This is a genomic window from Massilia sp. HP4, assembly GCF_005222695.1.
GTDB lineage: Bacteria > Pseudomonadota > Gammaproteobacteria > Burkholderiales > Burkholderiaceae_D > Telluria.
In genome coordinates this window covers 1-52,779 of the sequence record NZ_STGG01000001.1, presented here as the reverse complement: position 1 = coordinate 52,779, position 52,779 = coordinate 1, and the positions used below count along the sequence as shown (strand labels likewise).

Sequence of the window (52,779 nt, the reverse complement as noted above, 5' to 3'; positions counted from 1 at the left end):
GTGGCGGGAATGATCTCCCGCTTCGATGGTAGCTGTTTCTTTTTCATGTTTATCCTTTAGGGACATATTGTCCCTTATTTGGATGTTCATGAAACCCGGACCATCTCAACCTGACCCCCGATTTGCTGTTGGCTGCGGATTCACCGCAGCCGGTAATCTAAGTTATCGATCAGTTCTTCGACTGATCCACCAGCTTGTTCTTGGCGATCCATGGCATCATGCCGCGCAGCTTGGCGCCGACTTCTTCGATCTGGTGCTCGGCCGTCAGGCGGCGGCGCGAGATCAGGGTCGGGGCGCCGGCCTTGTTTTCCAGGATGAAGCTCTTGGCGTATTCGCCGGTCTGGATATCCTTCAGGCACTGGCGCATGGCGTTCTTGGTGTCTTCGGTCACGATGCGCGGGCCGGTCACGTACTCGCCATACTCGGCATTGTTCGAGATCGAGTAGTTCATGTTGGCGATGCCGCCCTCGTAGATCAGGTCGACGATCAGCTTGAGCTCGTGCAGGCACTCGAAGTAGGCCATTTCAGGCGCGTAGCCGGCTTCGGTCAGGGTCTCGAAGCCTGCCTTGATCAGCTCGACGGCGCCACCGCACAGCACGGCCTGCTCGCCGAACAGGTCGGTCTCGGTTTCTTCGCGGAAGTTGGTCTCGATGATGCCGGCACGGCCGCCGCCGTTGGCCATGGCGTACGACAGCGCGATGTCGCGCGCCGCGCCCGATTTGTCCTGGTAGACGGCGACCAGGTGCGGCACGCCGCCACCTTGCGTGTAGGTGCCACGCACGGTGTGGCCTGGCGCTTTCGGCGCGACCATGATCACGTCGAGGTCGGCGCGTGGCACGACCTGGCCGTAGTGGACGTTGAAGCCGTGGGCGAAGGCCAGCACGGCGCCCTGCTTGGCGTTCGGTGCGACGTTGTTGTTGTAGACCTCGGCAATGTTTTCATCAGGCAGCAGGATCATGATGACGTCGGCGGCTTTCACTGCCTCGTCGACTTCGGCGACCTTCAGGCCGGCCTGCTCGACCTTGTTCCACGATGCGCCGCCGCGGCGCAGGCCGACGGTGACGTTGACGCCCGATTCAGACAGGTTCTGGGCGTGGGCGTGGCCTTGCGAGCCGTAGCCGATGATGGCGACGTTCTTGCCTTTGATGAGGGAGAGGTCGCAGTCTTTATCGTAGAAAACTTTCATTTTGGGTGTCCTGTATTTGAGTAAATTTAGTGGGTATTCGGGCGTCACGCGTCGGCGGCATAGCCGCCAACCCTACGTCCAATGTTCAGCGTTTTTTTGATCAGACTTTTAGGATGCGTTCGCCACGGCCGATGCCGGAGCCGCCGGTGCGGACCGTTTCGAGGATGGAAGCCCGGTCGATCGAGTCGATGAAGGCGTCCAGCTTCGACTTGGCGCCGGTCAGCTCGATCGTGTAGGTCTTTTCGGTCACGTCGATGATGCGGCCGCGGAAGATGTCCGCGGTGCGCTTCATTTCTTCGCGTTCCTTGCCAACGGCGCGCACCTTGATCAGCATGAGCTCGCGCTCGATGTGCTGGCCTTCGGTCAGGTCGACCACCTTGACCACCTCGATCAGACGGTTCAGGTGCTTGGTGATCTGCTCGATGATGTCGTCCGAACCCGAGGTGACGATCGTCATGCGCGACAGGGTCGCGTCTTCGGTCGGCGCCACGGTCAGGGTTTCGATGTTGTAGCCGCGCGCCGAGAACAGGCCGACCACGCGCGACAGCGCACCGGCCTCGTTCTCGATAAGGACAGAGATGATGTGTCGCATCACAGGTCCTCCGAGCCGAGCAGCATTTCATTCAGGCCACGGCCCGCCTTGACCATCGGCCAGACGTTCTCGTTCTGGTCGGTGATGAAGTTCATGAACACCAGGCGGTCTTTCATGGCGAAGGCTTCGCGCAGCGAACCCTCGACGTCGCCCGGCTTTTCGATGCGCATGCCCACATGGCCATAGGCCTCGGCCAGCTTTTCGAAGTCTGGCAGCGAATCCATGTACGACTCGGAATAGCGCGAACCGTAGTCGATCTGCTGCCACTGGCGCACCATGCCCAGGAAGCGGTTATTGAGCAGGATGATCTTCGGCGTCAGGTGGTATTGCTTGCAGGTAGCAAGCTCCTGGATGCACATCTGGATCGAGCCCTCGCCGGTGACGCAGGCGACCGTCGCATCCGGATTGGCCATCTGCACCCCCATCGCGAACGGCAGGCCGACGCCCATCGTGCCCAGGCCGCCGGAATTGATCCAGCGCCGTGGCTTGTCGAACGGGTAGTATTGTGCGGCCCACATCTGGTGCTGGCCCACGTCGGAAGTAATGAAGGCGTCGCCGTTGGTCACCTTATGCAGCTGCTCGATCACCGCCTGCGGCTTGATCACGATATCCGAGGTCGGATATTTCAGGCAGTCGCGGCCGCGCCATTCGGCGATCTGCTTCCACCAGCCCTGCAGCGCATTGGTATTGGTCTGGACGCTGCCGGCATCGAGCTGCGACAGCAGCTCGACCAGCACGTCCTTGACGTTGCCGACGATCGGGATGTCGACCCGCACCCGTTTCGAGATCGACGAGGGGTCGATGTCGATGTGGATGATCTTGCGCGGATGCGAGGCGAAGTGCTTCGGATTGCCGATCACGCGGTCGTCGAAACGGGAACCGATGGCGATCAGGACGTCGCAGTGCTGCATCGCCATATTCGCTTCATAGGTGCCGTGCATGCCCGGCATGCCGACGAAATGCGGATCGGACGAGCGCGAACCACCCAGGCCCATCAGCGTATTCGTGACCGGGAAGCCGGTCTTTTCGACCAGGCGATTGAGCTCATCGGAAGCATTGGCCAGGATCACGCCGCCGCCCGCATAGATCATCGGGCGTTCGGCGTTCTGCAACAGCTGGACTGCCTTGCGGATCTGGCCGGCATGACCCTTGTCGACCGGACGGTACGAGCGCATCTCGATCTCGCGCGGGTACTCGTACAGGCATTTATTGACCGTGATGTCCTTCGGAATATCGACCAGCACGGGACCGGGGCGGCCGGTGCGGGCGATGAAGAAGGCTTTCTTGATGGTCGAGGCCAGCTCGCGCACGTCCTTGACCAGGAAGTTGTGCTTGACCACCGGCCGCGTGATGCCGACGGTATCGCATTCCTGGAAGGCATCCTGGCCGATCGCATGGCTCGGCACCTGGCCCGAGATCACGACCATCGGGATCGAATCCATATAGGCGGTCGAGAGGCCGGTGACGGCATTGGTGACGCCAGGGCCGGAGGTAACCAGGGCCACACCCACGGTGTTCGAGCTGCGCGAATAGGCGTCGGCGGCGTGGATCGCGGCCTGTTCGTGGCGGACGAGGACGTGCTGGAATTTGTCCTGCTGAAAAATCGCGTCGTAGATATAGAGGACCGCGCCGCCCGGGTAACCGAAGACGTGCTTGACGCCCTCTTCTGCCAGACAACGGACCACTATCTCAGCGCCCGTGATCGGGACTGCTGATTCGTTACTCATGTACATTCCTTTCAAAACCCAATGGGAGATTGATCGGATGCCCGTTCCTGACGATATGCGTCTTTGCGCGACAACGCTCAGGCTTGACTACTTTCTGCGTGCACGTCGATGTTTCGGACACCGTAGGGTCCTTACGCACCGGCGCTGGGCGCAACTCGTTGAGCTTGAGTGTTTGTAGCGGTCGTACGCATCTCTCGCGCTTGTGGCGCGGGTCGGAGCAAACTGCCTACAAATGAAAGCGTGTCACAACCGGACTGGGCCTTGTGTGCCGACTCAGGGTGACGTAAAGCCTTGGGGATGCAAAGCGTGAGGGACACCTTACCGCGCCGCACCATTTTGGTCAAGAAGGAAAGATAAAAATCGCTTCATGAACGAAATTGGTGCAACAAATTTGGCCGACAAGGCGAAATGTGTGCGAAATTTGCTCAGAAGGATACACGCGCGGGATGGACGGCCATGCCGTCCGCGCATTCAACGCTGCATGCCCCACCGCCGGACGGTAACGCGTTCCAGTGCCTGGAACACGAAGTGTTCGATCGCCAGCCCGATGATGATCACGGTCGCCAGCCCCGCAAACACCTTGTCGGCAAACAGTTCATTGCGGCTCTGGAAGATATACCACCCCAGCCCGCCCTGCCCCGACGTGCTGCCAAAGACCAGCTCGGCCGCAATCAGCGTGCGCCATGCAAACGCCCAGCCAATCTTGAGGCCCGACAGAATCGCCGGCAACGCCGCCGGAATCAGGATCTGCAACACCATGCGCAGTCCACCCAGCCCATAGTTGCGGCCGGCCATGCGCAAGGTCTCGGGCACGGCGCGGAAACCGGCGCTGGCGTTCAGGGTCAGCGGCCACACCACCGAATGCACCAGCACCATCAAGAGGCTGCCCTTGCCAAGCCCGAACCACAGCAGCGCCAGCGGCAGCAGCGCGATCGCCGGCAGCGGATTGAACATCGAGGTCAGCGTGTCGATCAGCTCGCGTCCAAAGCGGTTCGAGACGGCCAGCCAGGTCAGCAGGAAAGACCCGAACACGCCCAGCAGGAAGCCCTGGCTCAGGATTGCCAACGACACCGACACATAACCGACCAGCTCGCCCGACAGCATGCCTTCGACGAAGGCCCTGCCGGTCTGCAGCGCGCCCGGCAGCAGCAAGTCGTTGTCGAACCAGCGCGCCAAGGCTTCCCACACGACGGCCAGCGCCAGCAGGATGGCGGGTTTCCTCAGCCAGCCGAAACGATCGAACGAGCGCGCGACAGCGGGCGCCGCGCCAGGCGCCGGCACGGCAAGCGTCGGCCTTGAAGGCAACACGTACTCGGGCCGGATCGGCGGTTCACGCAAGGTCGTCATCAGTGCGCCTCCGCCACCTGATGTGCGCCATGGTGTGGATATTGCGATGCCTCGTCGGCACCGAACAGCAGCCCATGGATGCGCTGGGTGGCGGCCTGGAACTCCTGGCTGCCGGCGCTCGACAAACTGAACTGGTGGCTATTGAGCTCGGCCCGCACCCGCCCCGGATGCGGCGACAGCAGCAGGATGCGGTTGCCCACCACCAGCGCCTCTTCGATCGAGTGGGTCACGAACAGCATCGTAAAGCCGATCTCGTCCCACAGCGTTTGCAGTTCTTCCTGCATGCTGCGCCGGGTGAGCGCATCGAGGGCGGCGAACGGCTCGTCCATCAGCAGCACGGCCGGCTGCATTGCCAGCGCGCGGGCGATCGCCACCCGCGCCTTCATGCCGCCCGAGAGCGTGTGCGGATAGGCATCGGCGAAGCGCGCCAGGCCGACCTTGCCCAGCCAGTGGCGGGCACGCCTGTCGCTCTCTGCCCGCCCTACGCCACCGGCCAGCATCGGAAACATCACGTTCTGCTTGACCGTCTTCCACGGCGGCAGCTGGTCGAATTCCTGGAACACGACGATGCGGTCAGGTCCCGGCCCCGTGATCGGCTTGCCAGACAGGCTGAGGCTGCCGGCGCGCGGGGCGATGAAGCCGCCGATCGCCTTGAGCAAGGTCGACTTGCCGCAGCCGGACGGCCCCAGCAGCACGAAGCGGTCGCCGCGGTGGAGGTCGAAGCTGACGTCGTCCGTGGCCCGCACGATGCCGCGCTCGCTGGCGTACTCGAGCGTGACATGTTCGGCGCGCAGCAAGGGCTCCTGCGGCACCAGGTTCAGTGGAATGACGGGGGTGCTCATCTCAGCTCCCGTTGGCAATGACCGGATGCTCGAAGAAGTAATCCTTCCACGATGCCGGCTTGTTCTTGATGGCGCCAACCTGGTGCAAGAACTGCGCCAGGCCCAGCGTATTCTGCGGCGCAACGCGGAACTGCGTCTTGGGATCCTTGATCACCTTCAGCAGCAACGCGCGGTCTATATTGCCCTTGTTGACGCGCAGGTAGGCGTCGGCCGCGCCCTCCGGATTGGCCGCGACGTACTGCGCTGCCTCGGCCAGCGCATCGAGGAAGGCGCGGTAGGTCTTGGGATTCTCTTTCACATATTTTTCGGTGGCGTACAGCACCGTGGCCGACGCCGGCCCGCCCAGCACCTGGTAGGAGTCGAGCACGATGCGTGCGTTCGGGTTACCCGCCAGCTCTTGCTCCTGGAATGGTGGCCCGCCGAAGTGAGCATTCAGCTCGGTCTTGCCGGCAATCAGGGCGGCCGCCGCGTCAGGGTGCGGCACGGTCTGGGTGATCGGATCGAGTTTCTTGAACTGTGCATTACCCCACTGCTTGGCCGCGGCCATCTGCAGGATGCGGGCCTGGACCGACACCGTGACTGCCGGCAGCGCAATGCGGTCCTTGGGACCGAAGTCGGCGATGCTCTTGACCGCCGGATTGGTGCTGACCAGGTAATACGGGAAGCTGCCCAGCGAGGCGACGCCGCGCACGTTCTGGCGGCCCTTGGTGCGGTCCCAGATCGTCATCAGGGGGCCGACGCCGGCGCCGGCGACATCGATCGAGCCCGACAGCAGCGCGTCGTTGATCACGGCGCCGCCCGACAGCTTGACCCAGTCGACATCGACGTCGACGCCCTGCTTCTTGCCATGCTTTTCGATGAGTTTCTGGTCTTGCGCCACGTTCAGCAGCAGGTAGACCACGCCGAACTGCTCGGCGATGCGGATCTTGCCCTCGGCCTGCGCCAACGACGGCAGTGCGAGCGCCAGCGCTGCAGTGGCCGCAACGATCTTCGTATAGAGTTTCATGTGTTTCCCGGTATGAGTCAAAACGGAACGTCGCCTTCGATGGTCGTGCGGTACAGCTTGCGGCGCAGGTGGTCGGGACAGCCGGCCGCCAGGTGCATCAGCGAGCGGTTATCCCAGAACACCATATCGTGCGGCCGCCATTGGTGGCGGTACACGTGCCCGGCGCGGGTGCCGTGGTCGAACAGCGCATCGAGCAGTTCGCGGCTGCGCTGCTCGGACACGCCCAGGATGCGGGTCGTGAAGTGTTCGCTGACGAACAGGGCCTTGCGGCCGGTCTCGGGATGGGTGCGCACCACCGGGTGGTTCACCGGCTTGACTTCGTCGATCTGGGCCTGGGTGAGCTTGGGGCGGAATGGATTGCGCTGGCGCAGTTCTTCATACTTGGCCAGGTACCAGTGCTCGGCCTGCAAGCCTTCGACTTCGCCTTTCAGCTCATCGGGCAAGGCGTCCCAGGCCGTGTGCTGGTTCGAGAACAGGGTGTCGCCACCTTCAGACGGCAGCTCTTGCGCATGCAACATCGAACCCAGGCTCGGCGTTTCCTTGTATGACAGGTCGGAATGCCAGAAGTGGCCGGCGTCGCCCAGGCCGATCGGCTCGCCGTTCTCGCGGATATTCGAGACGATCAGCACCTCGGGGTGGCCCTGCAGCTGGAAATTGCGCAGCACATGGATTTGCAGTGCGCCGAAGCGGCGGCTGAATTCGACTTGCTGGGCCGGTGTGATGTGCTGGTCGCGAAATACCAGCACGTGATGGTCGAGGTGGGCGCGGTGCAGGCGCTGGAAATCCTCGAGGCTGAGCGGACGCGACAGGTCGAGCCCAAGCACTTCGGCGCCCAGCGGTGCGCCGGCAAATGGCTGGATGACAAATTCTTGGCGGGGAATATCGAGCGGCATGATGGCGAGCTTGCAGTATGGTCGTGCTAGCAGCCTATCCACGCGCGATTGCCCCAACAACGAATGTTTTCAGCTAACCTCATGCGGTTTTTGACACTTATGCAAATGGCATCCCCGGCCGGCGCTGCTGCGCGTTGTCGGTGCAGGATGGGTCGTTTTTTGCTAGGATGCGAAAGTTTTCCCTAAAGCACGAGCAAGAGTAGCGCTTCCCTGAACCCGCATGGCCACAGATAAAGAACTCAACGACTTCCTCGAGAATGTCGAACGGCGTGCGTTCAAGCAGGCGGTGTATGCGGTGCGCAAGGACGAGTCGGCGCTGGACATCGTGCAGGACGCCATGATCAAGCTGGCCGAGAAATACGGCGACAAGCCGGCCGCCGAGCTGCCGATGCTGTTCCAGCGCATCCTGCAGACGACGATCCTCGACTACTTCCGGCGCGAGAAGGTGCGCAACACCTGGGTCAGCCTGTTTTCGGGCTTCAGCCGCAAGGAGGGGGATGACGACGATGACTTTGATATACTTGCCTCATACGAGGCTGAAGATGGATCGGCTGCCGCGGAGTCGAGTGCGGACCAGGTTGAGCGCGCACAAACCTTGCGTTTGATCGAAGAAGAAGTACAAAAGCTCCCAACGCGTCAACGGGAAGCCTTCCTCATGCGTTACTGGCAGGATATGGACGTGGCCGAAACGGCCGAAGCGATGGGATGCTCTGAGGGTAGCGTCAAAACACATTGCTCCCGTGCCACCCACGCCCTCGCCGCAGCGCTCAAGGCCAAGGGAATCAGACTATGAATACCGACGACATCAACCTGGCGTACAAGGTACGCCACGCACTGAACGAACAGCTCGACCACCTGCCGGCATCGACGACCGACCGGCTGGCAGCCGCCCGCGCGGCCGCGCTCGCGCGTAAGAAGCCAGAGGAATCTTTCCTCCAGGTCAAGTCCGCCAGTTCCGGCTGGCGCCAGGCCTTCGCCAGTTTCGGCGGCTTCGTGAGCACCCCGGCCATGTCGCGCCTGGCCGTCGCCGTGCCCGTCCTGGCGCTGGTGATCGGCATGGGCGGCATGTACCAGCATGAGCAGCAACAGCAGATCGCTGAACTGGCCGACATCGACGCCGCCGTGCTGTCCGATGAGCTGCCGCTGAACGCTTACCTCGACCCTGGCTTTTCCGCCTACCTGGAGTCGCAGCAGCGCCGGCAATGACGAAGAAAGACGTTTCACAGTCCCGCGCAAGCAAGGCCGGCGCGCCGAAATCAAGGTTTCCCGTTTTTAAGACGGTGGCCGGCGTGCTGGTGGCGGGTGTGATCGCCTGGGTCATCGTCGACCGTTTCGACACCCCGTCCGTGATACCGGCGCTGACGCAGGTCGTGGATGGCGAACGTCCTCTTCCGAAAACCCTCGACAAGCCCTTGTGGCGTGACCTCAGCAATGCCCAGCAGGTCGCCCTGGCCCCGCTCGAGCCCGAATGGGACCGCATGGAAGGTCCGCGCAAGCGCAAGTGGATCGAGATGTCGGCCCGCTTCGCATCGATGCCCGCTTCCGAGCAGCAGCGGGTGCACGAACGCATGCGCCAGTGGATGAAGCTCACTCCTGCGCAACGCGAACTGGCGCGCGAGAACTACAGCCGCGCGAGCCGCGTGGCGCAGGGCGACAAGGCGGCCGACTGGGAAAACTACAAGCAGCTGTCGGCCGACCAGAAACGCAAGCTGGCCAACAGCCCCGCGGCGACGCGCCACAAGAGCATCCCGATCGCGCTGCCCGAAGCGCCGATGCTGGTCGTGCCGACGCCCTGCCCGCCCAACACCACACGCCGTGGCGCCGAGTGCATCCTGATCGGCACCGATATCGTGGTGCCGTCGGAGATGGCGGGTGTGCCGCCGGGTGCGGCGCCAGCCGGCGCCGCACCCGGCCCGAATCTGCCGCCTGCGCCTGCTCCGAACGCCCCCGCCGCCACTGCCGGCAGCGGCGCCATCGCGGCGCCTGGCGGCCAGCAAGCACCCGCCCAGGCTGCCAATGCAAGCAACTGAGCCGGCCGTCGACCAGACCCTGGCCGTCCCGGCAAAGGCGATGTCGTTTCCTACGCCGACCATCAAGCGCCGCCTCATGGCGATGGTCTATGAATTCTTCTTGCTGTTCGCTGTCGAGATGCTGGCGGTGCTGGTCTATCTTCTCCTTACCGGCAACCGCCAGGAGCCCGTCTTCCAGATCGGGCTGAAGCTCTACCTGTTCCTGGTCACCGGCTTGTATTTCACCTGGTGCTGGCGCGACAGCGGCCACACGCTGGCCATGAAGACCTGGCGCATCAAGGTGGTCCAGCCAGGCCACACACGCCTGCCATGGCGCACGGCCATCGTGCGCTACCTGCTGGCCTGGTGCTGGTTCGCGCCGGCGCTGATCGTGTGCGCCTTGTTCGGGGTGCATGCCAAGGGCGAGATCGCGATTGCGCTCACGGTCGGCATCGTCGTGTGGGCGCTCACGGCCTTCCTCGACAAGGAACGCCAGTTCCCGCACGACCGCCTGGCCGGCACACGCCTGATCCAGCTACCAAAGATCAAACGCTGATCGACCGCCTGTCGCAACGCGACAGGGTTAGCGCTTCACTCGCACAGCTTCAAAGAACCAGCCTTGCCAGGCTATCACGAGCCTGTTCGAGCTCTTTATGAATACCGATGTGCAGCTGAGATCAACCACCGTCACCGGATTTGGCAGCCCCAGTTTTTCTGCGTCTGCGTGGAATGCCTTGCGCAGATGAAGATTTGGCTCTACTTTCTGGGCTGCGAATCCGGTTTCACCACAGTCGCGATCGTCGAATTTCACTCTGTGTTTGCTGATTAAAAAAATATGGCCGATCAGTTTCTGCGCCTCATGTTCATCGAGGGAGACAATGTCGGCACCATCTAGCGCAGCAATAAATTTCCACTGTCCGGAGACACGGCGTTCTGTCGAATCTGCACCTTGGACGAGCGGCGCAGTCGCAAGAAGCAGTGTGAGGATGAAAGACGAAATCCAGTGACGTTGAATCTTGGCTGGAAGTCTGTTAATGATCATGATATTACCTCACTCCTTGGCAGTGCCTGCGTTATTGACCCGGAATGGAGCACTTTCCTCAGCACGCCTTTTAATTAGCCCTGGAGCTACGACATATCTCTTCTTTCCATTCTCTGTTATACCGACCTTGATTAATAGGGAGATATTCTTGGCCGCACCAGAAAAATTTCCCTGGTTTATAAATCTAAAAGTATCGCTCGCTCCTTTTTCCCCAGCGTTATAGACGAGACTACATAATGCATCGAACTGATTCTGATTGAGCGCGACAGTGACCCGGCGCCGCACGATGCCTTCTACTTCGGCAACCCTCCGCTCGTACTCTAGATTAACTAATCCGACTGAGACTCTTCGCCCCAGCTCTTCTTGTGTGCAAACCCCTTTGTGAGCCAGAATGCCAACGCCCCAAGTGCAATTCCCTTTATTCTTCCCCATATCATTGTAGTAACGATAGATTGCCTTTTCAGTTTGCCGCATACGCATTTTTGCCGCGGGCGACATTTTCATACCATTGTTTGGTTGCAGACCTTTACTAGTGGCATTGAACATAGTCCACTCACATCGACATAAACTGCCAATCTATCATCGCGAGTAGCGAACCATTTGACCGTGGACAACGAACTTATCAGCAATACTGGGGGCGCTGGGTTGGGACGATTTCAAGAACCCAGAATCCAACGCTGACTGGCTTGAGCTTGCCGTGCGGCATTCGAACGCGTCGGTCTGCCGAATCGCGGAATAATCGTCCTTTTCAATCTTGAATGAAAGGTCAACGATGAAGCGATCGACTCTGCGCGTAGTCATCATGGGCGCCTCGAGCGGCATCGGCGCCGCGACCGCCGTCGCCTTTGCCCGCCAGGGCGCCGACCTGGTGCTCGGCGCGCGCGGCAAGGAAGGGCTCGACGATGTCGCCCGCCGCTGCTTCCAGGCCGGTGGCCGGGCCGAAACGGTGGTGGTGGATGCGACCGACGCCGATGCGGTGGCCGCCTTCGCCCGCGAGGCGCACGGCATCCTGGGCCGGATCGACCTGTGGTTCAGCAATGTCGGCGCCGGCGTGGTCGGCAAATACCACGACGTACCCATGCGCGATCACCGCCAGGTGATCGAGACCAACCTGCTCACCCACATGCACGACGCGCACGCGGTGCTGCCGATCTTCCTGGAGCAGGATCACGGCATCTGGGTCAATATGATCTCGTCCGGCGGCTACGTCGCCACGCCCTATGCGGCGGCCTACGCGGCCAGCAAGTTCGGCCTGCGCGGCTTTTCCGAAGCCGTGCGCGCCGAGCTGGGCAAGCGGCGCCAGATCCATGTGTGCGACGTGTATCCGACCTTCGTGGATTCGCCGGGCTTCAGCCATGCGGCCAACTATACCGGCGCCCACCTGTCGTATCCGCCGGGCGCGCTGGCGCCGGAAACCGTGGCCGACGCCGTCGTCAAGCTGGCGCGCAGCCCGCGCGACACGACCGTGATCGGCGCGCCCGCCGCCGCCATGAAAGCGACGCAGCTCGCGCCGAACCTCATCGCGGCCGGCATGAACCGCTTCATGGATGCGTGGGCCAGGCGCGCGGATCCGGCGCGCGACACCCGCGGCGCGCTGTACGAGCCGCCGCGCGGGGCCAGCGGCATCCATAGCGAGCCGGGTCGCCTGAATCAGCCACGAAATCAACCGGCCAACAAGGCGCTGCTGGCCGGCGCGGCGGTGGTGGCCGCCGCGGTCGGTGTCCAGCTCCTGCGCGGACGTTCAGATCAATAAGTCAGGTTGATCTGCATCACGGCAGTCGTGCCGCTGACTTCATTACCGACGATCAGCAACGGCTTGCCGTTCGGCGACTTGTTACCGGGGATCAGGGTCAGGCCTTCCGGACCCAGGTCGCCCTTGTCGCCATCGCGCGTATTGAGGTAGGTGACGAAGGAAGCCTGGGCCGGCTTGCTCACGTCATACACCATCACGCCGCCCACGCGCTCCAGGCCGATGAAGGCGTAGTGCTTGTTGCCGAACTTGCCGACCACGGCGCCTTCCGGTTCCGGGCCTTTCGAGGCGCTGCGGTCTTCCAGGTCGTTGTTGTCGTTGCTGGCGTTGAACTTCACGTTCGGCAGCGCGGTAGTGCGGCGCTCGAACTCGTCGCCCGAGTCGTAGACGCGCTTGATGTCGGTATCCCAGATCGAGAATGAACGACCGCCGAAAGTGTACAGCTCGGTGCACTGGCCGGCCGCGTTCTTGCCGGTGACACCACCGTTTGGCGTGGTCGTCACGCGCAGGCGACCCAGGTTCGAATCGAAGATCTTGTTGGCCGCATCCGGGAATACCGCCGGGTCCAGGCCCGCCGTGCAATGCGCGCGCACGCGGCTTTCTTCGTTAAAGCCCGGCCAGTCGGCGCGGGCGTCGCCCTCGTTGGCGGTGATCAGGTAACGCTTTCCATCCACCGTGTAGCTGGCGACGGCGTCCGGCAGGTACATGCCCTTTACCGGCTGCGGGCCGATCTTGATGGCCGGCGAGCCGCTATTGGTATTGGTGCCGCCATCCTCGTCCGACGCATCCATGCCCATCCCGGCCAGGCTGTGGTCCTTGAAGCCGAGCGGCTTGACCGAGGTGACCTTGGCCGTCGCCACGTCGACGATCGCGATCGCATTGTTCTCTTGCAGGGTCACGTAGGCGGTACGGCCGTCGTCGCCGACGGTGATGTATTCCGGCTCGAAGTCCTGGGCCGCGCTGGCGTTCGGTCCGAAGATGCGGATGCCCTGCGCGCGCAATTCGGCCTCCTTGCCGTTGAAGGCGCGGAAGTCGGCGGTGGCCACCGACGGCGTGCCGCCGCGGTTGACGGTGATGACGCTGACCGAACCTTCCGGGTCGGCCGTGCCGGCCACGCCGTAGCCGCTCGGTTCGCCCTCGTTCGCCACCAGCACCTTGCTGCCGTCCGGGGTGAAAGTGAGCATGTCCGGCAGCGCGCCAACCTTGACGCTGCCCGCCAGTTTCAGGTCGGCCGCGTTGTAGAAGGCGACGGTACCCGGATCGGTCTTGGGATTGGCTTCGATCGCCAGCGCCACCAGGCCGTCGTGCACGGCGACGCTGTTGACCGCCTTGCCCAGGCTGGCCACATTGATGGTGCCGATCAGTTTTGGCGTGGCGGGCGCCGCCAGGTCCAGCACATCGACGGTGCCGTTGGCGCCGTTGACGACGAACAGGCGGCGGCTACCTGCGTCATAGGCCGTGATCTCCGCCGCGCCGACCGCCCCGCCGTTGTAGCTGCCGATCTTCTGCAGCGCGAGCGTGGTCGGCGTCGGATCGTCGTCATCGCCGCCACCGCAGGCCGCGAGCACGCAGGCCAGCGCGATCGCGCTCATCATGGGGAGGTAGCTGGAAGGTTTGGCAGGACGGCGCAGGAACATGGTTGTCGATTTTCCAAGTGTGAAAAATCGACAGCATATGGACGGATGATGACAGCAGTATGACCAGTCAGTTCGATGCGACGGCGCGCTGCATGAGCTTCTTCGACCATGGCAGCAGCTGGAACAGGATGCCGCACACCAGCGCCGGCAGGATGAACAGCTCGATCACCATATAGGCGCGGATGATCTTCCATGGATCGGGGTTGTTCGGGTCCATCCCGCCCAGCAGGTCGCCAAACGAATGGCGCGCGATGTAGAGGGTGACGGCGGTCATCGCCAGCCCGCACAGCAGCGCGGCGCCCGCCCCCAGCAGGACGCGGCGCGGCGTGCTGTGCAGGCGCCGGCGCAGCGGTTCCAGCTTGACCGCCAGCGCCACCAGCACGCCGTGCGCCAGGCCGAGCGTGCCCGCGATCAGGGCGCCGAACAACAGCGCCGCCAGGTAGAAGGACGGCATGATCTCGATGCGGCCCTTGGTAAACAGCGTGGCGAGGGTGAATTCGATGACCGGCATGATCGGGCCGAACACCAGGAAAAACAGGACGCTGGTCGCGACCAGGCGCAAGGAACTTGGCATAAAAAAGCGATGAAGCGAAAGATTCAGAAGCGCTCGACGTCGCGCAGGTAACGCCAGCCGCCCGGCGGCAGGCTGCCCATGGAAATGCGGCCGATGCGCAGGCGGCGCAGCGCGGTGACCTTCAGGCCGACGTCGCCGCACAGGCGCTCGATCTGGCCGCGCTGGATGTTCTTGCCGGCGATGCGCAGGCGCTTCTCGCTTTGCCAGCTGGCGCGGAACATGCGGCCCAGTTTATCCAGGCCGCCGTCGATGATCTGGCCCTCTACCTCGGCCACGTATTCATATTCGTTGCGCGGCGCGTCCTCGACGAGTTTGCGCATCACGCGCCAGTCCTGGCTGAACACGACCAAGCCCGAGGCCATCGTCTCGAGCGGCGTCCCCAGGGCCAGCTTGAGCAGGTGACGGCGCAGGAAGGGCTTGCCGAAGCCATTGTCCAGCACCTGGGTATCGGCCCCGATCGCAGCCAGCAGCGCGTCCTGCTCGACGCCGGCCGGCTTGTGCAGCAGGATGGTGACCGGTTCCGGTTCGACCGGCGTGGCGCCGGGCAGCAGCACGACGGCTTGCGCCGGCGTCACGCGCGCGGCCGGGTCTTCGGCGACCACGCCATCGACGCTGATCCAGCCGCCGGCGATATAGCGTTCGGCGTCGGCGCGCGAGCACCCCGCCACTTCGGCGACGCGCTTGGCCAGGCGGATAACTTCGTCAGTCATCGGGCGTGCCAATCCGCGAAGAACGCAGCAAATACCTCGACCGTGCGTTTCACGTCGTCGTTCGAGATGTCGAGATGGGTCACCAGGCGCATCTTGGGGCCGACCGTGGCGCGGATCTGCGCGCGCTCGAGTGCCTGGCGCAGCGGCGCGCAGGCGGCGGCGGGAACATCCATCCAGAAGATATTCGTCTGCGGCGTGCCGACCTTGAGCTGTTCGATCTGCGCCAGGCCCCGCGCCAGTTCGGCCGCGTTGTCATGGTCGTTGGCGAGCAGCGCCACGTTGTGCTCGAGCGCGTAATGGGCCGCGGCGGCGATCACGCCGGCCTGGCGCATGCCGCCGCCCAGCATCTTGCGCCAGCGCTTGCCCTGCTCGATGAAGGATTTCGGTCCCAGCAGGACCGAACCCACCGGGGCCCCCAGGCCCTTGGACAGGCAGACCGACACGGTGTCGAAACCTTTGACGGCATCCGCCAGGCTGATGCCCTGCTTGACGGCGGCGTTGCAGATGCGCGCGCCATCGAGGTGGGTCGCCAGGCCCTTTTCGTGCGCCAGCCTGGTGGCGGCTGCCAGGTATTCCTGGCTCAGCACACGGCCGCCGATGGTGTTTTCGAGCGCCAGCAAGCGGGTACGGGCAAAGTGCATATCGTCCGGCTTGATATAGGCTTCGATATCGGCCAGCGCGATCGATCCGTCCGGCTGGTTCGCGATCGGCTGCGGCTGGATGCTGCCCAGCACCGCGGCGCCGCCGCCTTCGTATTTATAGGTGTGCGCTTCCTGGCCGACCAGGTATTCGTCGCCGCGGCCGCAGTGGGTCATCAGCGCGATCAGGTTGGTCTGGGTGCCGCTCGGGGCGAACATGCCGGCTTCAAAACCGAACAGCTCGGCCGCATAGTCCTGCAGGCGATTGACGGTCGGGTCGTCGCCATACACGTCGTCGCCGACCGGCGCGGCCACCATGGTGGCGCGCATCGCGGCGCTGGGCTGGGTCACGGTGTCGCTGCGCAGGTCGATCCAGCGCTCGATTGTGTCGCTCATGTTCTCGTCATTCCGTCGTTGCAGGTTGCGGAGCATAGAAACGCTCTCTCATTTCGCTCAATCCAAGCTCGCCCAGCACCTCGTCCAGGCGCTCGCTCGGCCGGCGGCGCGGCAGGTTCTTATAGGTGGCGACGATCAGCTCGTTCTTCATCGAGTGTTCCCAGCCCACCAGTTCGGTGACCGTGACCTGGTAACCATGCGCCTCGAGCTGCAGGCAGCGCAGCACATTGGTCACCTGGCTGCCGAATTCGCGGGTGTGGATCGGGTGGCGCCAGATCTCGGTCAACGCGCTGCGTTTCACATCCTTGCCCTTGTTCTTGCGCAGGACGGACGCGACTTCGGCCTGGCAGCACGGCACCAGCACCATGTGTTTCGCCTTCTTCTTCAGGGCGAAGTCGATGGCGTCGTCGGTGGCGGTGTTACAGGCGTGCAGCGCGGTGACGATGTCGATGGTTTCCGGCAGCTCGGTCGAGGTGGTCGATTCGGCGACCGACAGCGGCAGGAACGACATGCCATTGAAACCCAGGCGCGCGGCCAGCTCGGTCGACTTGCTGACCAGCTCTTCGCGCGTTTCGATGCCGTAGATGTGCGAGCCCTCGCCTTCTGCCTTGACGAACAGGTCGTACAAGATGAAGCCGAGGTAGGACTTGCCGGCGCCATGGTCGACCAGCGAGACGCCGCCCAAGGGGTTATCACTACGGTTCTTGACGTCGCGCAGCAGCGGCTCGATGAAGTTATACAGGTGGTAGACCTGCTTGAGCTTGCGGCGGCTGTCCTGGTTCAATTTGCCGTCGCGGGTCAGGATGTGCAGCTCCTTGAGCAGCTCGATCGACTGGCCCGGGCGAATTTCAGGCGGCAATTCCTGTGGTGCCGGGGATTTCCTGGCTTGCTCAAGACGCTTCATGGACGGCTCAGTGGTTCTTTTCAGCGGCGTGGTTGATCGTGTATTTCGGGATCTCGACCACCAGGTCTTCTTGCGCGACGATCGCCTGGCATGACAGGCGCGAGTTCGGCTCGAGGCCCCAGGCCTTGTCGAGCATGTCTTCTTCTTTCTCTTCCTGCTCGCCCAGCGACTCGAAACCTTCGCGCACGATCACGTGGCAGGTGGTGCAGGCGCAGACGCGGTCGCAGGCGTGCTCGATATCGATGTCGTTATCGAGCAGGACGTCGCAGACCGACTTGCCGCTTGGTGCTTCGAGCACGGCGCCGTCGGGGCAGAACACCGGGTGTGGGAGGATGACGATTTGTGGCACTTGGCTTACCTCGGTTGGTTGGATAATCCGATTATCCGTTGTTCTTCATGTTTCGTATTCAAGCCCTTGGGGGAGAGGCTCACACCTCGTCCAGCGACTTGCCCGCCAGCGCCGTGCGCACGCTCTTGTCCATGCGGCGGGCGGCGAATTCCTCGGTGCCCCTGGCCAGCGCCTGCACCGCACTGTGCAAGGCATCCTGGCGCTGGCCCGGCGCGGTCGACGTATCGTTCGACGCGCCCACCGCATCGCGCACCGCCTGCAACTGCTGGCCGATCGCGGCTTGCTCTTCTTGCGACAGCAGGTCGACATCGCCATCCAGCGCCGACTGCGTCGCCAGCAGGATACGCTCGGCCTCGACCTGCTCTTCGCGCAGCGCGCGCATCTGCATGTCGCCCGACGCCGACGAATAGGATTCCTGCAGCATGCGCGCCACGTCGTCGTCGGCCAGGCCATACGACGGCTTGACCGTGATCGACGCTTCCACGCCCGAGCGCATTTCGCGCGCCGCCACCGACAGCAGGCCGTCGGCGTCCACCTGGTAGGTCACGCGGATGCGCGCGGCGCCGGCCGCCATCGGCGGGATGCCGCGCAGCTCGAAGCGGGCCAGCGAACGGCAGTCCGACACCAGCTCGCGCTCGCCCTGCACCACGTGCACCGCCAGCGCGGTCTGGCCATCCTTGAAGGTCGTGAATTCCTGGGCGCGCGCCACGGGAATCGTCGAATTGCGCGGGATGATCTTCTCGACCAGGCCGCCCATCGTCTCGATACCCAGCGACAGCGGAGTCACGTCGAGCAGCAGCCAGTCGTCGCCTTCAGCGCGGTTGCCGGCCAATTGGTCGGCCTGGATCGCGGCGCCCAGCGCCACCACGCGGTCCGGGTCGATATTGGCGTGCGGGATGGTCTGGAAGAATTCGGAGACCGCGCGGCGCACATGCGGCATGCGGGTCGCGCCGCCGACCATCACCACGCCGTCGACATCGTCGGCACTGACGTTCGCATCGCGCATCGCCTTGCGGATCGCGTTCATGGTCTTGCCGACCAGGTGCTTGGTGATCTCGAAGAAGACTTCCGCGGTGACCGTCACCTGTACCAGCTCGCCCGACTTCAGGATCGCCTCGACGGTGGTTTCTTCATTGGTCGACAGCAGTTCCTTGGCCTGGCGCGCCTTGACCATCAGGGTCGCGGTGTCCTGTTCGGACAGCGGCGCCAGCTTGGCCTGCTCGGTGATCCAGCAAAACAACCTATGGTCGAAATCGTCGCCGCCCAGGGCCGAGTCGCCGCCGGTCGACAGCACCTCGAACACGCCCTTCGACAATTTGAGGATCGAGATGTCGAAGGTGCCGCCGCCCAGGTCATAGACCGCGTAGACGCCTTCCTTGCCATGGTCGAGGCCATAGGCGATGGCGGCGGCGGTCGGCTCGGACAGCAGGCGCAGCACGTTCAGGCCGGCCAGCTGGGCCGCGTCCTTGGTGGCCTGGCGCTGGGCGTCGTCGAAGTAGGCCGGGACGGTGATCACGGCGCCGACCAGGTCGTCGCCCAGCGAATCCTCGGCGCGCTGGCGCAGTGTCGCCAGGATCTGGGCCGAGACCTCGACCGGGCTTTTCACGCCGGCGACGGTGTTCAGCTGCACCATGCCCTGGCCGTCGACGAAGTCGTAGGGCAGGTTCTCGGCGTGGGCGATGTCGGCCAAGGCCCGGCCCATGAAGCGCTTGACCGAGACGATGGTGTTCTTGGGGTCAGTGGTCTGGTGCACGCGCGCCTTGTGGCCGATGTTCGCGTGACCGTTCGGCAGGTAGCGCACGATCGACGGCAGCAAGGAACGGCCCTCTTCGTCGCTGAGCACTTCGGGGCTGCCGCTACGGACGGTGGCGACGAGCGAGTTGGTGGTGCCCAGGTCGATGCCCACGGCCAGGCGATGCTGGTGCGGGGCGGTGGACATGCCGGGTTCGGCGATTTGGAGGAGTGCCATAGTCGTGATACCAATATTGTTTTTCTGCGCCGGGTCGGTGCGACCGCTATTCTACGCGGGGATGCGCTGCGGCGTCGCCTGGGGGGGGCTGGCGCCCCACCCGTCACGCGTCGATCGCTTCGAAGGCGTACTGCACTTCGTCGCCGAATTTATCGAGGAACATCAGGCCGCGCACGCCTTGCGCGGCGCCGCTGAAGTCGCCCGCGTCCAGCTGGCTCGCAACGGCTGCCAGCATGTTCTTGCGCTCGCTGCGCAGCTGCGCGTCGAGGCGGTCGAGCGCGATCGCATCCCTGGCGGCGCGCGCATCCTCGAGCTCTTCACGCCATTCCATCTGCTGCATCAGGAAGGCGGGCGGCATCGCCGTATTCGACTCGGTCTGCAGGTCAACGCCGTTCAGTTCGCACAAATACTGGGCGCGCTTCTGCGGGTTGCGCAGGGTTTGATAGGCCTCGTTGGCGCGGGTCGCCCACTGCATCGCGACGCGCTTTTCAGCGTCGGTTGCGTTGACGAAACGGTCAGGGTGGACGCGGCCCTGGACTTCGCGATAAGCCGAGTCGAGGGCATCCTGGTCGACCTCGAAACGGGCCGGCAGCTGGAAAAGGTCGAAGTGATTCTGCATCGGCTCAGATAATCGGCTTAAATACGGAAGCTCTCGCCGCAGCCGCAGTTGTCCTTGACGTTCGGGTTGTTGAAGCGGAAGCCTTCGTTCAGTCCCTCGCGGGCGAAATCGAGCTCGGTGCCATCGATATAGGCCAGGCTTTTCGGGTCGACGAAGACCTTGACGCCATGCGACTCGAACACCGCGTCTTCGGCGGCGCTCTCGTCGACGTATTCGAGCTTGTAGGCCAGGCCGGAGCAGCCGGTGGTGCGCACACCGAAACGCAAACCGATGCCCTTGCCCCGGCGTTCGAGGTAACGGTTGACGTGCTTCGCGGCTTTTTCGGTCAGGGTGATTGCCATGTGCTTCTCCAGCTCAGTTCTACAAAAATAATTACGCTGCTGCCTTCTCGTGCTTCGCCTTGTAGTCGGCGACGGCGGCCTTGATCGCGTCTTCGGCCAGGATCGAGCAGTGGATCTTGACTGGCGGCAGTGCCAGTTCTTCGGCGATCTGCGTGTTCTTGATCGCCAGCGCTTCGTCCAGACTCTTGCCCTTCACCCATTCGGTGATCAGCGAGCTCGATGCGATGGCCGAACCGCAGCCATAGGTCTTGAACTTCGCGTCTTCGATCAGGCCCTGGTCGTTGACCTTGATCTGCAGTTTCATGACGTCGCCGCAGGCCGGCGCGCCGACCATGCCGGTGCCGACGGCATCGTCGCCCTTGTCGAAGGCGCCGACGTTGCGCGGGTTCTCGTAGTGGTCCAGTACTTTGTCCGAATATGCCATGGTATTGCTCCCTATTGGGTAAGTGCGTTCTGTGTTAGTGGGCTGCCCATTGGATCGAATTGAGGTCGATCCCTTCCTTGAACATGTCCCACAGCGGCGACAGTTCGCGCAGTTTGCCGACCTTCGACTTGAGCAGCTCGACGGCGAAGTCGATCTCTTCTTCGGTGGTGAAGCGGCCGATGGTGAAGCGGATCGAGCTGTGCGCCAGTTCGTCGCTGCGGCCCAGGGCGCGCAGCACGTACGACGGTTCCAGGCTGGCCGAGGTGCAGGCCGAACCGGACGACACGGCGATATCCTTGACCGCCATGATCAGCGACTCGCCTTCGACATAGTTGAACGAAACGTTCAGGTTGTGCGGCACGCGGTGGTCCATGTCGCCGTTGATATACACCTCTTCGATCTCGAGCAGGCCCTTGGCCAGGCGGTCGCGCAGCGCGCGCACCTTGACCAGTTCGCTCTCCATCTCTTCTTTCGCTATGCGGAAGGCTTCGCCCATGCCCACCAGCTGGTGGGTCGGCAGGGTGCCCGAACGCAGACCGCGCTCGTGGCCGCCACCGTGCATCTGCGCTTCGAGGCGCACGCGCGGCTTGCGGCGCACGTACAGGGCGCCGACGCCTTTCGGGCCGTAGACCTTGTGCGCGGTGAAGGTCATCAGGTCGACTTTCGATTTCTCGAGGTCGATGTGGACCTTGCCGACCGCTTGTGCGGCGTCGCAATGGAAGATGATGCCTTTCGAGCGGCACAGTGCAGCCAGCTCTTCGATCGGCTGGACCACGCCGATCTCGTTATTGACCAGCATGACCGAGACCAGGATGGTGTCTGGACGCAGCGCCGCCTGCAGCTGCTCGACGGTGATCAGGCCGTTGTCTTGCGGCTCGAGATAGGTGGCCTCGAAGCCCACGCGCTCGAGCTCGCGCACGGTGTCGAGCACCGATTTGTGTTCGGTCTTGACCGTGATGATGTGCTTGCCCTTGGTCTTGTAGAACTGGGCGGCGCCCTTCAGGGCCAGGTTGTTGCTCTCGGTCGCGCCCGAGGTCCAGATGATCTCGCGCGGATCGGCGCCGACCATGTTCGCGACGTTCTGGCGCGCTGCTTCGACCGCGGCTTCGGCGCTCCAGCCATAGGCGTGGCTGCGCGAAGCCGGGTTGCCGAACTGCTCGCGCAGGAACGGGATCATGGCATCCGCGACGCGTGGATCGACCGGCGTGGTGGCCGAGTAGTCCAGGTAGATCGGGAAATGGGGCGCAGTCGCGAAGCTCTGCTCGGTTTTCTTGTCCAAAGGCGCGTTCATCAATTCACTCCAGTAAGCTTCAATCCGCTGTTAATCTTGTCCGACGGCGCTTGTCCGACGGCGGCAGGGGCGCCACGGTGCACGTGCACGACGTTCTGTTCTTTTTGCCGCTGCTGGTCGACCAGGTCTTGCAGGGAGACCGAATCGAGGTAGTCGACCATCTTCTCGTTCAGCGTGGTCCACAGTTCGTGGGTCATGCAGCGGGCGCCATCGACGTGGGCGCCATGGCAATTCTCCTTGCCACCGCACTGCGTCGCATCGAGCGGCTCGTCGACGGCGATGATGATGTCGGCGACAGTCACCTTGCCCGCAGGCCTGGCCAGGCTGTAGCCGCCGCCCGGGCCGCGGATCGATTCGACGATCTCGTGGCGGCGCAGCTTGCCGAACAGCTGCTCGAGGTAGGACAGCGAAATGGCCTGGCGCTGGCTGATGCCTGACAGCGTGACGGGACCATTGCCTTGACGCATAGCAAGATCGATCATCGCGGTAACAGCAAAACGGCCTTTGGTGGTCAGACGCATTACAACCCCGGTCAATGTTAAAATATTCCTCTTGCCCAACTGTCCCGCAGCACACTACGACTTCCCTTGCGGGGCTGGTTAAAAACCCGATTAGTTGAACGATTTAGTCAAGTATAGCAAATCGCGGACATCTTGTCTTGGAGACCCCCAAAAACGGCCCAGGACCTCTTCCCTCTTTGGATCGACCGGCCCCATCGCCGCTGCTGCGCAGGACTTTTAACGTTTACGCAACAGTTCCATCGGCCCGAACAGCTGCTGCATGCCCTGGTGCCCGATGAAGCTCAGGTTGTAGGGATGCTCGGCCGCCGCATGTGGGAAGGCAGCCGTCTCCGGCAGTTTTTTCAGTTGTTCGGCAATCTTGCCCCACAAGACCAGGGTCGGCGGCCCAGGGCGTTCGGCCAGCGCCGCCAGCACGGTTTGCAGGAACGGCAGCCAGGCGCGCGCATCGATGGCCGGTGCGACATGTTTGCGGAACACCAGCGCCGCGTTCAGCAGCAGAAAGCCGCGAGCGTGCAGATTGTCCTGCAGTTCGGCCAAGGTCTGGATCGATCCATCACTGCGAGCCGCCTGCGCGATCGGCGCCAGGGCCGCGCCGCCGGTGGCGTCCGATTGCAGCCGGCCACCGGCCACCAGCAGCATCTTCATGAAGTTACGCAGCGAAGTCGCGCGGTTGACCGGCTTCGACAGGCCGGTCTCGCTCCACAATTGCCCGACCGCACCGTCCATGAAGCAGACGCCGGTCGCGCTCTCGGCGCGCGGATAAGGGCCCTCGCCCACCAGCACATAGCGGACCTTGTCCAGCGGCTGGGCGAAGGCGGCGAACAGGCGGTTTTCGGTCGGCACGTAGTCGTCGGCCGCCAGGGCCGGCAGGTAGCCGGGATTGGCGCGCATCACCGCCGCAAGACCGGATTCGAGGATGGGACGCCAGGAGGCGTCGGCCAGGGCGAGGGCTTGCAGGATGGGAGCGGGAATGGCGGAAATCTGCATGGCGAACTAGCAAGAGGAAAGAGGCGGATTGTAGCCCGCCTCATCGCCCTTGTCCGCCCTGTTACTCGGTATCCGGCTGGTGCGAAGGATGCGCCGCCTTGAACGCGGGCAGCTCGACGCACAGCGAATTGATGCGGTCGATGTTGGGATAGGCCGAGACGTCGATATTGAAGCGCTGCGCATTGAACACCTGCGGCACCAGGTAGCAGTCGGCGATGGTCGGATGGTCGCCGTGGCAGAACGGGCCGGCGCCCGGATCGCGCGCCAGGTGCGCCTCGAGCGACTGGAAGCCTTCGATGATCCAGTGGCGGTACCACTCGGTCTTGGCCTGGTCGGATAAACCCAGGTGCTTGACCAGGTAGTTCAGTACGCGCAGGTTGTTGACCGGATGGACGTCGCAGCCGATGATCTGGGCCAGCTCGCGCACGCGGCCGCGGCCCGGCGCATCCTTCGGCAGCAGCGGCGGCTCGGGATGGATCTCTTCGAGGTATTCGATGATCGCCATCGACTGGGTCAGGGTGATGCGGTCGTCCTGGAACGACGGCACCAGGCCGCTCGGATTGATCTTGCGGTAGTCGTCCTGCAGGTGCTGGCCGCCGTTCTTGAGCAGGTGCACGGGAATCGCGTCATACGCCATGCCCTTCAGGTTCAGCGCAATGCGCACCCGGTAGGCGGCCGAGCTGCGAAAATAGGTATAGAGCTTCATCGCTGCCTCTCATGGTAACGGGCCACCTCCTGGTCGATGGCCCCAAAGATGCTGGCGCCGCCGGCGTCCAGCATTTCGATGCGCACCGTGTCGCCGAATGCCAGGAACGGCGTTGCCGGCTTGCCCTGCTCGATGGTTTCGTACATGCGCACCTCGGCCAGGCAGCAGTAGCCGACACCGCCGTTCTCCACGCTCGAGCCGTGCAGGCTGCCCTGCTTGTTGGACACCGTGCCCGAGCCGATGATGCTGCCGGCGCACAGCTCGCGGGTGGCGGCCGCGTGTGCGACCAGCTGGGCGAAGCTGAAGGTCATGTCTTCGCCGGCGTTCGGACGGCCGAAGGCGGCGCCGTTGAGCGTGACCAGCAGCGGCAGGTGCAGCTTGCTGTCGTGCCAGGCGTCGCCCAGCTCGTCTGGCGTGACGGCGACCGGCGAGAAGGCGCTGGCCGGCTTGGACTGGTAGAAACCGAAGCCCTTGGCCAGTTCGTTCGGGATCAGGTTGCGCAGCGAGACGTCGTTGACCAGCATGACCAGGCGGATCGCGCCGGCCGCCCGTTCGATGCTGGCGCCCATCGGCACGTCGCCGGTGACGACCGCCACCTCGGCCTCGAGGTCGATGCCCCAGTCTTCGGACAGCACGGCGATTGGGTCGCAAGGGCCGACGAAGGAATCGCCGCCGCCCTGGTACATCAGCGGATCGGTGTAGAACGAGGCCGGCACCTCGGCATTGCGCGCCTTGCGCACCAGCTCGACGTGGTTGATATAGGCCGAACCGTCGGCCCACTGGTAGGCGCGCGGCAGCGGCGAATGGCATTCCTGCTCGATGAAGGATTCGGCGTTATCGGCATTGCCGTCGTTGAGCTGGTCGTAGACCTGCCGCAGGCGCGGCGCGACTGCATCCCAGTCGTCCAGGGCGGCCTGCAGGGTGTGCGCGATGTCGGGCACGGCTTGATACGTGACCAGGTCGCGGCTGACGACGACCAGCGTGCCGTCGCGGCCGCCGGTTTTGAGGGTGGCGAGTTTCATGGGCGATTCCTTCGATTCGATATTGCTGAGCAACCACCATTACAAATCAAAACGCACTATCATACAAACAGTATTTTCAACGCGATTTATCAGCTTATCTTATGAATCCCACGCTGCGCCAGATGCGCGCCTTCGTCGCCCTTGCCAAGACCGGCAATTTCACGCTTGCGGCGCAGGCGATGCACGTGACGCAGTCGGCCCTGTCCGGGCTGATCAAGGAGCTCGAACAGACCCTGGGCGCGCGCGTGGTCGACCGCAGCACGCGCAGGATCAGCCTGACCGATATCGGCCGCGAACTGTTTCCCCTATTTAGCCAGATGATCGATGACCTGGACGGTGCGCTGGCTAACGTGGCCGATCACACGCAGCTCAAGAAAGGGCTGGTGCGCGTCGCGGCGCCGCAGCTGCTGTCGTGCACCTTGCTGCCGCAGGCGATCGCGGCCTACCGGGCCGGCCATCCGGCGATCGAGGTACGCCTGAGCGATACCGAAGTCGAAGGCGTGATCGCGCGCGTATTGTCGGGCGAGGCGGATGTCGGCATCGGCCCCGAGCGCGTGCCGGCGCCGGCGCTGGAGGCGCGCGAGCTGTTCGAGATGCCGTTTGCCTTGGTATTTCCACAAGATCATCCGCTGGCCTCGCTACCGCGACTGACCTGGCGCGACGTGGAGAACCACCCGTTCATTTCGCTGCAGGGCCAATTTACGGAGCGGCTGCTCGACGATATGCATGCCTCGCTGCGCGAGACGCCCATCAAGCCGGCGCACGAGGTGACCTTCATGACCACCGCGCTGGCGATGGTCAGCGCCGGGCTCGGGGTGACGGTCTGCCTGCCCTATGCCGAACCGTTGGTAGAACTGCATGGCCTGGTGTTGCGGCCGCTGGACGAACCGGTGCTCACGCGGCGCTTTTTCGTCTATACGCGGCCCGGTCGCTCACTGTCGCCGGCGGCCGAGAGTTATATCAATTTCCTGTTTGGATATGTAAAACGGTCGCAACGCTGATGGCACATGCCGCGCTACAATGAACGGCATCTCTCCTCTGCCAGCTCTATACGATGTCCTACAACACGATCGCCATCAACCAACGGATGAACAAGTTCGACGGCCGCAAGCGCGTGTGGCTGTTCGGCTACGGTTCGCTGATCTTCAAGGCCGACTTCCCTTTCATCGACCGGCGCCCTGCCTATATCGGCGGCTGGTCGCGGCGCTTCTGGCAAGGTTCGCACGACCATCGCGGCACCGAGACGGCCCCTGGCCGCGTCGTGACCCTGGTGCCCGAGGCCGGCGCGCTGTGCCACGGCATGGCCTACCTGGTGACGCCCGAAGAATTCGCCCACCTCGACCACCGCGAAAAGAACGGCTACCTGCGGCTGGCGACCGAGATGCATTTCGACGACGGCAGCAGCGACGAGGGCATCGTCTATATCGCCACGCACGAGAACGAAGCCTATCTCGGCCCGGCCGACGAGCGCGATATCGCGCGCCAGATCGCCACGGCGCGCGGTCCGAGCGGTCCGAACAGCGAATACCTGCTGGGCCTGGCCCATGCCCTGCGCGAACTCGGCAAGCCCGATCCGCACGTGTTCGCGCTCGAGCGGCACCTGGCGGACTTTGGCGTTACGCAGCTGCGCACGTAATTTCCTGATCCTGTTCGATCGAGGACAGGACGTCCATTACCTTCGCGGCGCGCTGTTCCAGCGTGCCCGTCAACACCGTGTAAGCGATAGCCCGGCGCTCGAGATCTTCCAGCACCAGGCGCTGGATATGCGTGCGCCAGCCGGCGTTTTCGCGCACGCCGGGTTCTTCTTCATACGGAATGTCGTCGGCACAGACGAAATGGTGCAGGTAGCGGGTGCGGCAGTCGTCCGCGTAATGCAGCAGCGCGGGCGGGACCGGCTCGGTGACCTGGCCGAAGCACAGGCCGAGCAGCAGCGTGGTGAGCGCATTGGTGTCGACGAAGACCCATGGGGTGGATGCCTGCCTCACCGCCTCGTCCTCGGCATCGCGGTGCCGTTCGGCGATCTCGACATAATCGTCGGCCGTGAGCCTGCCCTGCTTTTCTTCCCAGATGAAGCGGCCGATTTCGGGGACGAAGCCGGCACCGAGCCGGTGCGCCAGATGCTGGGCCAGGGTCGATTTGCCGGTCGATTCCGCGCCGACGAAGACGACCATCCCGCCGTGCTGCTGCCGTGCCTTCATCCGCATCACCCTGGTATCCTGATCTTGAGACATTGGTTCAATCCAGCGCCCGCTGGCGCGATTCGGTATCGACGCACAGGATCGCCACCGCTCCCAGCAGCAAAAAGCTCGACAGCATCACCAGCGCCAGCGTGAAGTGCGTCGCCATCACCGGTGCGACGATCGCCGGCGCGAACAGGCCGCCGAAGCGCGCGACGGCGCCGGCCATGCCCATCCCGCTGGCGCGCAGCCGGGTCGGATACACCTCGGGCGTGAACGCATACAGGGCGCCCCAGGTGCCGAGCAGGGCAAAGCTCATCAAGAGCGTCGAGCCCACCACCAGCGCGGTGGAACTGCCCAGGCTATAGCCCAGGCAGCCGACGCTACTCACCAGCAGGAAGCCGACCAGCGTCGGCTTGCGCCCCCAGCGCTCGACGCCATACGCGGCCAGCGCAAAACCAGGCAGCTGGACCAGCGCCAGCACGATCAGGAATGCCTGGCCGCGCATGAAGCCGAAGCCTTCGGCGCTCAAGCGGATCGGCAGGTAGACGAACACGCCGTAATAGGCGATCGAGATCAGCGCCCAAGACAGGAACAGGCATATGCTGCGACGGCGCAGGCCGTCCCGGAACAGCGAGAGCAGTGACGTAGGCTGCCTGCGCTCGGGCTGCAGCGGCGGGATGTCGACCTGGCGGCCATTGATCCTGGCGACCCGCGCCAGCACCGCGCGCGCTTCGTCCGGCTTGCCGCTGCGGTGCAGGTACATGGGCGACTCGGGAATATAGAAACGCAGGACCACCCCGACCAGGGCCGGCAGGCCGGTGACGAAGAAGATGACGCGCCAGGCGTCGTCGCCCCACTGTACCGCCCACAGCGCCAGCACGGCCAGGCAGATCGTGCCGAGCGCCCAGAACGATTCGAGTAGCACCAGCCAGCGGCCGCGCCGGTCGCTGGGCAGGAACTCGGCCATCATCGTGTAGTCGACCGGCAGGGTGGCGCCGACGCCGATGCCGGTCAGGAAGCGCAGCGCCAGCAGCCAGGTGAAGTCGGGCGCAAAGGCGGACGCCACGCCGAAGCAGGCGTCGATCACCACCGCCATCATCAGCACCGGACGGCGGCCGATGCGGTCCGCCAGCCGGCCGAACACGAAGGCGCCGATCAGCATGCCGACGAAGAACAGCGTTCCCGTCTGCAGGGCTTGCGGCACCGTCAAGCCGAAGGTCCTGGCGATCGACGGCGCAGAAAAACCGATCGACAGCACCTGCATGGCGTCTGCCAGCCAGACCAGGCCGAAGATCGTGAAGATACGGTACTGGAACTTGCCGACGCCGACCGCCTGCAGGCCATGCTCGACCGACACTGCCGGACCGCCCTGCCCGATACGATGCGCTGGATTACCGCCCTGCCCTGCGGGAACTGAGGTGACCATAGGATGTATGAGAATGCAACAAACGGCATTGTACGCTGGAGCCCGTATACACGCCCCAGGCACCTCCGGCTGCACCGCATTCCTAGAACAAATCCAGCTGCCCGGCTCCTTTTGTATCCCGTTTCTGCATCTGCGGCACCACCAGCGGCCGCCTGAACTGCGAGCCATCCAATCGACCGAACCGGCCGCGCAAATCCGCAAAGCCCAGCCGCTCGGACGCCTTCTCGAAGCGCTGCCGGATCAGGTCGGCCCACACGCCCTCGCCTTTCATGCGGGTCGCGAAATCGCTGTCGTAGTCTTTGCCGCCCCGCATCTCGCGGATGCGGTTCATCACCCGCTGCGCGCGGTCGGGGAAGTGGGCTTGCAGCCACTCCTGGAACAAGGGGTTCACCTCATGCGGCAGGCGCAGCACCGTATAGTGCGCGCCGACCGCGCCGGCGTCGCGCGCTGCCTCCAGGATGCGTTCGATCTCGGGTTCGGTCACGAAGGGGATGATCGGCGCTACGCTGACGCTGACCGGGATGCCGGCCTCGGTCAGGGTGCGAATGGTGCGCAGCCGCCGCATCGGAGCCGCCGCGCGCGGCTCCAGCGTGCGTGAAATCCCGGCGTCGAGCGTGGTGAGCGTGATTGCCGCGCACGCCATGCCTTTTTGCGCCATCGGCGCCAGGATGTCGATGTCGCGCTCGATCAGTGACGACTTGGTAATGAGCCCGGCCGGATGGCGGCACTCGGCCAGCACCTCGAGCACCGAGCGCGTGAGCTTGCGTTCGCGCTCGCACGGTTGATAGGCGTCGGTGTTGACGCCGATGGCGATATGCTCGGGCACGTAGCCGGGCTTGGCGAGCTCGCACCGCAGCAACTCGGGCGCGTTGACCTTGGCGAACAGGCGGCTCTCGAAATCGAGCCCCGGCGACAGGCCGAGGTAGCTGTGTGTAGGCCGCGCGAAGCAATAGATGCAGCCATGCTCGCAGCCGCGATACGGGTTCAGGGAGACGCTGAACGGGATGTCGGGCGAGGTATTGCGCGACAGGATGCTCTTGGCGATCTCGTCAGTGACCACGGTCTTGAACGCCGCCGGGCCGGCATCGTCGTCGATCGCCCAGCCGTCGTCGAAGCGCTCGCGGTCGTTGACCTCGTAGCGGCCTTGCAGGTTCGACACCGCCCCACGGCCCTTGCGCGCAAGCGGCGGCGCGGACGGAGCAAGGGCGACATGCCCGTCGTCGAACGGTTCACGGTGGATCGGATGATCGATAGTGCCCATGGCTGGCGCTCCAATACTGTATATTTATACAGTATCTTACGCCGCCCGCGCACCGAATTCAAGCGCGCACGTACGATGCCTGTTGCGAAACAAACCCATCGAAGGCATCCAGCAGCGCCTGGTAGCGCTCGCCGTCCCCTTCCAGCTGGGCCAGCGCCTGCGCAGCCGCCTCCAGGCTCGACAGCTGATGCGGCGCATGCGCCTTGCGGATACGGTAGTTCGACGGCGCCACATCGCTTAGCGCCAGCCGCGGCAACTGTTGCAAAGCCGGATTCAGGTACAGCATCTTGCGGCTCTTGCGCCAGGTGGCGTCCAGCACTACCAGCCGGAGTGCAGACGCGGGCAGCAGCGGCATTGACGGTGGCGCGGACAGGTTCCGGTCGTCCGGCGTGGCCGGATACAGCAACACCGGCGTGCGCCCATCCGCATGCAGCAGCCCGTCCAGCACGTCCGTATCGAAAGCCTCGCCAACCGCCAGCGCGCTGCCCGCCACGCAGAGGTGCAGCAGGCGCCCGCTGTTCTTGGCATTCCCGACCTCGAGCGGATGCAGCAACACCAGCAGGGATGCCTGCGGCGCCACCGGCGCGATCCACTGGCAAATGCAGGCCGTTTGCGCGCGCAGGCAAGTGGCGCACACGGGTCGCCTGGCAGCGGTCACGGCGCGGGAGTCCATCCGCCGCCCAGCGCCCGGTACAGGTCGACGTGCGCCGCCAGCAAGCTGGTATGCAGCTGCAGCGCATTCAGGTCGGCACTGAAGGCCGTGCGCTGCGCGTCGAGTTCTTCGAGATACGAAGCGTAGCCGTTGCGATAACGGTTGCGCGCCACCCGCAGCACCTCGCCGGCCGCCACCCGCCTCGCCTCGGCCTCCACCAGTTGCCGCTGCAGGCCGTCGATCGAAGCCAGCGCGTTATCTGTCTCGGCAAAGGCCGAGCGCACCACGGATTCATAGGTAAAGACAGCGCGGTCGCGCACCGTGCCCGCGATCTCGGCCTGGGCCCGCAGCCGCCCCGCATCGAACAGCGGCGCCAGCACGCTGCCGCCGATGCTCCACAACTCGGTCGGAGAGCGCAGCAGTTGCGACAGGCTGTGGCCCTGCGCGCCCACCGACGCGGTCAGCCGGATCGACGGCAGCAGCGCATCGCGCGCCACCGCCAAGCTGGCGTCGCTGGCGGCCACCAGGCGCTCGGCCTGGGCGATGTCGGGACGCCGGCGCAGCAGTTCGGACGGCAGCCCGGGCGCGGGCCGCGGCTCGCGCAATGCCGTCAATTCGGCGCCGCGCGCCACCGGGCCTGGACTGGCGCCGAGCAGTACGTTCAGCGCCTGCTCCTGCAGCGCGACCTGGCGCTCGAGCTGGGGCACGGTGGCGGCGGTCGAATGCAGCTCGGCCTCGGCCTGCGACATCTCCAGGCGCGAGCTGTAGCCGACCTCGAACTGGTGGCGCGCCAGTTCGAACGAGCGCTCGCGCGACTCCAGGGTCGCCCGCGCCAGCGCCAGCTGGGCGTCCAGGCCCAGCAAATTCAGGTAGCCGGAGGCCGTATTCGCCGCCACCGCCAGCGCCGCCGCCTCTAGCGCCGCCTCTTGCGACAGCGATTCGAAGCGCGCCGCCTCCACGCTGCCGGCGATACGGCCGAACAGGTCCAGCTCATAGCTGGCCTGCACCGCGCCGACGATCGAGGTGGTCTCGACCGGCTCGCCGAACGGTCCGATCGCGCGCGAACGGGTTGGACCCAAGGACAGGCTCAATGCCGGCAGGCGCGCGCTGTCGGCCACGCGGATGCGCGCCTGGTATTCCTGCAGGCGCGCTCGCGCGATCCTCAAGTCGCTGTTGTTGTCGAGCGCACGCCGCACCAGCGTATCGAGCACCGGGTCGCCGAAGGCACGCCACCAGTCGCGATCGACGCTGGTGCTGTCCCCTGCACTGTCGCCGGCGCCGGCCGTGCGCCATGCCGGCGGCACGGTCAGGGAAGGCTCCGGCGCCGGCTGCGGCGCCATCGCGCAAGCCGACAGCAGCAGCGGCAGCACCGCAAGCGCCAACGCACGCCGGCTCACCGTGCGGCCCCGACTTGCGCGGTATCGATCGTCGTCACCACCGACATGCCCGGCCGCAGGCGCTGGGCCAGCGGCTGGTTCGCATCGATGCTGATCCGCACCGGAATCCGTTGGGCGATCTTGACGAAGTTGCCGGTCGCGTTATCGGGTGCGATCACCGAGAACTCCGAGCCGGTCGCCGGCGAGATGCGTTCGACGTGGCCGCGCAGCCGCGCATTGCCCAGGGCGTCGACGGTAAACGTCACCGGCTGGCCGACGGCGACATTGGCCATCTGCGTTTCCTTCATGTTCGCGATCACCCACATCGTGCTCGGCACCAGGGCCGTCAGCTGCGCGCCCGCGTTCACGTAGGCGCCCTGGCGCACCGTCACCTGGCCCAGCTGGCCGTCGCGCGGCGCGGTGATATGGGTGTTGGCCATGTCGATCTCGGCCAGCTTCACGGCCGCCTCGGCATTGGCCACCGACGCCTCGAGCGCGGCGCGGTTGACGTCGACCGAGCGCAGGTTCTGGCGCGCGATCTCGAGCGCGGCGCGCGACTGGTCGCGCGAGGCACTGGCTTGCGCCTGGGTGGCGCGCGCGGCGTCGAGTTCGCGCGTCGACAGCGAGCCGTCGGCCGCCAGTTCTTCCACGCGGCGCAGGTCGGCTTGCGCGCGCCGGGCCTGCGCCTCGTTCGATGCCAGCAATGCCTGGTTCTGCGCAATCGTGGCGCGCGCGCTGGACTGGCTTTGCGTGAAATTGCTGAGCGCTGCGTGGCGATTGGCCAGTTCGGCGCGCGCCTGCGCCAGGCGCTGGGTCGGGATGCGCTCGTCGATGCGCATCAAGAGCTCGCCCTCTTTCACGTGCTGGAAATCCTGCACCCGCACCTCGACCACATAGCCGCTCAGTTGCGGGCTGATGATCGTCACCTGGCCGCGCACCAGCGCGTTCTCGGTGCTTTGCAGGGTGCTGCGAAACGGCGGCAGGTTCCAGGCATACAGCACGATGAGCACGCCGGCGATGGCGATGGCGCCAAACGCGAGCGCGCTCAGCAGGATGCGACGGGAACGGTTGGGGACGGTCGATGGCTCTGGCATATCAGTCGGTCACAGGGTCGGGTGGTGGTAGAGTCCCGGGCCTGGGCGCCGGCGTCGGCGCCGCTTTCACGGCCGGGAAGTAATGCAGCCACACGGCATGCAGGAAGATCCAGGTCGCGCTCCCGGCGGCCAGGATGGCCAGCACCAGGAACACGTCGTTATAGGCGAGGATATTGGCTTCGCGCGTTGCCGTCGCCGACAGCGATTGCAGGCTCTGGCGCGTCGCGGCGGCAGGATCGGCCAGCAGGCGTCCGGCTGCGGCGGCGCCGGACTGTATGCGGCTGGCCACCAGCGGATCCAGGCTGGAGAGGCCCTCGACGATCAGCGAGGAATGGTATTTTTCGCGGATCACCTGGAAGGTGCCGACCAGGCTCGAGCCGAGCAGGCTGCCCAGGTTCTGGGTCAGGCCGAACAGCACCGAAAAACTGATCAGGTTTTGCGGATTGGGGATCACGGCGCCGAGCAGCGAGATCACCAGCGGCCCGAGGAACAAGGTGCCGCCGAAGGCGAGCAGGCCCTGGCTCAGGTACATCTGTTCGATCCGGGTCTGGTTACTGGCATGGGCATCGATCCAGGCGCCCAGCGCCATGCACAGCAGCGCGATCACCTGCGGCGCCACCAGGTGGTTGACGTTGACGGTCAGCGCCGACACCGCGATCCCGGCCACCGTGGCGGCCAGCACGATCGCGTACAGGGTCTGCAACTGGTCGTTGTCCAGGCCCACGGCGCGCAGGAAGCCGACCGCGCCGACGCTCTGCTCCGACAGCACGATCCGCACCAGCAGCATCGACAGCGCCAGGCGCACGATATTGCCGCTGGCCAGCCAGCGCAGGTTCAGTAGCGGATTGGCGCGGTTATGCTCGACGCACAGCGCCGCCGCCAGCAGCACGATCGCCGCCGCCAGCGCCATCCCGATCCAGTCACGCTCGAACCACCATTCGACGCGGCCGAAGCTGATCGCCGCGCACAGCAGCGCCATGCCGGGCGCGAACAGGGCGAAGGTGACGAAGTCGGTCGGCCGGAAGGCCTTGATGTGGTCGCCCGGCGGCAGCTTGAGCAGCAGCACGGCGCCCAGCGACACCAGGGCCAGGCCCAGTTCGAACAGGTACAGTCCGCGCCATTCGGCGATCTGCAGCAGGTCGTTCGAGAAGAGGTAGGCCAGCGGCAGCGCCAGCTGGGCCGCGCCCAGCGCCAGCGCCACCCCGCGCAGGCGCCATTCCTTCTTGAATCCTTGCAGCACGTAGTACAGGCCCAGCGGCGAAACGGCCGCCGCCAGCATGCCGTGGGCGGCGCGCACCGCGATGGCCGAGGCGAGGTCGTTGACGAACAGGTGGGCGAAGGTCACCAGCGCATACAGCACGAGGAAGATCTCGGTGAACAGGCGCAGGCCGAACTGTTGCCTGAATTTCACCAGCAGCAGGTTCATGGAGGCATTGGCCATCACATAGGCGGCCGGCAACCAGGTGGTCTCGGTGGAATAGGCGCCCAGCACGCCTTGCAGGTGGACCAGGTTGACGGTCACCAGCGCATTGCCGAGACCGCCTGTAATCGTGATCAGGACGCCGACGAACAGGTAGGCAAAGCGCAGCGGGGTCGGGTGGGCTGGCGTGGACGGCGAGCCGGGCATCATCGGCTTTTCGTCTGGTGCCCACTCGCGCGGCGCATACTTGCTCATCCGTCATTTCCCTTGCTACTCACAGGGTGGCGATGATACTCCTTCGAAGAAAAACGCGTCGGATGTCACTTTAGCCACACACAAAAATATACCTTCAGATCTGGTCAACCGGATATTGCTCTCAAGATTTACTCGACCTAGACTCGGTTTATTCCATGCGGAAATTGTTCTGCACGGCAGTAAAACTGCACCACGCAAGCCCAGAGTCATCCATGTCGAGAACACTGTCTTTCCGTACCCTGATCTCCGCTTCGATTGCCGCGCTGGCCATGCTGCCTGCCCTGGCCCACCTCCAGGAACTGCCGGCCACCGACGCTTCCGCCGAGCTCGATTACCGCATGAACGAGCACATCGTCCAGGTGCCTGCCGGCGACGATGGCGTCACGCTCGAGACCACCGTCTTCCAGCCGAACGGTCCCGGCCCCTTCCCGCTGATCGTCATCAACCATGGCAAGGATTCGGGCCGCCCCAGCCTGCAGCCGCGCGACCGCTTCTATTACATGGCCAGCGCCTTCGTCAAGCGCGGTTATGCGGTGATGGTGCCGATGCGCCAGGGCTTCTCGAATTCGGGCGGCCGCTACCGCGACCATGGCTGCGACATGACGGCCAACGGCTACACCCAGGCCGCCGACATCCGCGCCACCCTCGACTACGCACGCCGGCAGTCTTGGGTCGACAGCCAACGCATGGTGGTGGCCGGCCAATCGTACGGCGGCTTGGCGACGATCGCCCTCGGCACCGGGAACCTGCCCGGCGTGCGCGGCCTGATCAACTTCGCCGGCGGCCTGCGCGACGACAGCGATCGCTGCGCCTGGCGCTCGCAGCTGGTGTCGGCCTTTGCCGAATACGGCGCCAAGGCCAAGCTGCCGAGCCTGTGGATGTATGGCCAGAACGATTCGCTGTTCGGCCCGGAACTGGCGGGCCGCATGCACGCTTCCTACGTCGAGGCAGGCGGCCGCGGGCGCCTGGTCGAGTTCCCGTCGTTCAAGCGCGATGCCCACGGCATGCTGGCCAGCCGCGACGGCGAGAAGGTGTGGCTGGCCGACACCGAACGCTTCTTGCAGGAGATCGGCATGCCGACCGCGGTCGTGGTCGACGTCCCGCCCCCACCGAGCGCGGCGCGCACCGGGTTCGCCCAGGTGGACGACGCCGAGGCCGTGCCCTTCCTGTCCGAGCACGGCCGCCGCGCCTACCGCGACTACCTGACCAAGATGACGCCGCGCGCCTTCGCCGTGTCGCCGAGTGGCGGCTGGACCTGGGCCGAGGAAGGCGAAGACCCGGAAGGCCGGGCGCTGGCCACCTGCTCGGCCAAGAGCAAGGACCCGTGCCGCCTGTACTCGGTCGACGACTACGTGGTCTGGACCGATGGCCGCCTGGACCAGGCCGAGCAGACCGCCATCACCGCCTCGAACGCACCGGTGCCGGGCGCCACGCCGGCGACGGCCACCAGCTCCGATCCGACCACCTCGGTCGGCAGTACCACGGTGCGCTGATCGAGCATGAAAGGAATATGACACGCCGCTGTCAAGCGGCGTGCGCATATTTCCTTGCGTGAATTTTATTTGCTGCGCTGCGGGACGACGCAGCGCAAACCCGACCGCCTTCCGACCTCCGACAATGTGCCTAACACAGTTACCGGAGAAGCGAAGATGGCCCGCATCATCCACGCCTGCACCGCCCTGTTCATCGCGCTCGGCCTGCTCACCTCCCCCGCCGCCAGCGCGGCCAATAACGATCCCGTCGTCCTCGTCCACGGCTTCCTCGGCTTCGGCCCCGAGGAATTCCAGCATAGCGGCTTCAACTACTGGGGCGGCTACGGCGACATCGCCTCGCATATGCAGGTCTACCGCGGACCGCGCGCCGTGTTCGCCGCCGCGGTCGGCCCGATCTCGTCCAACTGGGACCGCGCCGCCGACCTGTATGCCCAGATCAAGGGCGGCTGCGTCGACTACGGCAAGGCCCATGTGCGCGACCACGGCCTGCCCGGCCAGGTGCAGAAACCGCCCGGCAAGTGCTGGGCCGCGAACCCGCGCGACAATCCGCAAGACTATCCGCTGGCGCTGTATCCGGCCTGGGACCGGGACCACCCGATCCACCTGATCGGCCACAGCATGGGCGGCACCACGATCCGCGCGCTGGTCGAACTACTGGAACACGGCTCGCGCCAGGACGAAGGCGACGGCGAACTGTTCAAGGGCGGCAAGGTCGGCTGGATCCGCAGCGTGACCACGATCTCGGCCCCGCACAATGGCACCACCCTGAGCGACGCGGTGCTGGCCGTGCTGCCCAATCTGCATGCGCCGCTGCGCGACCTGCTCACGCACAAGGCGGCCCAATGGGAACTGGCTCCGGACGGCGCGCGCGAATTCAATGCCTGGGCGCGCACCTCATCGCACATCTATTATTTTTCGGTGGGGACGGTGGCGACCGAAGGCGGCAGCTGGTGCTGCAATGGCACCGACCGCGTGATCGCCCCTGTCCAGACCACCCAGTTCCAGTACGCGCGCGCCGACATGATCCCGTATTTCAAATCCTTCGCCGGCGAATGGATCGTGCCGTCTGCGATGCAGAGGGGCATGGGCAGCTATACCGTAAACACCCCGGGCCGGCAGCGCATCGACAGCGACTGGTTTTCGAACGACGGCGTGGTCAATACGATCAGCATGCGCGCACCGCAAGGCCACCCGGCGCGCGACTACGACGGCACGGCCGTGCGCGGCGCCTGGAATTTCCTGGGCAACTACAAGGGCTATGACCACTTCGACATCCTGAACTGGCCCAACGGGGGGCCGTCGGCCAACAAGCTCTACGAGCAGGTCAGCGACATCATCTTTGCGTTGTAAGGTCAGCCGGTCAGGCTTTCGATGCGCACGATGTGCATGCGGTCAGGCTGGTCGACCAGCATGCACACCTTGCCGCTGCGCTTGCAGTGGTCTTGCACGCGCCAGTAGTCGCCATGGCTCAGGCAACCGGTCCGGCAGATCACCAGGTCGGCCGCCTGCAGGCTCTCTTCCAGCGCCGACGGCAGGGATTCGACGGGCCGCGCGGCATGGTCGGCCAGTTCGCGGCGATGCAGCTGGCGGGTCAGCTCGTGCACCCGCGCCTGTAGCGCCTCGACCTGGCGGCCCATGGCGGCGCGCCGCTTCAGGCCCGGCGCCGCCTCTTCGAGCGCGGCGCGGTCTTCGCGCTCCCAGGCCAGCGCAGTAAGGCAGCGCACGGCTTGCGCGCGCGAACGCATCAACTCGGCATCGAGGCGGCGGATGCGCTCGGCCTGCTCGCGCAGCAAGATCGTGCAGCGCGCCTGCACCTGCGCGTCAGCCCGCAGCAGCGCGCCATGTTCGCTCAGCAGTCGATCGACGTCCTGTTCGGCCAGCATCGGCATCTCCCTCCCCATATCGTGGCGCAGGGCGCGCCACGATCGTCATTTTAAATGAGAATAATTCTCATTTCAATGAAAACCCTTCAGGGGCCATGGATGCTCGCCTAGTGCGCGCTGCGCAGGCTGCGCGCCAGGTCCGACAAGCGATACGGCTTGCTCACGAACGTAAAATCGCCCAGGCGCGAGCGGTCGAGCTTCAGTACCGGCTGCGGATAACCCGACGCCAGCATCACCTTCACGTTCGGGTAGTTGTCGCGGGTGTAGGCCGCCAGCTCGATGCCGTTCATCCCGTTGGGCATCACCACGTCGGTAAACAGGATGTCGACGTCGTTGCTGGCCAGCAGATTGAGGGCGTCGCTGCCGCTGGCTGCCGTCATCACGTCGTAGCCCATGCTCAGGAACAGCGAGGATGCGACATCCAGCAGGTCCGGTTCGTCCTCGACGATCAGCACGGTCTCGGTCTCGACTTCCGCCAGGTCGTGCGCGTGCGAGGTCGCGGACGGCAGCCAGATCACGATGCTAGTGCCCTCGCCCACCGTACTCTCGATGGTCACCTCGCCGCCCGACTGCTTGATGAAGCCATATACCTGCGACAGGCCGAGGCCCGTGCCCTTGCCGACTTCCTTGGTGGTGAAGAAGGGCTCGAAGGCGCGCGCGATGGTCTCTGGCGTCATGCCGGTGCCGGTGTCGCTCACACCCAGGCGCACGTAGTAGCCGGCCGCCAGCGACGGATGCTCGCCGTGGGCCAGCGCCACGTTGGCCGTCTCCACCACGATGCGTCCGCCGCCCGGCATGGCGTCGCGCGCATTGACCACCAGGTTCAGCACCGCCGACTCCAGCCGCGCGGCGTCGATCACGGCGTTCGGCGCCCGCGCGTCGAGCTTCATCACGAATTCGATCGACGAGTTGGCGGCGCGCCGCAGCACCGACTCGAAGCCGCTGATGATGCGGTTGACATTGCGCGTCTCGGGTTCCAGCGGCTGCTGGCGGGCGAAGGCCAGCAACTGCTGGGTGAGCGTGGCGCCGCGGTCGATCGCGCGCCGCATGCTGTCGAGCGTCTTGGCGTCGCCGCCCGGGGTACGCTGCATGCTCAGCACCTCGACGCCGCTCGAGATCACCGACAGCAGATTGTTGAAGTCGTGCGCAATGCCGCCGGTTAGCTGGCCGATCGATTCCATCTTCTGGGCCTGGAACAGGGCCGCCTGCGCCTTGTCGAGCGCCTCGGCGGCCGCCTTCTTCTCGGTCAGGTCGCGCGTGATCTTGGCAAAGCCGATCAGGCGCCCTTCCTCGTCGCGGATGGCGTCGATGACCACATTGGCCCAGAACCGGGTGCCGTCCTTGCGTACGCGCCAGCCTTCGGCCTCGTAGCGGCCGACCTCGCCGGCCGTCATCAGCGCGCGCACCGGCAGGCCGCGCAGGCGGTCCTCGTCGGTATAGAAGCGCGAGAAATGGTGGCCCACGATGTCGTCGTGGCTGTAGCCCTTGATGCGCTCGGCCCCCGGGTTCCAGTTCGACACCATGCCCTCGGGCGTGAGCATATAGATCGCGTAGTCGGTCACGCCCTGCACCAGCAGGCGGAAGCGCCGCTCGCTCTCGCGCAACGCGTCTTCGGCCTGCTTTTTCTCGGTGACGTCGCGCGTGATCTTGGCGAAGCCGATCAGGGTGCCGCTGCCGTCGCGGATCGGATCGATCACCACATGAGCCCAGAAGCGGCCGCCGTCCTTGCGCACGCGCCAGCCCTCGGACTCGTAGCGCCCATGCTCCAGCGCCAGCGCCAGCGCCAGCGCCGGCAGGCCGGTGGCGCGGTCTTCGGGCGTGTAGAAACGGGAGAAATGCTGATGCAGGATCTCTTGCTCGACATAACCCTTGAAACGCTGGGCGCCTGCATTCCAGCTGTTGACGTACCCTTGCGGATCGAGCATGTAGATCGCGTAATCGCTGATGCCGGCGATCAGGTAATGCATGCGCTGTTCGTCGGTCAGCGGTTGCTTGACGGGTAGGGAGGTGTCCATGGTGGCGAAGCGGCTTCCTGTCTGCTGGACCGATAAAGTGGATATCATACATCTGCTTTGCCGCAATAGGTCACGCGACTGTATGTGCGTGTGCAAGCGTAGCCGGCATCGGACCACGACACCGGGCATGACATGAAGTCAGGTAAATTCCAGATATTGACAAGCACTACATAAATTAAGGCAAGCTTTTCACGCTACAATGGAGACCTGTTTCCCCGCGCGTTACACGGCATCATGACCCAGGCACTCCCCGACCGACTCGACATCACCGGCTGCGACAAGGAACCGATCCGCACGCCCGGCAGCATCCAGCCGCACGGCTTCATGCTGACGCTGTCGCCTGCGCTCGACGTGAGGCAGGCCAGCGCCAATCTCGCCCACTGGAGCGGCGTCCAAGCGCAGGCCGCGGTTGGCCAGCCGCTGGCCGCGGCGATCGGCGCCGAGGCCGGCGAACGCCTGGCCCTGGAACTGCACGGCGGCGCCCTCGGCCAGCGCCCGAGCTACCTCGGCACCATCACGGCCGGCAACGGCAAGCATTTCGACGTGCTGGCCCACGCCTGGGACGGGCTGACGATCGTCGAGTTCGAATCGGTCGAGCGTGCCCATCCGGCAGACTTCCGCCACCTCTATCCCTTGATCAGCGACTTCCTGGCCAGGGTCAATGACGATGCCTCGATGCCCGCCCTGACGGACCTGGCCGCGCGCCATGTGCGCTCGGTGACCGGCTATGGCCGCGTGATGGTCTACCAGTTCGACCCCAGCGGCCATGGCCGCGTGGTGGCCGAGTCGAAGGCGCCGGACTACGATGCGTATATGGGCCAGTCGTTCCCGGCCAGCGACATCCCGGCCCAGGCACGCGAGCTGTACACGTTGTCGCCGATCCGCCTGATCCAGGACGCCAATTACGAGCCGGCGCCGCTGGTCCCGGACGCCAACCCGGTCACTGGCAACCGCAACGACCTGACCTTTGCCGCCCTGCGCAGCGTGTCGCCGGTGCACCTGCAGTACATGCGCAATATGGGCACGCTGGCTTCGATGTCGGTATCGCTGATCGTCAAGGGCAAGCTGTGGGGCCTGATCTCCTGCCACAACGCCACGCCCAGCGCGGTGTCGGTCGAGAAGCGCACCGCCTGCGAGCAATTGGGACAGATCCTGTCGCTGTGCATCGAGAGCCGCGAAGACGGCGCCGAGCTGCAGTTCCGCCTGGACGTGCGCCGCATCATGGTCGAGATGCTGGGCCGCCTGACCAAGGGCGCCGACTTTATCGATAACCTGAGTGGCGTCTTCCCCGAGCTGCTGCGCTTCGCGCGCGCCGGCGGCGTGGCGGTCGTGGTCGACGACCGCGTGCTGACCTACGGCGACGCACCGGACGAAGCGGCGATCCGCGCGCTGTCGACCTGGCTTGCCGTGCACGGCCATACCGAACTATTCCACACGAACAACCTGGCCGGCGTGTATCCGGCGGGAGCGGAACTGACGCGCAATGCCAGCGGCCTGCTGGCGCTGCCGATCTCGCGCATCCACCAGCACTACCTGCTGTGGTTCCGCCCGGAGCTGGTGCAGACCGTCGAGTGGGCCGGCAATCCCTATGAAAAGCAAGCGCTGCCCGGCGCGCCAACCCAGCTCTCGCCGCGCCAGAGCTTTGCCGCCTGGCGCGAGACCATCCACGGCCACAGCCTGCCGTGGCACGCCGCCGAGATCGAACTGACGACCGAGTTTCGCAGCGCGCTGCTGGGCATCGCGCTCGAGCGCGCCGAGCAGATGGCCGAACTGGCCGAGGAACTGGGCCGCGCCAACAAGGAACTGGAAGCGTTTTCGTACTCGGTCTCGCACGACCTGCGCGCGCCGCTGCGCCACATCGTCGGCTTCTCGGACCTGTTGATCGAATCGGCCGGCAGCGAAGACGCCGCCATGCGCGATCGCTTTTTAAAGAACATCAAGCAGTCGGCGCGCCTGGCCGGCAAGCTGGTCGACGACCTGCTGTCGTTCTCGCAGATGGGCCGCGCGGCGCTGCGGCCGACCCACGTCGACATGCTCGAACTGGTCAACGGCTGCATCGACAAGCTGGACCTGGAAATCGGCCCGCGCAAGGTCGACTGGCACATCGACCACCTGCCGGTGGTGCATGCCGATCCTGCCTTCCTGCACCTGGCGATGTTCAACCTGTTGTCGAATGCGGTCAAGTTCACCGGCGGACGCGAACAGGCGGTGATCCGCATCTGGTGCGACGACACTGGCGACGACTACGTATTCCACGTGGCCGACAACGGCGCCGGCTTCAACAAGGATTACGTGCACAAGCTGTTCGGCGTGTTCCAGCGCCTGCACCGCATGGAAGACTTCCAGGGCACAGGCATCGGCCTGGCCAATGTGCGCCGCATCGTCGAACGTCATAACGGCCGGGTCTGGGCCGACTCGATACTCGGCGAAGGGGCAACGTTCTCCTTCAGCCTTCCAAAAAAATACTCATCCAACTAAGGTCATTCTCCCATGCTCAAGCCCATCCTCCTGGTGGAAGACAATCCCCACGACCTGGAGTTGACGCTCATCGCGCTGTCGAAAAGCCAGCTCGCCAACGAAGTCGTCGTGGTACGCGACGGCGCCGAGGCGCTCGACTACCTGCACCGGCGCGGCGAGTTCGCCCAGCGCCAGCTGGGCAGCCCGGCCGTGATCCTGCTCGACCTCAAGCTGCCCAAGGTCGACGGGCTCGAGGTGCTCAAGGAGATCCGCCACACCGAGGGCCTGAAAGCGGTGCCGGTGGTGATGCTGACCTCATCCAAGGAAGAACAGGACGTGGTGCGCAGCTACCAGCTGGGCGTGAACGCCTATGTGGTCAAGCCGGTGGATTTCAACGAGTTCGTGCGCGCAATCGGCGACCTTGGCATCTTCTGGGCGGTGCTGAACGAACCGCCGCCAGGCTCGCACCGCTACATCAAGCCGAAATGAGCCGGCGTTGACGGCTTGCCGGCGGCGCGCCTGGCGCGCCGCAGCAGGTGACGGATGCGCGCGCTGAGCGCATCCGGGTGATAAGGCTTTTGCAGCAGGTGGACCGAGGCGTCCACCTTGCCTTCGTGGGCCAGCACGCCCTCGGCATAGCCCGAGGTATACAGGATCTGGCATTCCGGCAGATGGTGGCGCACGATGTCGCGCAGCTGAAGGCTGCTGACTGCCCCTGGCATGATCACGTCGGTAAATACCAGGTCGATGTGGCGGCCGCTCTCGACGATGGCAGCGGCTTGCGCGGCGTCCTCGGCTTCGAGCACCCGGTAGCCGAGCGCGGACAGGATGCCGCTGGTCGACGAGCGCACATCGTCTTCATCCTCGACGACCAGCAGGGTTTCCAGGCCTCCCGCCAGCGGCAGGTGCGGTTCCGGCTCGACCTGCACCGGCGCGGCGCTGCTGCTGCGCGGCAGGAAGATGCACACGCTGCTGCCCCGGCCCGCTTCGCTGCGCAGCACGATCTCGCCGCCGGACTGCTTGACGAAACCGTAGGCCATCGACAGCCCCAGCCCCGTGCCCTGCCCGGTCGGCTTGGTGGTAAAGAAAGGCTCGAAGGCGCGCCGCAGCACCTCGGGCGGCATGCCCCTGCCGGTGTCGGCGATTTCCAGCATCACGTAGTTGCCACTCTCGACTTCGGGCGGCAAGGCGTCGCCCGGGCCGACATTGGCGGCGCGGATCGTCAGCGTGCCGCCGCCCGGCATCGCATCGCGCGCATTGATGACCAGGTTCAGCAGCACATTATTGAGCTGGTTCGGATCGATCATGGTGCTGCCCAGGTCGGACGAGATCTCGGTGTGCACGCGGGTGCCGGCGTCCAGCACGCGGCGCGCCATATCGTCCAGCTCGCGCAGCAGGTGGCCGGGATCGATCACCACCGACTGCAAGGGCTGGCGGCGCGCAAAGGCAAGCAGGTGCGAGGCCAGCTTGGCACCGCGCTCGACGCCGGACAAGGCCATCTCGACCCGGCCGCGGGCCGCGTCGCTCAGGCCGCCGACCAGCTTGAGCAGTTGCAGGTTACCGCCGATGATCTGTAGCACATTATTGAAATCGTGGGCGACGCCGCCGGTGAGCTGGCCGATCGCCTCCATCTTCTGGGCCTGCTGCAGGGCCGACTGGCTGGCGGCCAGTTGCTCCTGGCTGCGGCGCAGCGACGCGAAAGCCTGGTCGCGCTCGCGCCGCGCGATGCAGGCGCCGCTGTGGTGGCGCACGCGCGCCACCAGCTCGCGCGGATCGGGCCACTTGACCATGTAGTCGCTGGCGCCGACCGCGAAGGCCTTGGCCTTGATGTCGGGATCGTCCTCGGACGAGAGCAGGATGACCGGCACGTCGTGGGTGGCGGGATGGGCGCGCAGCGCGGCGATGACGTCGAAACCGTCGAGACCGCCGGGCATGCGCAGGTCGACCAGCACCACGGTCGCGTCGATCTCGCGCGCCACCTCGACCGCGCGCGCGGGGCTCGATTCATACATCAGCTGGTGACCGGCACACCCTTTGAGACCGTGGGCAATGATGTCCTGGGCGAACGATTCATCGTCGATCAACAGCACGGAACAGCGGGTGGAGTCGTCTTCGATCATGCAACGGCGTCGCTTTCGGGATGGAGTGGAATGTATTGCAAGGAATACCAGTCGTTAATTTTACACCAGTACTATTTTACAAGGCCCGAGTCCGGTATTTTCTCCAATGAAATTAGCGGGTCAAGCCTTGTACGACTATCGAACCCGCACCATATCTTATTCGGAAACCGAACACAACCAGGAGTATTGCGTGTCCGATAACTGCTGCCCGCTGTGTGGACGGATCCTGGGAACGGCCAATATCGACCGCCACCACCTGATCCCGAAGACTTTCAAGGGCAAAGAGCAATTCCCGATCCACAAGATCTGCCATCGCAAGATCCACTCGGCGTTCACTGAGCGCGAGCTGCTGCAGACCTACCATACCTGGGAAGCCTTGCAGGGGCACGAGGACATCGCCGCCTTCATCGCCTGGGTGGCGAAGAAGCCGCCCGGATTTTATGCTCGAACTTACACATCAAACAAGAAAAAGAGTCGCTGAGCGTTAGGCCGGCAGAAACTGTCGCATGCGTCCAGGGTCCAAGGTGGATCAGGGAAATGCCATGGACATCGCTTGGGCCAATGTCACACCGTGGTCGGCGCTGGCCGGCGGGCTATTGATCGGCCTGGCGGCAGGCGGCCTGCTGCTGTTCAACGGCCGCATCGCCGGCGTGAGCGGCATCCTCGGCGGGCTGCTGCATCCGGCGCGCGGCGAGACCGGCTGGCGCCTGGCCTTCCTCGCGGGAATGGCCGCCGCGCCCCTGCTCTACGCCCTGGCGGCGCCATTGCCGCAGGTCGAAGTCGATGCGGGCTGGCTGGCCCTGGCCGCGTCCGGCCTGCTGGTCGGCATCAGCACCCGCCATGGCGGCGGCTGCACCAGTGGCCATGGCGGGTGCGGCATGGCGCGTCGCTCGCCGCGCTCGCTGGCCACCATTGCCTTCATGGGCGCCGGTTGTGCGGTCGTCTACCTGTTGCGGCAGGTGTTCGGGAGCCTTGCATGAACATCCTGTGCGCCTGTGGGCCGGCCTGCTGTTCGGGACCGGGCTGGTTCTCTCCGGGATGACCGATCCGGCCAAGGTGCTGGCCTTTCTCGACCTGGCCGGGGCCTGGGATCCATCGCTCGGCATCGTGATGGGCGGCGCGCTGCTGGCGGCGATGCCGGCCTACGCGATCGCACGCCGCCGGCGGCCCACGTTGCTGGGCGAGTCGCTGCAACTGCCGACCGCGACGCGCGTCGACCGCAGGCTGCTGGTGGGCAGCCTGGTGTTCGGTGGCGGCTGGGGATTGGCCGGCTACTGGCCAGGGCCGGCGGTGGCTTCGCTGCTGGTGGGCGGCATCAAGCCGCTGCTGTTCTTCGTGGCGATGGTGGCGGGAATGGCCATCCATGCATGGCTGGAACAACGCACGGAAAACGGCGCCATCTCCGTACCGTCGCCGGATGGCAGGAGCGCGGCGCCCGCGAATCAGGAGTGAGCGGATCGGGTGCCGTCCACGCCGGCTTCGACGACGGTGAATGCCGGTCGGTAGGACGCGTGAAGGCCGGGGTCGACCAGCGCTCCCTCGAATCGTCCGTTTCCATGCGCGTCGCAGTCGAACACCAGGTCGTGTTCGCTCAGCATACGTTGCCAGAACCGATTTCTGCGCGCGATATTGGGAATCCGCTTGGGCGTGAACGGACTCCAGGTGCGTGCCGGTCCCACACCGGATTGCCATCCACGTCGACCTGCGCCATGTCCGAGTCGTTTGCACTGAGTCCGCCGAGCAGCCGAAGGCGTCCCGCGGTTGAGGGCAGCAGCGCCCGATGGATGGTCGACCAGATAAAGGTGCCGACGCCGCAACCCGACAAGGAAGGCGGCAACCTGAAATCGGTGAGCCATAAATGCAATTTCTCATGCCTCCCGGAACCAAAGCTTTCCTTGAAAACGAAAAGCGGTTCATCACGTGCCGGATGCGGTCTTGCAGCTGCAACAGTGACCCGGATGCTCCCGGACGTGGCCATCCCGGAACCGTTGTCGCAGCGCTCCACGACGTCGACGGTAATGAGAAGTGGGGGACGCCTGCTGCTGAAACGCAGTTCATGAGCGAGGTTGTTCCGGGAAAGGTTGGTGGTATGGTTCATGATGGGTTCCAATGGCGCCGTCTGGCAATATTCAGTATAGCCATCCGCGTTACGGCGGCCGGCATGCCGGAAAAGCCGCTTAAATCCAGGGAATGTCCGCGACAAGCAAAGGGAAGTGATGACAAAACATGACAGCACGGCGGCGCCAACCGGCCACGCGGCAGTGGAACATGACGCACGTCTCGAGAAGAACGTCGAAAACCGCATTTCGCTGTGGCTGCAAGGCAGACATACGATGGCGAGGATCGAGGCCGCGCTCCAGGACCATCCGGCCTGTACGCTCGGGACTATCCGGGCCGAGGTCGACCAGGCAGCACGAGAACCGCAGTATGTACACCTGGGAGGCAAGCTTGAAACGAGCCTGGGCGATGCGCTCATCAAGGCACGCGGGCTGCTTCTGCTGGAGTGCAAGATATCGATACCGGCCTGCGAGGCCGATTGGAAGCGCGAAGCACAACCGTCGAGTTCAGAGAACCCAGGCGGCAAGGACCGCCTCGGCGCATTCGACAGGCTCCCCGAACCGGCGTTGTCACTCAGCGAGCGGTGCCATGCGTTAGCGGGAAAGAGCTCGGACACAGGCCTGGCAGCGGGTAGCTTGTCACTCCAGCCCTATCGCGATTTCTTGCGTAAACAGAACCGGTCTATCACGTCGATCGACTCGCTTTTGTCCGACGAATCGACTTACGGCGCGTCCCTGCCTGAGTTCATCAGCTACGCCCTGGCGTTTCTGAGTGCCTCGGGATTCGACGGCAAGGAACAGCACCTCGACTGGATGAACAAGGAACTCATTCTTCTCCACTGGAACGATCAAGGCGCCATCAGTGGCGCAGGACTCACGATGTCACGACTGAGACATGAACTCGCTGCCATCAAGAAGGATGCGAGATACACCGCACTACTCGCGGAACTGGAGATCAGAAAAGGTGAAGCCAAGCTGGCCCGAAACAAGCCGAGTTAGGGGTCTCCTGCGGCTGGACGGGCAACAAAAAGGGCCGCATTCACATGCGGCCCTTCTCTTGTTCTGGCTCCCCGACCTGGACTCGAACCAGGGACCTGCGGATTAACAGTCCGTCGCTCTACCAACTGAGCTATCAGGGAATTGAGGCAATATTATAGCCGGGCGTTTGCAGTTTGACCAGTGCATCTTGCGAATCGGACTCGCCATCAGCGCGAGGCCGACCTGTTTTGCTATAGTCGCAGCTCTCGAGGCGTCCGCGCCAACCACATCTTTCACTGACAGACCATGACCACTCCCCGCATTCTCGGCACCCCGCTCTCTCCATCCGCAACCAAAGTCATGCTGCTCGGTTCGGGCGAACTCGGCAAGGAAGTGATCATCGCCCTGCAGCGCCTGGGAGTCGAAGTGGTCGCCGTCGACCGCTATCCGAACGCGCCCGGCCACCAGGTGGCGCACCGCGCCCATGTGATCGACATGACCGACGGCGCCGCGCTGGAAGCGCTGATCGAGCGGGAGCGTCCCGACCTGGTGGTGCCCGAAATCGAAGCCATCGCCACCGACAAGCTGGCCGAACTCGAAGCGGCGGGCCGCATCACCTGCATCCCGACCGCGCGCGCGGCGCAGCTGACGATGAACCGCGAAGGCATCCGCCGCCTGGCGGCCGAGGAGCTGGGTCTGGCGACCTCGCCTTACCGCTTCGCCAGCAGCCTGGCCGAACTGCAAGATGCGTGCGCCGCGGTGGGTTTTCCCTGCGTGGTAAAACCAGTGATGTCGTCGTCCGGCAAGGGCCAGTCGAAACTCGACGCGGCCAGCGACGTGCAGGCCGCCTGGGACTACGCCGCCGCGGGCGGGCGCGTCGACGCCGGGCGCGTGATCGCCGAAGGATTCATCGATTTCGAGTACGAGATCACCTTGCTGACGGTGCGCTCGCTCGGCGCTGGCGGCCAGGTCGAGACGACGTTTTGCGAGCCGATCGGCCACAAGCAGGTTCAGGGCGATTACGTCGAATCGTGGCAGCCGCACCCGATGCAGCCGCTGGCATTGGAACGCGCGCGCGACATCGCGGCCAGGGTCACCGCCAGCCTGGGCGGCCTGGGCGTGTTCGGCGTCGAGCTGTTCGTCAAGGGCGATATGGTGTGGTTCTCGGAAGTGAGCCCGCGCCCGCACGATACCGGCATGGTGACGATGGCAAGCCAGGTACAGAGCGAATTCGAGCTGCACGCGAAAGCCATCCTCGGCCTGCCGGTCAATACCGCGCTGCGCGCGCCGGGCGCCTCCGCCGTGATCTACGGCCAACTGGAACAGGCAGGCATCGCGTTCGAGGGCGTGGCCGAGGCGCTGCGCGTGCCGGGCGCCGACCTGCGCCTGTTCGGCAAGCCGGAATCGTTCGCGCGCCGCCGCATGGGCGTGGCGCTCGCAACTGCCGACGATATCGAGACCGCGCGCCAGCGCGCGCTCGAGGCAGCAGCCAAGGTCAAGCCGGTCGCGGGCAAGCGCTGATCGACGCCATCGGTTCGCCTTGGGCAGGCGAACCGATGGCGCCCGAGGTCGATTGACAAGCATGGTGCCTGAAATGATAATACTTCTCATTATCATTCGTCATCAAGAAGAAAAACATGCCCGCCACCACCCTCCCCCGCCGCGGCCTGCTCGGCCTGCTCGTCCTGTCCACCCTCGCCCAGTCCCACGCCACCGCCCAGGACAAGCCGGCCGACACCGATGCCGAGACCGCCCAGGTAGTCGTCACCGCCACCGGCTATCGCACCACCGGCACCAAGTCCGACCTCAAGCCGCTCGAAGCGCCGATGAGCTATGAGGTCTATGACAACGAACTGCTCAGCGCACGCCAGGCCGACAGCGTCAACGAGGCACTGCGCTACGTGCCGGGCGTGACGCCGGAAAGCCGCGCCACCGTCACCATCTTCGACCAGTACACGATCCGCGGCTTCGAAAGCTACCGCAACTACTACGACGGCCTGCCGCTGCAGTACGACGGCTTGTGGAACCTGGTGCCGCAGGTTGACGCCTTCGCCACCGAAAGCATTGAGGTGCTCAAGGGACCGGTGTCGGTACTGTACGGCTCGGCGCCGCCGGGCGGCATGGTCAACCAGACCGCCAAGCAGCCGCGCTCGCAGCAAGAGACTTATGTGCGCGCCCGGGTCGGCACCAGCGCCCTGCGCGAACTGGCGCTGGACACCACCGGCCCGCTCTCAAAGGACGTCGACTACCGCCTGGTCGCCCTGGTGCGCGAACGCGATGGCCAGCAGGTGACCACCGAGGAAGAGCGCCGCCTGGTCGCGCCCTCCGTCACCTGGCGCATCAGCCCGTCGACCCGCCTGAACGTCAACCTGTACTATCAGGACGACCCGGCCCTGATCCCGTCGACGCCACTGCCCGCCGTCGGCACCTTGCGCGACGCGCCTTACGGCCGCCTGGATTCGGACGCCTTCGCCGGCGACGCCGGCTGGTCTGGCATGCAGCGCGAGACGACGCTCGCGGGCTGGAAGTTCGAGCACGCCTTCAACGACAGCGCGAGCTTCCTGCAGAACTTCCGCTACACCAAGTCCAACGGCTTCCAGCGCAATACCTACAACCAGGGACTGGCGCCCGACAACCGCACCTTGGCGCGCGCCGCCTATTTCACCGACGAAGAAATGCACGGCTGGGTAGTCGACAACCAGTTCGCGCTGCGCTTTGCCACCGGCGCGCTCCAGCACCGCGTGCTGGCCGGCCTCGACTACCAGCGCCTGCGCACCGGCGTCGGCTATGGCGACACGCTCGGCACGGCGACCGCGCCGATCGACCTTGGCGCGCCGAACCACCACCTGTTCAATCCGGCGGCCTTGCCGTTCGATTTCTATACCGAGAACCATGCGATCCGCCAGTCGCAGCTGGGCCTGTACCTGCAGGACGAAGCCAAGGTCGGCGCCCTGACCCTGCTGGCCGGCGTGCGGCGCGACCGCTACCGCAGCGAGGACGACGCGCGTTCGAGCTATGACGGCTTTCCCTCAAGCAGCCTTACCGAGATCCGCCAATACCGCACCAGCGGCCGCGTGGCCGCGATCTACCAGCTCGGCAACGGCCTGGCGCCCTACCTGAACTACTCGACGTCGTTCGAGCCGACGTCCGGCATCGACACCGAGACCGGCGACGCCTTCAAGCCGACCACGGCCAAGCAGTTCGAGGGCGGCCTGAAGTACCGCTCGCACGACAGCGCCACCCAGCTCACGGCCGCCTGGTTCGACATCGAGAAGCGCAATGTGGTGGTCAACACGCCGGACTTCGGCAAGTACACGCAGAACGGCGAAGTGCGCTCGAGGGGCGTGGAAGTGTCGTGGAACCAGGCGCTCACCGACCGCCTCGATTTCACGCTCGGCCTGACCCGCCTCGACAACGAAGTGACCGAGAACGAGAACAACACCGCGCTGGTCGGCAAGACCCCGGTGTGGGTAGCCGAGAAACAGGCTTCGCTGTGGCTCAACTACAAGCCGCTGGATGCGCTGGACCTGAGCGCCGGCATGCGCTACGTGGGCGAAAGCCAGATGGACGCGCTCAACACCGGCGTCGTGCCCTCGTACACCGTGTTCGATGCGGCCGCCATGTTCAGGGTGGACAAGACCTGGCGCATCGGCCTCACCGCCAGCAACCTGGGCGACAAGCGCTATGTCGGCGCCTGCTTCGACGCCAACAACTGCTGGATGGGCGCCGAGCGCAGCGTGGAGCTGAGCCTGCACGCGACGTTCTGAGCGCGCGGCACCTGAAGGCACAAGCATGGGTTTCCGCGCCCGGCACACGGTTCATAGATGGACCAGCCTGGTCTCCACCCTGTTCCTGCCGATGCAGGAGTAATCGATGCATCCCCAACCGCAGGACAGTCGAGGTTATTTCATGTTACCTCAAGGGCGGACCATCCGAAAAGATGGCAAGCGACAGGCCGTGTATTGGCAGTGGACTGATCAATACGATCAGGCAGCTCCCGCACGGCTAATCGAGCTTTTTCGTCATTTTCCTGGCGTGACGAAGATCTACTTCAATGACCCGGCACTCCGTCATCTTGCACGCCCCTTGGGCGGCCACGTCCATCATTTCCACGTCGAAGTGAGAGGCTGACATGAAAATGCCTACGGCTGCCATTCTCTGCATCGCCGGCTTGTGCTCTGTCGCTTTTGCCGCAAAACCATGGGACGGCGCATACCGCGATTTCAAAGGCGCTTACCTCATCTATTCTGGCGACCTTGGAGAAGAAGCGGCGCCGACATCGAGCGACCGCAAAGCCGCGCTCTCGATCGAGGGGGACATGGCGAAAGCCTTGTTCGAATCGATCGGTCCGGACTTGAAAGACGCATGCGGGGCGTCGCCCGAGATACGCGTGCGCGAAAAAGGCGATCTTGACTGCGTGCATGACAAGGGCGATCGAGCCTCGCCCTACGTCTGCCATATCGGTATCAATCTGCGAACGGGCAAGAGCATGCGTGGGTCGATCTGCTAGCCAAATCGGGATAGGGGCAGTCAGCATGCTGACTGACCCCTCCCACACCACCCGGCATGCGGGTCCGCACCGGGCGGTTCGAGTAGTTGAGGTTAAGTGAGGCGAGGCATGCCAAGACGA

54 protein-coding genes and 1 tRNA gene are annotated in these 52,779 nt (G+C 64.7%); 19 read left to right on the top strand and 36 right to left on the bottom strand.

Annotated features, from left to right (window positions below; all coding sequences use genetic code 11):
* Positions 1-169: 169 nt before the first annotated feature.
* The 7 genes from ilvC to E8M83_RS00245 form a co-directional block, all read right to left on the bottom strand.
* A complete protein-coding gene (gene ilvC, locus E8M83_RS00275; RefSeq protein ID WP_137171389.1) occupies positions 170-1,186 on the bottom strand; it encodes a ketol-acid reductoisomerase in 1,017 nt (338 codons plus the stop codon).
* 100 nt (positions 1,187-1,286) lie between these two features.
* On the bottom strand, positions 1,287-1,778 hold the full coding sequence (gene ilvN, locus E8M83_RS00270; RefSeq protein ID WP_137171388.1) for an acetolactate synthase small subunit: 492 nt from the start codon (positions 1,776-1,778) through the stop codon (positions 1,287-1,289).
* Positions 1,778-3,505 (bottom strand): acetolactate synthase 3 catalytic subunit, encoded by a 1,728-nt coding sequence (locus tag E8M83_RS00265; protein ID WP_137171387.1) that lies wholly within the window; start codon positions 3,503-3,505, stop codon positions 1,778-1,780. Before E8M83_RS00265 ends, ilvN begins: the two co-directional genes overlap by 1 nt.
* 471 nt (positions 3,506-3,976) lie before the next feature.
* The gene (locus tag E8M83_RS00260; RefSeq protein ID WP_137171386.1) at positions 3,977-4,852 is read right to left on the bottom strand and encodes an ABC transporter permease; all 876 of its coding nucleotides are present in this window, start codon (positions 4,850-4,852) and stop codon (positions 3,977-3,979) included.
* On the bottom strand, positions 4,852-5,694 hold the full coding sequence (locus E8M83_RS00255; protein WP_137171385.1) for an ABC transporter ATP-binding protein: 843 nt from the start codon (positions 5,692-5,694) through the stop codon (positions 4,852-4,854). Before E8M83_RS00255 ends, E8M83_RS00260 begins: the two co-directional genes overlap by 1 nt.
* Before the next feature lies 1 nt (position 5,695).
* Entirely contained in the window at positions 5,696-6,700 is a 1,005-nt protein-coding gene (locus E8M83_RS00250) for an ABC transporter substrate-binding protein (RefSeq protein ID WP_137171384.1), read from the bottom strand.
* A 17-nt stretch (positions 6,701-6,717) separates the two neighbouring features.
* Entirely contained in the window at positions 6,718-7,593 is an 876-nt protein-coding gene (locus E8M83_RS00245; RefSeq protein ID WP_137171383.1) for a TauD/TfdA family dioxygenase, read from the bottom strand.
* Positions 7,594-7,813: 220 nt separating this feature from the next.
* Between E8M83_RS00245 and E8M83_RS00240 the strand changes: the two genes are divergently transcribed.
* From E8M83_RS00240 to E8M83_RS00225, 4 genes are read left to right on the top strand one after another with little or no spacing between them, the layout of a single operon-like run.
* Positions 7,814-8,386 (top strand): RNA polymerase sigma factor, encoded by a 573-nt coding sequence (locus E8M83_RS00240; protein WP_137171382.1) that lies wholly within the window; start codon positions 7,814-7,816, stop codon positions 8,384-8,386.
* On the top strand, positions 8,383-8,799 hold the full coding sequence (locus E8M83_RS00235) for a DUF3619 family protein (protein ID WP_137171381.1): 417 nt from the start codon (positions 8,383-8,385) through the stop codon (positions 8,797-8,799). Before E8M83_RS00240 ends, E8M83_RS00235 begins: the two co-directional genes overlap by 4 nt.
* Entirely contained in the window at positions 8,796-9,623 is an 828-nt protein-coding gene (locus tag E8M83_RS00230) for a DUF3106 domain-containing protein (protein ID WP_137171380.1), read from the top strand. The genes E8M83_RS00235 and E8M83_RS00230 overlap by 4 nt, the downstream gene beginning before the upstream one ends.
* Positions 9,610-10,158, top strand: a complete 549-nt coding sequence (locus E8M83_RS00225; RefSeq protein ID WP_137171379.1) for an RDD family protein — start codon at positions 9,610-9,612, stop codon at positions 10,156-10,158. Before E8M83_RS00230 ends, E8M83_RS00225 begins: the two co-directional genes overlap by 14 nt.
* A gap of 27 nt (positions 10,159-10,185) precedes the next feature.
* On the opposite strand, the gene E8M83_RS00220 is transcribed toward E8M83_RS00225, so the two are convergent.
* Together E8M83_RS00220 and E8M83_RS00215 are read right to left on the bottom strand one after the other, a co-directional pair.
* Complete coding sequence (locus tag E8M83_RS00220; RefSeq protein WP_137171378.1) at positions 10,186-10,644, bottom strand: hypothetical protein; 459 nt, start codon at positions 10,642-10,644, stop codon at positions 10,186-10,188.
* A gap of 9 nt (positions 10,645-10,653) precedes the next feature.
* Positions 10,654-11,190: a lysozyme gene (locus tag E8M83_RS00215; protein ID WP_229491368.1), complete on the bottom strand. Its 537-nt coding sequence runs from the start codon at positions 11,188-11,190 to the stop codon at positions 10,654-10,656.
* A 226-nt stretch (positions 11,191-11,416) separates the two neighbouring features.
* Here E8M83_RS00215 and E8M83_RS00210 point away from each other — a divergent pair, with 226 nt between their 5' ends.
* On the top strand, positions 11,417-12,397 hold the full coding sequence (locus tag E8M83_RS00210) for an SDR family oxidoreductase (RefSeq protein WP_137171377.1): 981 nt from the start codon (positions 11,417-11,419) through the stop codon (positions 12,395-12,397).
* Here the strand turns inward: E8M83_RS00210 and E8M83_RS00205 are convergent.
* The 15 genes from E8M83_RS00205 to E8M83_RS00135 all read right to left on the bottom strand — a co-directional run bounded on the left by E8M83_RS00205 (position 12,391) and on the right by E8M83_RS00135 (position 25,482).
* Positions 12,391-14,031, bottom strand: coding sequence for a choice-of-anchor I family protein (locus E8M83_RS00205; protein ID WP_137171376.1), 1,641 nt, complete (start codon positions 14,029-14,031; stop codon positions 12,391-12,393). The two genes, E8M83_RS00210 and E8M83_RS00205, sit on opposite strands and share 7 nt — an antisense overlap.
* 67 nt (positions 14,032-14,098) lie before the next feature.
* Positions 14,099-14,605 carry a hypothetical protein gene (locus E8M83_RS00200; protein ID WP_137171375.1) on the bottom strand — a complete coding sequence of 169 codons (507 nt, stop codon included), beginning with the start codon at positions 14,603-14,605 and terminating at the stop codon, positions 14,099-14,101.
* Between the two features lie 23 nt (positions 14,606-14,628).
* Complete coding sequence (locus E8M83_RS00195; RefSeq protein ID WP_137171374.1) at positions 14,629-15,315, bottom strand: RNA pseudouridine synthase; 687 nt, start codon at positions 15,313-15,315, stop codon at positions 14,629-14,631.
* Entirely contained in the window at positions 15,312-16,349 is a 1,038-nt protein-coding gene (gene ltaE, locus E8M83_RS00190) for a low-specificity L-threonine aldolase (RefSeq protein ID WP_137171373.1), read from the bottom strand. The genes E8M83_RS00195 and ltaE overlap by 4 nt, the downstream gene beginning before the upstream one ends.
* A 7-nt stretch (positions 16,350-16,356) precedes the next feature.
* Positions 16,357-17,253 carry an SAM-dependent methyltransferase gene (locus tag E8M83_RS00185; protein WP_137171372.1) on the bottom strand — a complete coding sequence of 299 codons (897 nt, stop codon included), beginning with the start codon at positions 17,251-17,253 and terminating at the stop codon, positions 16,357-16,359.
* Between the two features lie 7 nt (positions 17,254-17,260).
* On the bottom strand, positions 17,261-17,602 hold the full coding sequence (fdx, locus tag E8M83_RS00180; protein WP_137171371.1) for an ISC system 2Fe-2S type ferredoxin: 342 nt from the start codon (positions 17,600-17,602) through the stop codon (positions 17,261-17,263).
* A gap of 79 nt (positions 17,603-17,681) precedes the next feature.
* A complete protein-coding gene (gene hscA, locus E8M83_RS00175; RefSeq protein WP_137171370.1) occupies positions 17,682-19,571 on the bottom strand; it encodes a Fe-S protein assembly chaperone HscA in 1,890 nt (629 codons plus the stop codon).
* A 103-nt stretch (positions 19,572-19,674) separates the two neighbouring features.
* A complete protein-coding gene (hscB, locus tag E8M83_RS00170; protein WP_137171369.1) occupies positions 19,675-20,190 on the bottom strand; it encodes a Fe-S protein assembly co-chaperone HscB in 516 nt (171 codons plus the stop codon).
* A gap of 17 nt (positions 20,191-20,207) precedes the next feature.
* Positions 20,208-20,531 carry an iron-sulfur cluster assembly protein IscA gene (gene iscA / locus E8M83_RS00165; RefSeq protein WP_005666326.1) on the bottom strand — a complete coding sequence of 108 codons (324 nt, stop codon included), beginning with the start codon at positions 20,529-20,531 and terminating at the stop codon, positions 20,208-20,210.
* A 31-nt stretch (positions 20,532-20,562) separates the two neighbouring features.
* Entirely contained in the window at positions 20,563-20,955 is a 393-nt protein-coding gene (gene iscU / locus E8M83_RS00160) for a Fe-S cluster assembly scaffold IscU (protein ID WP_005666324.1), read from the bottom strand.
* 34 nt (positions 20,956-20,989) lie between these two features.
* Positions 20,990-22,246 carry an IscS subfamily cysteine desulfurase gene (locus E8M83_RS00155; RefSeq protein WP_137171368.1) on the bottom strand — a complete coding sequence of 419 codons (1,257 nt, stop codon included), beginning with the start codon at positions 22,244-22,246 and terminating at the stop codon, positions 20,990-20,992.
* Positions 22,246-22,767, bottom strand: coding sequence for a Fe-S cluster assembly transcriptional regulator IscR (gene iscR, locus E8M83_RS00150; protein ID WP_137171367.1), 522 nt, complete (start codon positions 22,765-22,767; stop codon positions 22,246-22,248). The genes E8M83_RS00155 and iscR overlap by 1 nt, the downstream gene beginning before the upstream one ends.
* A 216-nt stretch (positions 22,768-22,983) precedes the next feature.
* Positions 22,984-23,754 (bottom strand): uracil-DNA glycosylase, encoded by a 771-nt coding sequence (locus E8M83_RS00145; protein ID WP_137171366.1) that lies wholly within the window; start codon positions 23,752-23,754, stop codon positions 22,984-22,986.
* Between the two features lie 61 nt (positions 23,755-23,815).
* Positions 23,816-24,460: a maleylacetoacetate isomerase gene (gene maiA, locus E8M83_RS00140; RefSeq protein ID WP_137171365.1), complete on the bottom strand. Its 645-nt coding sequence runs from the start codon at positions 24,458-24,460 to the stop codon at positions 23,816-23,818.
* Complete coding sequence (locus tag E8M83_RS00135) at positions 24,457-25,482, bottom strand: fumarylacetoacetate hydrolase family protein (protein ID WP_137171364.1); 1,026 nt, start codon at positions 25,480-25,482, stop codon at positions 24,457-24,459. The genes maiA and E8M83_RS00135 overlap by 4 nt, the downstream gene beginning before the upstream one ends.
* A gap of 101 nt (positions 25,483-25,583) precedes the next feature.
* Here E8M83_RS00135 and E8M83_RS00130 point away from each other — a divergent pair, with 101 nt between their 5' ends.
* Both E8M83_RS00130 and E8M83_RS00125 read left to right on the top strand, forming a co-directional pair.
* Positions 25,584-26,483, top strand: coding sequence for a LysR family transcriptional regulator (locus tag E8M83_RS00130; RefSeq protein WP_137171363.1), 900 nt, complete (start codon positions 25,584-25,586; stop codon positions 26,481-26,483).
* 53 nt (positions 26,484-26,536) lie between these two features.
* Entirely contained in the window at positions 26,537-27,118 is a 582-nt protein-coding gene (locus E8M83_RS00125) for a gamma-glutamylcyclotransferase (RefSeq protein WP_137171362.1), read from the top strand.
* Here E8M83_RS00125 and E8M83_RS00120 read toward each other — a convergent pair.
* The 7 genes from E8M83_RS00120 to E8M83_RS00090 all read right to left on the bottom strand — a co-directional run bounded on the left by E8M83_RS00120 (position 27,099) and on the right by E8M83_RS00090 (position 35,146).
* Positions 27,099-27,713 carry an AAA family ATPase gene (locus tag E8M83_RS00120; protein WP_229491367.1) on the bottom strand — a complete coding sequence of 205 codons (615 nt, stop codon included), beginning with the start codon at positions 27,711-27,713 and terminating at the stop codon, positions 27,099-27,101. The two genes, E8M83_RS00125 and E8M83_RS00120, sit on opposite strands and share 20 nt — an antisense overlap.
* A 4-nt stretch (positions 27,714-27,717) precedes the next feature.
* A complete protein-coding gene (locus tag E8M83_RS00115; RefSeq protein WP_229491366.1) occupies positions 27,718-29,088 on the bottom strand; it encodes an MFS transporter in 1,371 nt (456 codons plus the stop codon).
* A gap of 82 nt (positions 29,089-29,170) precedes the next feature.
* Positions 29,171-30,349, bottom strand: a complete 1,179-nt coding sequence (locus E8M83_RS00110; protein ID WP_229491365.1) for a PA0069 family radical SAM protein — start codon at positions 30,347-30,349, stop codon at positions 29,171-29,173.
* 58 nt (positions 30,350-30,407) lie between these two features.
* Complete coding sequence (locus E8M83_RS00105; RefSeq protein ID WP_137171361.1) at positions 30,408-31,022, bottom strand: tRNA-uridine aminocarboxypropyltransferase; 615 nt, start codon at positions 31,020-31,022, stop codon at positions 30,408-30,410.
* Positions 31,004-32,398 (bottom strand): efflux transporter outer membrane subunit, encoded by a 1,395-nt coding sequence (locus E8M83_RS00100; protein ID WP_137171360.1) that lies wholly within the window; start codon positions 32,396-32,398, stop codon positions 31,004-31,006. The genes E8M83_RS00105 and E8M83_RS00100 overlap by 19 nt, the downstream gene beginning before the upstream one ends.
* Positions 32,395-33,471 (bottom strand): HlyD family secretion protein, encoded by a 1,077-nt coding sequence (locus E8M83_RS00095; RefSeq protein ID WP_137171359.1) that lies wholly within the window; start codon positions 33,469-33,471, stop codon positions 32,395-32,397. Before E8M83_RS00095 ends, E8M83_RS00100 begins: the two co-directional genes overlap by 4 nt.
* Before the next feature lies 1 nt (position 33,472).
* Complete coding sequence (locus E8M83_RS00090) at positions 33,473-35,146, bottom strand: MFS transporter (RefSeq protein WP_137171358.1); 1,674 nt, start codon at positions 35,144-35,146, stop codon at positions 33,473-33,475.
* A gap of 212 nt (positions 35,147-35,358) precedes the next feature.
* On the opposite strand from E8M83_RS00090, the gene E8M83_RS00085 reads away from it, so the two are divergent.
* Together E8M83_RS00085 and E8M83_RS00080 are read left to right on the top strand one after the other, a co-directional pair.
* A complete protein-coding gene (locus E8M83_RS00085; RefSeq protein ID WP_137171357.1) occupies positions 35,359-36,639 on the top strand; it encodes a dienelactone hydrolase family protein in 1,281 nt (426 codons plus the stop codon).
* Between the two features lie 156 nt (positions 36,640-36,795).
* Positions 36,796-37,989 (top strand): triacylglycerol lipase, encoded by a 1,194-nt coding sequence (locus E8M83_RS00080; protein ID WP_137171356.1) that lies wholly within the window; start codon positions 36,796-36,798, stop codon positions 37,987-37,989.
* A 2-nt stretch (positions 37,990-37,991) separates the two neighbouring features.
* Here the strand turns inward: E8M83_RS00080 and E8M83_RS00075 are convergent, their stop codons facing one another.
* Both E8M83_RS00075 and E8M83_RS00070 read right to left on the bottom strand, forming a co-directional pair.
* Positions 37,992-38,522, bottom strand: a complete 531-nt coding sequence (locus E8M83_RS00075; protein ID WP_137171355.1) for a DUF2325 domain-containing protein — start codon at positions 38,520-38,522, stop codon at positions 37,992-37,994.
* Between the two features lie 107 nt (positions 38,523-38,629).
* Complete coding sequence (locus tag E8M83_RS00070) at positions 38,630-40,585, bottom strand: PAS domain-containing sensor histidine kinase (protein ID WP_229491364.1); 1,956 nt, start codon at positions 40,583-40,585, stop codon at positions 38,630-38,632.
* A 186-nt stretch (positions 40,586-40,771) separates the two neighbouring features.
* Here E8M83_RS00070 and E8M83_RS00065 point away from each other — a divergent pair, with 186 nt between their 5' ends.
* Positions 40,772-43,015 (top strand): ATP-binding protein, encoded by a 2,244-nt coding sequence (locus E8M83_RS00065; RefSeq protein ID WP_137171354.1) that lies wholly within the window; start codon positions 40,772-40,774, stop codon positions 43,013-43,015.
* A 12-nt stretch (positions 43,016-43,027) separates the two neighbouring features.
* Positions 43,028-43,483: a response regulator gene (locus tag E8M83_RS00060; RefSeq protein WP_137171353.1), complete on the top strand. Its 456-nt coding sequence runs from the start codon at positions 43,028-43,030 to the stop codon at positions 43,481-43,483.
* On the opposite strand, the gene E8M83_RS00055 is transcribed toward E8M83_RS00060, so the two are convergent.
* Positions 43,465-45,114, bottom strand: a complete 1,650-nt coding sequence (locus tag E8M83_RS00055) for a response regulator (protein ID WP_137171352.1) — start codon at positions 45,112-45,114, stop codon at positions 43,465-43,467. The two genes, E8M83_RS00060 and E8M83_RS00055, sit on opposite strands and share 19 nt — an antisense overlap.
* 190 nt (positions 45,115-45,304) lie before the next feature.
* Between E8M83_RS00055 and E8M83_RS00050 the strand changes: the two genes are divergently transcribed.
* From E8M83_RS00050 to E8M83_RS00040, 3 genes are all read left to right on the top strand, one after another.
* Positions 45,305-45,595 (top strand): HNH endonuclease signature motif containing protein, encoded by a 291-nt coding sequence (locus E8M83_RS00050; protein ID WP_137171351.1) that lies wholly within the window; start codon positions 45,305-45,307, stop codon positions 45,593-45,595.
* Positions 45,596-45,656: 61 nt separating this feature from the next.
* Entirely contained in the window at positions 45,657-46,094 is a 438-nt protein-coding gene (locus tag E8M83_RS00045; protein WP_137171350.1) for a YeeE/YedE family protein, read from the top strand.
* Positions 46,087-46,566 carry a YeeE/YedE family protein gene (locus E8M83_RS00040; RefSeq protein ID WP_229491363.1) on the top strand — a complete coding sequence of 160 codons (480 nt, stop codon included), beginning with the start codon at positions 46,087-46,089 and terminating at the stop codon, positions 46,564-46,566. Before E8M83_RS00045 ends, E8M83_RS00040 begins: the two co-directional genes overlap by 8 nt.
* A gap of 139 nt (positions 46,567-46,705) precedes the next feature.
* On the opposite strand, the gene E8M83_RS00035 is transcribed toward E8M83_RS00040, so the two are convergent.
* Positions 46,706-47,212, bottom strand: coding sequence for a hypothetical protein (locus E8M83_RS00035; RefSeq protein ID WP_137171349.1), 507 nt, complete (start codon positions 47,210-47,212; stop codon positions 46,706-46,708).
* A gap of 118 nt (positions 47,213-47,330) precedes the next feature.
* Between E8M83_RS00035 and E8M83_RS00030 the strand changes: the two genes are divergently transcribed.
* On the top strand, positions 47,331-48,170 hold the full coding sequence (locus E8M83_RS00030; RefSeq protein WP_137171348.1) for a hypothetical protein: 840 nt from the start codon (positions 47,331-47,333) through the stop codon (positions 48,168-48,170).
* Positions 48,171-48,234: 64 nt separating this feature from the next.
* Here the strand turns inward: E8M83_RS00030 and E8M83_RS00025 are convergent.
* A tRNA-Asn gene (locus E8M83_RS00025) sits at positions 48,235-48,310 on the bottom strand.
* 145 nt (positions 48,311-48,455) lie between these two features.
* Between E8M83_RS00025 and purT the strand changes: the two genes are divergently transcribed.
* From purT to E8M83_RS00005, 4 genes are all read left to right on the top strand, one after another.
* Entirely contained in the window at positions 48,456-49,670 is a 1,215-nt protein-coding gene (gene purT, locus E8M83_RS00020; protein ID WP_137171347.1) for a formate-dependent phosphoribosylglycinamide formyltransferase, read from the top strand.
* A gap of 116 nt (positions 49,671-49,786) precedes the next feature.
* The gene (locus tag E8M83_RS00015) at positions 49,787-51,916 is read left to right on the top strand and encodes a TonB-dependent siderophore receptor (protein ID WP_137171346.1); all 2,130 of its coding nucleotides are present in this window, start codon (positions 49,787-49,789) and stop codon (positions 51,914-51,916) included.
* Positions 51,917-52,022: 106 nt separating this feature from the next.
* On the top strand, positions 52,023-52,280 hold the full coding sequence (locus E8M83_RS00010; RefSeq protein ID WP_137171345.1) for a hypothetical protein: 258 nt from the start codon (positions 52,023-52,025) through the stop codon (positions 52,278-52,280).
* A gap of 1 nt (position 52,281) precedes the next feature.
* Positions 52,282-52,659 carry a hypothetical protein gene (locus E8M83_RS00005; protein WP_137171344.1) on the top strand — a complete coding sequence of 126 codons (378 nt, stop codon included), beginning with the start codon at positions 52,282-52,284 and terminating at the stop codon, positions 52,657-52,659.
* Positions 52,660-52,779 lie beyond the last annotated feature (120 nt).

Coding starts and splice junctions, on each gene's coding strand:
- E8M83_RS00265 (WP_137171387.1), bottom strand. CDS start 3,505: ATGAGTAACGAATCAGCAGTCCCGATCACGGGCGCTGAGATAGTGGTC.
- ltaE (WP_137171373.1), bottom strand. CDS start 16,349: ATGAGCGACACAATCGAGCGCTGGATCGACCTGCGCAGCGACACCGTG.
- E8M83_RS00010 (WP_137171345.1), top strand. CDS start 52,023: ATGCATCCCCAACCGCAGGACAGTCGAGGTTATTTCATGTTACCTCAA.
- E8M83_RS00145 (WP_137171366.1), bottom strand. CDS start 23,754: ATGCAGATTTCCGCCATTCCCGCTCCCATCCTGCAAGCCCTCGCCCTG.
- E8M83_RS00130 (WP_137171363.1), top strand. CDS start 25,584: ATGAATCCCACGCTGCGCCAGATGCGCGCCTTCGTCGCCCTTGCCAAG.
- E8M83_RS00205 (WP_137171376.1), bottom strand. CDS start 14,031: ATGTTCCTGCGCCGTCCTGCCAAACCTTCCAGCTACCTCCCCATGATG.
- E8M83_RS00115 (WP_229491366.1), bottom strand. CDS start 29,088: ATGGTCACCTCAGTTCCCGCAGGGCAGGGCGGTAATCCAGCGCATCGT.
- E8M83_RS00070 (WP_229491364.1), bottom strand. CDS start 40,585: ATGATATCCACTTTATCGGTCCAGCAGACAGGAAGCCGCTTCGCCACC.
- E8M83_RS00105 (WP_137171361.1), bottom strand. CDS start 31,022: ATGGACTCCCGCGCCGTGACCGCTGCCAGGCGACCCGTGTGCGCCACT.
- E8M83_RS00015 (WP_137171346.1), top strand. CDS start 49,787: ATGCCCGCCACCACCCTCCCCCGCCGCGGCCTGCTCGGCCTGCTCGTC.
- E8M83_RS00250 (WP_137171384.1), bottom strand. CDS start 6,700: ATGAAACTCTATACGAAGATCGTTGCGGCCACTGCAGCGCTGGCGCTC.
- E8M83_RS00225 (WP_137171379.1), top strand. CDS start 9,610: ATGCAAGCAACTGAGCCGGCCGTCGACCAGACCCTGGCCGTCCCGGCA.
- E8M83_RS00060 (WP_137171353.1), top strand. CDS start 43,028: ATGCTCAAGCCCATCCTCCTGGTGGAAGACAATCCCCACGACCTGGAG.
- E8M83_RS00005 (WP_137171344.1), top strand. CDS start 52,282: ATGAAAATGCCTACGGCTGCCATTCTCTGCATCGCCGGCTTGTGCTCT.
- E8M83_RS00080 (WP_137171356.1), top strand. CDS start 36,796: ATGGCCCGCATCATCCACGCCTGCACCGCCCTGTTCATCGCGCTCGGC.
- purT (WP_137171347.1), top strand. CDS start 48,456: ATGACCACTCCCCGCATTCTCGGCACCCCGCTCTCTCCATCCGCAACC.
- E8M83_RS00200 (WP_137171375.1), bottom strand. CDS start 14,605: ATGCCAAGTTCCTTGCGCCTGGTCGCGACCAGCGTCCTGTTTTTCCTG.
- E8M83_RS00035 (WP_137171349.1), bottom strand. CDS start 47,212: ATGAACCATACCACCAACCTTTCCCGGAACAACCTCGCTCATGAACTG.
- E8M83_RS00125 (WP_137171362.1), top strand. CDS start 26,537: ATGTCCTACAACACGATCGCCATCAACCAACGGATGAACAAGTTCGAC.
- E8M83_RS00075 (WP_137171355.1), bottom strand. CDS start 38,522: ATGCTGGCCGAACAGGACGTCGATCGACTGCTGAGCGAACATGGCGCG.
- E8M83_RS00120 (WP_229491367.1), bottom strand. CDS start 27,713: ATGTCTCAAGATCAGGATACCAGGGTGATGCGGATGAAGGCACGGCAG.
- E8M83_RS00235 (WP_137171381.1), top strand. CDS start 8,383: ATGAATACCGACGACATCAACCTGGCGTACAAGGTACGCCACGCACTG.
- iscU (WP_005666324.1), bottom strand. CDS start 20,955: ATGGCATATTCGGACAAAGTACTGGACCACTACGAGAACCCGCGCAAC.
- hscB (WP_137171369.1), bottom strand. CDS start 20,190: ATGCAGAATCACTTCGACCTTTTCCAGCTGCCGGCCCGTTTCGAGGTC.
- E8M83_RS00045 (WP_137171350.1), top strand. CDS start 45,657: ATGGACATCGCTTGGGCCAATGTCACACCGTGGTCGGCGCTGGCCGGC.
- E8M83_RS00065 (WP_137171354.1), top strand. CDS start 40,772: ATGACCCAGGCACTCCCCGACCGACTCGACATCACCGGCTGCGACAAG.
- iscA (WP_005666326.1), bottom strand. CDS start 20,531: ATGGCAATCACCCTGACCGAAAAAGCCGCGAAGCACGTCAACCGTTAC.
- E8M83_RS00230 (WP_137171380.1), top strand. CDS start 8,796: ATGACGAAGAAAGACGTTTCACAGTCCCGCGCAAGCAAGGCCGGCGCG.
- E8M83_RS00195 (WP_137171374.1), bottom strand. CDS start 15,315: ATGACTGACGAAGTTATCCGCCTGGCCAAGCGCGTCGCCGAAGTGGCG.
- ilvC (WP_137171389.1), bottom strand. CDS start 1,186: ATGAAAGTTTTCTACGATAAAGACTGCGACCTCTCCCTCATCAAAGGC.
- E8M83_RS00155 (WP_137171368.1), bottom strand. CDS start 22,246: ATGAACGCGCCTTTGGACAAGAAAACCGAGCAGAGCTTCGCGACTGCG.
- E8M83_RS00185 (WP_137171372.1), bottom strand. CDS start 17,253: ATGAAGCGTCTTGAGCAAGCCAGGAAATCCCCGGCACCACAGGAATTG.
- E8M83_RS00055 (WP_137171352.1), bottom strand. CDS start 45,114: ATGATCGAAGACGACTCCACCCGCTGTTCCGTGCTGTTGATCGACGAT.
- ilvN (WP_137171388.1), bottom strand. CDS start 1,778: ATGCGACACATCATCTCTGTCCTTATCGAGAACGAGGCCGGTGCGCTG.
- E8M83_RS00135 (WP_137171364.1), bottom strand. CDS start 25,482: ATGAAACTCGCCACCCTCAAAACCGGCGGCCGCGACGGCACGCTGGTC.
- E8M83_RS00030 (WP_137171348.1), top strand. CDS start 47,331: ATGACAAAACATGACAGCACGGCGGCGCCAACCGGCCACGCGGCAGTG.
- iscR (WP_137171367.1), bottom strand. CDS start 22,767: ATGCGTCTGACCACCAAAGGCCGTTTTGCTGTTACCGCGATGATCGAT.
- E8M83_RS00245 (WP_137171383.1), bottom strand. CDS start 7,593: ATGCCGCTCGATATTCCCCGCCAAGAATTTGTCATCCAGCCATTTGCC.
- E8M83_RS00210 (WP_137171377.1), top strand. CDS start 11,417: ATGAAGCGATCGACTCTGCGCGTAGTCATCATGGGCGCCTCGAGCGGC.
- E8M83_RS00240 (WP_137171382.1), top strand. CDS start 7,814: ATGGCCACAGATAAAGAACTCAACGACTTCCTCGAGAATGTCGAACGG.
- maiA (WP_137171365.1), bottom strand. CDS start 24,460: ATGAAGCTCTATACCTATTTTCGCAGCTCGGCCGCCTACCGGGTGCGC.
- E8M83_RS00110 (WP_229491365.1), bottom strand. CDS start 30,349: ATGGGCACTATCGATCATCCGATCCACCGTGAACCGTTCGACGACGGG.
- E8M83_RS00220 (WP_137171378.1), bottom strand. CDS start 10,644: ATGATCATTAACAGACTTCCAGCCAAGATTCAACGTCACTGGATTTCG.
- E8M83_RS00215 (WP_229491368.1), bottom strand. CDS start 11,190: ATGTTCAATGCCACTAGTAAAGGTCTGCAACCAAACAATGGTATGAAA.
- E8M83_RS00095 (WP_137171359.1), bottom strand. CDS start 33,471: ATGCCAGAGCCATCGACCGTCCCCAACCGTTCCCGTCGCATCCTGCTG.
- E8M83_RS00255 (WP_137171385.1), bottom strand. CDS start 5,694: ATGAGCACCCCCGTCATTCCACTGAACCTGGTGCCGCAGGAGCCCTTG.
- E8M83_RS00090 (WP_137171358.1), bottom strand. CDS start 35,146: ATGAGCAAGTATGCGCCGCGCGAGTGGGCACCAGACGAAAAGCCGATG.
- E8M83_RS00260 (WP_137171386.1), bottom strand. CDS start 4,852: ATGACGACCTTGCGTGAACCGCCGATCCGGCCCGAGTACGTGTTGCCT.
- hscA (WP_137171370.1), bottom strand. CDS start 19,571: ATGGCACTCCTCCAAATCGCCGAACCCGGCATGTCCACCGCCCCGCAC.
- E8M83_RS00085 (WP_137171357.1), top strand. CDS start 35,359: ATGTCGAGAACACTGTCTTTCCGTACCCTGATCTCCGCTTCGATTGCC.